Origin of the sequence: Stenotrophomonas sp. PS02289, assembly GCF_029960115.1 — a bacterium.
GTDB lineage: Bacteria > Pseudomonadota > Gammaproteobacteria > Xanthomonadales > Xanthomonadaceae > Stenotrophomonas.
Genome location: NZ_JASCOZ010000009.1, coordinates 1 through 56741 on the forward strand (window position 1 = coordinate 1; position 56741 = coordinate 56741).

The following is a 56741-nucleotide window of genomic DNA, read 5'->3' on the forward strand; positions in this document are numbered from 1 at the left end:
CCGTTGGCCGGCCCTGGCGAACGTATCCGACGCCCATGAAGGCCGGCCAACGGCCGGCGCTACCGGGTGACTGAATACGTCGCTGTGGCAGATGAAAACAGCAATGATTACCATGCGCAGCTTATGCCCCGCGCTGCGTCTTTCATGAGTCCGCCCCCCATGAGCCTGTCCCGATGAGCGCCGATACCCTGGCCACGCTGTACTGCGTGCTGGCGGGCGGTGCGTCCGTTTTTTCCGCGCTGGCCTTCTATGCGGCCTCGCCGCACTGCCGCTGGCCGCGCCTGCGCCGCGCAGGCCGCCTGGGCCGACAGATCGGCCTGGTCGCCTTTGCCACGGCACTGTGGTTGTGGATGGGCCAGCTGGGCCTGGCCACCGGGCTGTGCGTGACGCTGGGCGGCTGGATGCTGACCGCGCTGGTACTGCCCTATGTGGCGGCCTGGACGCGCCCTGAAGCGGAGGCGCGGCGCTGATGTGGGCACGTGCACTGGCCGGCCTGCTGGCCGGCTTCTTCGTCGCCGCCGCTGCCGCCGGCCTGGTCGCGTGGCTGCCGCCGGGGCCGTGGCAGAGCGCCATCGTGGCCAGCATGATCGCCTTCATCCCGTTCTGGATGCTGGCGGCGCTGTGGGCGTTCGCTTTCCGCAACGGGTTGCGCGCGTGGGCGGGGCTCAGCGCCGCCGCCGCGCTGGGCTTTGGACTCCTGTGGCTGCTGCGCGGCCTCCAATGGGTGCAGTGAGGCCCGACCGATGAAATTCAGCTCGCTCACCCTGCGTACGTTCACCACCCTGCACACCTGGGTCGGCCTCGTGGCCGGCTTCGCCCTGTTCGTGGCGTTCTATGCCGGGGCCATCACCGTGTTCCACCACGATCTGCCGTTATGGCAGTCGCCGCAGGGCATGTCGCAACCGGCACAAACGCTGGACGACGCGCAGCGCCTGCTCGATGGCGTGCTGGAAAAGCACCCGGATGCACGCAAGCACATCGGCATGACCTTCCCCGGGGCCGAAACGCCGCAGTCGGTTGCGTACTGGCAGAACGCGCAGGGCACCTGGCTGTTCGCCTGGGCCGACCACGTGGATGGCAGCCCCACCCCACCACAGGCGGGGCTGGCCGAGCTGGTGAACGAACTGCACTACACGCTCGGACTGCCCGTCGCCGGCATCTACCTGATGGGCGTGGTCAGCCTGCTGTACGGCCTGGCGCTGTTCTCGGGGCTGGTGATCCACCTGCCCAAGCTGCTGGGCGACCTGTTCGCGCTGCGACCCGGCCGCAACTTCAAGCAGATGTGGCAGGACGCCCACAATGTGATCGGCGTGCTCAGCCTGCCCTTCCATCTGCTGTTCGCGGTCACCGGTGCCCTGCTCTGCCTGGTGTTCCTGCAGTTGGCCGCGCTGAATCCGCTGATCTACGACGGCAAACTGATGGAAGCGCTGCCGGCGGCGATGGACACCGCGCCGATCCGTGCACCGGCCAACGAGGCCGTCCGGCCCGGCAGCCTGGCGATGCTGCATGCACGCTCCATTGCGGTGGCCAACGATCTCGGCCAGGCCGACTTCGAGCCGGCCTACCTGAAGCTGGCCAACGCCGGCGATGCCAACGCCACCATCGAGATCACCGGTGATGGCGGCAAGGCGCTGGGCCCGCTGGGTGCCGTGGCGATGGACGCCAACACCGGCGAAGTGCTGCACACCCAGTTGCCCGGCCAGCGCGATGCCAACCACGCCACCCTCGCGGCCGCCTACGCGCTGCACTTCGGCGAGTTCGGCAATGGCCTGGTGCCGTGGCTGTACTTCGCGCTGGGGCTCGGTGGAGCCTTCCTGTTCTATTCGGGCAACCTGCTGTGGATCGAATCGCGGCGCAAGCGTCGCCAGCAGGCGCAGGGCCGCGCCCAGATCAACATGGCACGGGCGACGGTGGGCGTGTGCATCGGCCTGTGCGTGGCGGTGTCGGCGGCGTTCGTCAGCGTGCAGGTGCTGGAGCACCTGGCCCCCGCCCAGGCCGAGGCCGGCATGCGCTGGACCTGCTTCCTGGTCTGGGGCGGCTGCGCCCTGTGGGCGGCCCTGCGGGCACCGGCCAAGGCGGCGGTCGAGCTGCTGTGGGCGGCGGCCATCGTCACGCTGCTGGTGCCGGTGTCGCATGGCCTGATGACCGGGCTGTGGCTGTGGACCAGCGCGCAGCACGGGTACTGGCCCCTGTTCTGGGTGGACGGCGTGGCCTTGGCGATGGCGCTCGGGTTTGCCGCAATGGCGCGGGCGACGCGGTGGCGGGCGCTGCATGGCGACCCGAACAGCGTGTGGGCCAACGCCTGACGTAGCGCCACGCCCTGCGTGGCTACCCCGCTTGGTCGCGGACCGCGAAGCCACGCAGGGCGTGGCTCTACGGCCGTTCCGAGCACCGTTTCAGAATTCTTCAGACGGTTTTCCAGCACTTCAGACGCGGTGCTGGCCTAGTGGACTCCTTACCCCAAGGAGCTCCACCCATGCGCCGATCGACCCTGCTCTGCCCCGCCCTGTTGCTGATGCTCGCCGCCGGTTTGCCTCTGGCAACCCAGGCCGCACCGCCCGCGCTGGACCCCACCCGCCTGGCCGCCCTGGAAGCGGCCATCGCCCGCGATGACATCAAGCAGGTGACCAGCGTGTTGCTGCTGGTGGACGGATCGGTTGCCTATGAGCGCTACTTCAACGGAGCCACGCCCGACACGCTGAACGACGTCCGCTCGGCCAGCAAGAGCGTCACCGCGATGCTGGTGGGCGCGGCCATCGGCGACGGCAGCCTGCCCGGCGTACACGCCCGCGTGTACGACTACTTCCCCGCGTTCACCCGCCAGCACCGGGTGGACCCGCGCCTGCGAAACACCACCGTGGAAGACCTGCTGACCATGAGCAGCCTGTGGGAGTGCGACGACGAAAATGCGTTCTCGGCCGGCAACGAGGAGCGCATGTATGTCACCGAGAAGTGGCTCGACTTCACCCTGGCGCTACCAGTCAAAGGCTTCGCACCGTGGATGACACGACCGGAAGACAGCCCGCACGGGCGTGCGCATGCCTACTGCACGGCCAATTCCTTCGTCCTGGGTGCGGTGCTGGAACGCGCCACCGGGCAGCGGCTGGCCGAATATGCGGCAAAAGCGCTGGAACGCCCCCTGGGCATTACCGAGCGCCACTGGAACCTTTCGCCGGAAGGCATTGGCATGGGCGGCGGCGGCACACGCTACCGCAGCCGCGATCTGGCCCGACTGGGCGAACTGGTGCTGGCAGGTGGTAACTGGCAGGGCCGGCAGCTGATTCCGGCCGACTACGTCGCTGCCATGGTCAGCCCCCAGGCAACCACCAGCAACGGGAGCGACTACGGCTACCAGTGGTGGGGACTGAAACTGCCGGTCGGCGGACGCGAGCAGACGGTGTGGGCGATGTCGGGCAACGGCGGCAATTATGTGTTCGTGATGCCGGACCGGCACCTGGTGGCGGTGGTCACCAGCCGCGCCTACAACCGCAGCTACGCCCACCCGCAGTCGCGGCGGATTCTCACCGACTTCCTGTTGCCGGCGTTGCGCTGAGCCCCTTCAGGTCGTCCGGACGCCAGGGTGCCGCCAGCACCCGTGCGCGCTGTGCGGCCACGTCGGCGTCGATGGCGGCCAGCAGACGCGCATAGCCCGGCGAGGCGCGCAGGCGTGTGAACAGCGGCGTGGCGCGCAGCCACGCCGCGTCGCGGAACCCCGCCGTTACCGCGTCCTGCAGATCCGCCAGCGCCGCGTCCACATCGCCCTGCGCCTGGTGCAGCAGCGCCCGCTCGAGTGCGGCGTCGGCCCAGCCATCGTCCGGCTGCGCGGACAGCGTCTGCAGGCGGGCAGCCACCCACTCCGGCGACGCCGGTGCGCTGCCGTGCAACCCCGCCAGGGTCTGCCCGAGGGATTGCTGCGGTCGCAGCTGCCGGCTGCGCTCAAACGTTTCGGCGGCCGCCGCGCGATCGCCTTGCATCATGTGAAGCTCACCCTGCAGCCGCAGCAGTCCCGGATGCGGAGTGCCGCGGGCCAGCGCCTGCGCCAGCGCCGCTTCGGCCCGCGCCGGATCGCCGGAGACCAGCAGGCTGCGCGGCCAGGCGATATTGGCGAACACGTTGTCCGGGTAGAGCTGGAAGTTGCGCTGGTGACGGCGCGCGGCCGCATCGGTGAAGCCCAGCAGTTCCAGCTCCCGTGCGATCTGCACGTCGAGGAAGCGCACGCGCTCCGGCGTGCGCACCGCGAGGTTGTCCTGCAGCGCCTGCGCCAGATGGCCCTGCTCCTGGTACAGGTAGGCCAGCGATGCACGGGTGGCGTCGTCGCCGGGATCGCGTTGCAGTGCCTGACGGTAGTCGGCCACGGCCTGCGCCATGGCACCCAGGCAATCGTGGGCGTATCCGCGTGCGGCGAAGGCCGCCGCGTCGTCCGGCGCACGCCGCAGCACGTCGTTGGCCAGTGCCAGCGCTTCTTCCGCGGACTCGCGTGGACCATTGAACAGGCAGCCCTCCGCCGCGAGCGTGCGCGCCAATCCGCGTCGGGCTGCAATGGATTCGGGATCAACCTGCAGCGCCTGCCGGTAAAGCACGATGGCGCGCTGGTTGTTGCTGGCCTGACCGATGCCTGCGTAATGATCGGCACGCCGCAGCAGCGGCGATGCCGGCGATGGGGTTACGCCCGCCGGCCATATCACGACAGCGAGGGTGGCAGCGACGAGGACGCCAACTCCCGCGGCCGCCCAACCCCACCGCCGCGGGCGATGAACCACAGCAGTGTCCGCTTCTTCTTCAGGCACGACCGGTTGTGGCAGTGCGCACAACTGGTAGCCGCGGCCGCGCACCGAACGCACGTATCGCGGGCGGCGGCCATCGTCACCCAGGGCCTGGCGCAGCAGCTTCACGCGCTGGCTGATCGCATCCTCGCCGACGACGGCCGGTGCCCAGACATCACGTGCCAGCGTGTCGAAGCTCACCACTGCCGTGCCATGCGCCAGCAGGCAGTCAAACAGCCGCCAGCTCAGCCCGGACACCGGCAGAAGCACATCCTCGCGCCGCACCTGCTGGGTGCTGCGGTCGATGTGCAGATCCATCAGTTGGACGGTATCCATGGCGGCGGGTGGACAGGGTTTTGGACGGCTTCGATGCGGAGCGTACAGCAAACCTCCCGGCCCCCGGCATGTGCCGCCACGGGCGGTGCTATCGTGCACCGGATCTCCCAAGGACCGCCCGCATGACCGAGAACCTGGACCTCACTGATCGCCGGACGGATTCCGACCCGCTTGAGGCACTCTACGACCGCGCTTACGCCGCCTTCAATGACGGCGAGCTGCAGTTGGCGAGCACCCTGTTTGCCGAGCTGATCGAGGCCTCGCCGCCGGGCAGCCACCTGCATTACATGCGCGGGCTGACCCACAAATACCTGCGTGACTGGCCGACCTCGCTTCAGCACAACCTGCAGGCACAGCAGCTGGAAGACGAATTCAACGAGGCCTCGGCGTGGAACGCCGGCATCGCCGCGACCGCGTTGGGCGACTGGTCCGAGGCGCGGCGGCAATGGGCACGGTGCGGAATCAACATTCCGGAAGGCGAAGGCCCCATCGAACGAGACTTCGGCCTGGTCAGCGTGCGCCTGAATCCCTGGGGCAAAGGCGAAACTGTGTTTGCACGGCGCATCGACGTGGTCCGTGCACGTCTGTTGAATGTGCCGCTGCCGGAAAGCGGACACCGCCTGTTCGACATCGTGCTGCATGACGGAGCCCCCACCGGTGAGCGCCGCACGCGCGACGGTACGGTGCCCGTGTTCAATGTCCTGCAGACGCTGCAGGCGTCAGACCATCGCACCTACACGGCCTTCGTGCGCAGCCCGTCGGCAGAGGCCATGGCCGAGTTGCTGGACACGGAGCTGCCGGGCATCGGTTACGTGGAAGACTGGACGGCGTCCATGGTGACCCTGTGCCTGCGCTGCAGTTACGGTATTCCGCATGCAGACGCGACCGCCAAGGCAGCACATGAACCGGGCGCGGCCAGCAATGACGACTGGAAGATCGAGCGCAACCTGGGCATAGGTGCGCAGGGCAAGGCGGCGGTCGAACGCCTGCTGGCCAACTGGGTTGCCGCCGGTCCGGACCGGCACGTGGACGGCATCGAAAGCCGCGAGCAGCCGGGGTCCGTGCCGGAGGACGGCTACGTGTGGTGGGACGATCCCACGGAGTCCTGAACCCATTGAATGGACGCTCCCCTCCGCTTCAGCGGTAGGGAGCTGCCATCGCCTTCAGCAGGCTGCCTTCGTCGTCGTCGCCGGTCAGTTCCCAGGTAAACACGCCACGCAGGTTCCGCTGCTTCGCGTAATCGGCGCGGATGCGAATTGACGTCTCGTCTTCATAGCTGATGAAGACCTTCTCGACCGGGTTGTACAGCCATGGAGCCTGCGCCACCGGATGCCAGTGCCGCTGCCAGCCCGGCTTGCCGAGCAGATCGGCGCGGATGCGCCGCCAGTCGCCGGCGTCGGCCGGGGCGCTGTAGGACTGGTACAGGCCGTTGTTGGCATCGGCGTTGAGCTTGAAACCGCGTCCGTAGAACGGCACGCCCAGCACCAGCTTGTCGTCCGGCACGCCGTGCTCGCGGTAGTAACGCACCGCGCCTTCCACGCTGTTCCAGCGGCGCTGCGCCGGGTCCAGCGGATCTTCCGGAACGTCGCGCAGCGGCGCGTTGAAGGTGGATACCTTCGAAAAACCCGTGCCCATGTCGTAGGTCATCAGGTTGATGAAATCCAGCGCCTGTCCGAGTTGCTTCAGCTCGTAACTCAAGGCCGGATCGTACGGGCCATCGGTCTGCACGCGGCCGGCCGGCAGCGCGGCGGTCAGCAGTCGGTGCGGGCCACCGAGTGCGTCCAGCTGGCGGCGGAATTCCTGCACCAGCAGGGTCATGTTGTGACGGTCTTCGGGGCGATCGGTGATCTCGAGCGGGCCGCCGTACACCGGGAATTCCCAGTCGATGTCGACACCGTCGAAACTGCTGGCGTGCTGCTTGAAGAACAGGTCAACGCAGGAGGCGACGAAGCGCTGGCGCGATTCCGCGGTGAGCGCGGCATCGGAGAAACCACCGGCGTTCCAGCCGCCGATGGAAATCATGCTGTTGAGCTGCGGATGCGCGCGCTTGAGTGCGGCCAGCGCCTTGAAGTGCTCAGGTGCGTTGGCCTCCACCACGCACTTTCCGTCCTCGATGCGGGCGAAGGCGTAGAACAGATGGGTGAGCGTGTCCGCCGGGATCGTGGCGATGGGATAACGCTCGGCGGAGCCGCCGGGATAGTAGGCACCGATCACTTTGGCTGGCGGCACATCGGCCGCCTGCAGCGGGGCCGATGACAGCGAGAGGGTGAGGACGACCAGAGCGGACAACGTCGATGCACGGAACATGGCGGGCTCCACGAAATGCGGGATGACGAAATGCGAGGTAGGGTCGATCGATAGACGACCGCCGTGAAGTGTTCAACGCTCGGCAACGCATGACCACGGAACAGCGTCGCTCCGTTCCGTGGTCATGCGTTAAAGAACGGATCACCGTTATTGGCGGTCGTCTATCGACCGACCCTACCAGTTCCCAGCCATCCGTCCAACGTCCCACGCAACGGTCATCCAAGCAGCCCGCCAACCGCGCATCCAGGACACCCCCATCCCGCCGCCATCCAATCGCGGCCATGCCGTGCTCCCAAAAAGAAAAAACGGGCCGAAGCCCGTTTTTTCATTGCCGCGATGACGCCAGCCGATTATTCGGCCGAAGCGCCTTCGCCTTCTTCCACGGCCTTCATGGACAGGCGGATACGGCCCTGCTTGTCCACTTCCAGCACCTTGACCTTGACCACATCGCCTTCCTTCAGCTTGTCGCCGACCTTCTCGACGCGCTCGCTGGAGATCTGCGACACGTGGACCAGACCGTCCTTGCCCGGCAGGATGGTGACGAACGCACCGAAGTCCATGATCTTGGCGACCTTGCCTTCGTAGATGCGGCCCGGCTCGACGTCCGAGGTGATCTGCTCGATGCGCGACTTGGCAGCCTGCGCAGCGATCGCATTGACCGAAGCGATGACGATGGTGCCGTCGTCCTGGATGTCGATCTGGGTGCCGGTTTCCTTGGTGATGGCCTGGATGGTGGAACCACCCTTGCCGATCACTTCGCGGATCTTGTCCGGGTGGATCTTGATGGTCAGCAGACGCGGCGCGTAGTCCGACAGCTCGGCACGCGGGGCGGTCAGGCCGTGGGCCATTTCACCCAGGATGTGCAGACGGCCAGCCTTGGCCTGCTGCAGTGCCTGCTTCATGATTTCTTCGGTGATGCCTTCGATCTTGATGTCCATCTGCAGGGCGGAGATGCCCTCAGCGGTACCGGCAACCTTGAAGTCCATGTCGCCCAGGTGATCTTCGTCACCCAGGATGTCGGACAGGACGACGAAGCGGTCGCCTTCCTTGACCAGACCCATGGCGATACCGGCCACCGGCGACTTCACCGGCACGCCGGCGTCCATCAGGGCCAGCGAGGAACCGCAGACCGAGGCCATCGACGAGGAGCCGTTGGATTCGGTGATTTCCGAGACCACGCGGATGGTGTACGGGAAGGCTTCCAGCGACGGCATCACAGCCAGCACGCCGCGCTTGGCCAGACGGCCGTGGCCGATTTCACGACGCTTCGGCGCGCCGAAGCGGCCGCACTCGCCCACCGAGAACGGAGGGAAGTTGTAGTGGAACAGGAAGTTTTCCTTGTACTCACCAGCAACGGCGTCGATGACCTGGCCGTCACGGGCGGTGCCCAGGGTGATGGCCACGATGGCCTGGGTTTCGCCGCGGGTGAACAGCGAGGAACCGTGGGTACGCGGCAGCACGCCGGTCTTCACGGTGATCGGGCGGACGGTGTCCAGGGCACGGCCGTCGATGCGGACCTTGGTGTCCAGCACCGAGTCACGCATGGTGCGGTATTCCAGCTCGCCGAATTCCTTGGCCAGTTCGGCACCGTTCCAGCCTTCAGCGGCGACGCGGCCGGCCAGCGACTCGGTGACGTCCTTCTTGATCGCGGCGATGGCGTCGCGGCGCTGCAGCTTGTCGCGGACCTGGAAGGCTTCGCCCAGACGCGGGCCGATGGCTTCCTTCAGCGCGCTGATCAGCACGTCGTTCTTCACCGGGGCAACCCAGGTCGACGGCTTGGTGCCGGCTTCCACGGTCAGCTCGTTGATGGCGTTGATGACCTTCTGCATTTCGCGGTGACCGAAGGTCACGGCGCCCAGCATCACTTCTTCGGACAGCAGCGCGGCTTCGGATTCAACCATCAGCACGGCGTTGGAGGTACCGGCCACGACCAGTTCCAGCTCCGAGTCCTTCAGTTCGGTCACGGTCGGGTTGAGGATGTACTCACCGTTCTTGTAACCGACCTTGGCAGCGCCGATCGGGCCCATGAACGGGGTGCCGGCCAGCGACAGGGCGGCCGAGGCACCGATCAGGGCGGCGATGTCACCGTCCACGTCCGGGTTCAGCGACATCACCGTGGCGATGATCTGCACTTCGTTGCGGTAGTCTTCCGGGAACAGCGGACGGATCGGACGGTCGATCAGACGCGAGATCAGGGTTTCCTTCTCGGTCGCGCGGCCTTCGCGCTTGAAGAAGCCACCCGGGATGCGGCCACCGGCGTAGAACTTTTCCTGATAATCAACGGTCAGCGGGAAGAAGTCCTGGCCTTCGCGCGCGCTCTTGGCGGCGACGGCAGTGACCAGCAGCACGGTGTCGTCCATCTTGACGATGACGGCACCACTGGCCTGACGGGCGATTTCGCCGGTTTCAAGCGTGACGGTGTGCTTGCCGTACTGGAAGGTTTTGGTGATTTTTGCCACGGGGGATTTCCTTGGATGATGCTGTCTGCGAATGGACCGCCGGCGACCCTTGCCGCCTGCGGGTGACCGGCTGTTCCGGTCCAGGCAATGTGATGCGGTACTACCAAAACAAAACCGCGGCGCATTCCTGCGCCGCGGTCGGGGTTCTTGCTTAGCGACGCAGGCCGAGCTTTTCGATCAGGGCCTTGTAACGCTCGACGTCCTTCTTCTTCAGGTAGTCAAGCAGGCTGCGGCGGCGGTTGACCATCTGCAGCAGGCCGCGACGGCTGTGGTGATCCTTCTTGTGGGTCTTGAAGTGGCCGGTCAGCAGTTCAATGCGGGCGGTCAGCAGGGCGACCTGGACTTCCGGGGAACCGGTGTCGGCGGCGCTGCGCTTGTTGTCTTCAATAACCTTCTGGGTGTCGATCGACATGTCTTTTTCTCTTTAGATGCGTGGCCTGCAGAAACGCCCCTGTGGCGTACCGCGAGACTCGCCGTGAACGGAAAGATGAACCCGCAGATGCGGGCCTGCCTTGAAAAGGCCGCGAAATTGTAACGGTCAGGGGCTTCGGGGACAAGCGCCGACTGCGTCAGGTCACAGGTTGAAGCGGCGCTGGGGGGCCAGCAGACCGCCCTCATCGACCTGCCCCAGACCCTGGATCTGGCCCTCCGGCCCGTATACGGCCACCCCGCCCTGCGCCCAGTCCGCATTGCGCAGGCGCTGGCCCATGCAGAAGCGTCGCGCCTGTTCAGCATCCAGTTCGACGCGGGGGTAATGCGCCAGACCTTCCGACAGCGGCAGCAACAGCGCGTCCATGGCGGCCTCGTCGCCTTGCTCCACCATGGCCCGCAGCGTATCCAGGGTCACCATGGGCGCGTCGCGGAACGGGTCCACCCACAGCCGCCGCAGGCCGGCGATATGCGCGCCGCAACCCAGGGTTTCGCCCAGGTCACGGGCAATGCTGCGGATGTAAGTACCTGAACCGCAGGTCACGCGCAGTCGCAGGCGGTTGGGCTGCTGGTCCAGCACCTCGATGGCGTGCACCTCGACCTCGCGCTCGGGAGCCTCGATGGCCTCCCCGCGGCGGGCCTTCACATACAGCGGCTCGCCGCCCTGCTTGAGCGCAGAATAGATCGGTGCGCGCTGTCGTATACGACCCCTCAAGGGAGCCAGCGCCGCCTCCAGCTGCTCCGGCGAGATCACCGGGACCGGACGCTCACGCAGCACGGTGCCGTCGGAATCGTCGGTGTCAGTGGTCTGGCCAAGCACCACCTCGGCGTCATAGGCCTTGGCCGAGCCCAGCAGCAGGCCGGCGATCTTGGTCGCCTCGCCAAAGCACAACGGCAGCAAGCCGGTGGCCAGCGGATCGAGGCTGCCGGTATGGCCGCCCTTCTCGGCGCGGAACAGGCGGCGGGCCACCTGCAGTGCGGCGTTGGAACTCATGCCGGTCGACTTGTCGAGCAGCAGAATGCCGTCCAGACGGCGGAACGTGATTCGATTCATAGAATAAGTGCAATACAAAAACGCCGGGCGGTGCCCGGCGTGGTATCAGTTTTCTTCGTCTTCGGCCTTGCGGCTCTTTTCCGCCGCAACGGTGTCGGGCAGGTCGCGCAGCAGGTTGTCGATATGCTCGCCGCGATCCACCGAGTCATCGTAGTGGAAGTGCAGCTCCGGCACATGGCGCAGCTTCATCGCACGCGCCAGCTCCATGCGCAGGCCCCAGGCGATTTCCTTCAGGCCCTTGACCGCTTCAGCGGAACGCTCCGGCATCAGCGCGGTGACGAAGACTTTGGCATGTGCCATGTCACGGGTGATTTCCACGTCCGAAACACTTACCGACGGCAGGCCGTGTTCGCGCACCGCGTTGTGCACGAGGGTTCCCAGTTCACGACGGAGCTGGGCGGAAACACGGTCAGTTCGATGGAAGGTTTTGGGCACGGGGATCTCTGGATTCGATAGCAGGTAAAAGGGGCCCGACCGTGGTCGGGCCCCGGGGCATTACAGGGTACGCGGAACTTCGATACGCTCGAAGCATTCGATCTGGTCGCCGGCCTTGACGTCGTTGTAAGCCTTCACGCCGATACCGCATTCGGTACCGTTGCGGACTTCCTCGACGTTCTCCTTGAAGCGGCGCAGCGATTCCAGTTCGCCTTCGAACACCACCACGCTGTCGCGCAGGACGCGGATCGGCTTGCTGCGCTTGACCACGCCCTCGATGACCATACAACCGGCCACCGCGCCGAACTTCGAGCTGCGGAACACGTCGCGGACCTGGGCGATACCGATGATCTCTTCGCGGATTTCCACGCCGAGCAGACCGGAGGCCACCTGCTTCACCTGGTCGATCACGTCATAGATGATCGAGAAGTAACGCAGGTCCACGCCATTGGCTTCGATGATGCGACGCGCGGAGGCGTCGGCACGCACGTTGAAACCGATCACGGTGGCCTTGGAAGCCACAGCGGAGTTGGCGTCCGACTCGGTGATGCCGCCCACGCCGGAGTGGATCACGTTGATGCGGATGTCTTCGTTGGACAGCGCGACCAGTGCCTGGCTCAGAGCCTGCACCGAACCCTGCACGTCGGCCTTGATCACCAGGTTCAGCACCTGCTGGCCATTGCCCTTGCCCAGGGTCGCCATGATGTCTTCCATGCGGCTGCCGGCGGACTGGACCATGCGCGATTCACGACGCTTGGTATCACGCTGCTGCGCGACATCCTTGGCCAGGCGCTCGTCGTCGACGACCACGAAGTCATCGCCGGCATCCGGCACGCCGGACAGACCCAGCACCTGCACCGGAATCGACGGGCCGGCGCTGTCAGGCTGCTTGCCGGTTTCGTCGAACAGCGCACGCACGCGGCCGTACTGGATGCCGCACACCAGGTAGTCGCCCTTCTTGAGCTGACCCTGCTGCACGAGCACGGTGGCAATCGGGCCGCGGCCCTTGTCCAGCGAGGACTCGATGACCACGCCACTGGCGCGACCTTCGGACACGGCCTTCAGTTCCAGCAGTTCGGCCTGGATCGAAATCGCGTCAAGCAGATTGTCGATACCGGTACCGGCCTTGGCGGAGATTTCCACCATCTGGATGTCACCACCGAAGTCTTCGGCCACGACCTGCTCGCCGAGCAGTTCGTTCTTGACCCGCATCGGGTCGGCACCGGACTTGTCGATCTTGTTGATCGCCACGATCAGCGGCACACCGGCCGAACGCGCGTGCTGGATGGCTTCCTTGGTCTGCGGCATGACGCCGTCGTCGGCTGCCACCACCAGCACCACGATGTCAGTCAGCTTGGCACCGCGGGCACGCATCGAGGTGAACGCGGCGTGGCCCGGGGTATCCAGGAAGCTGATCACGCCCTTCGGCGTTTCAACGTGGTACGCACCGATGTGCTGGGTGATGCCACCGGCTTCGCCACCGGCGACCTTGGTGCGGCGGATGTAATCCAGCAGCGAGGTCTTGCCGTGGTCGACGTGACCCATGATGGTCACCACCGGCGGACGCTGCACGGCTTCGCCCTGCGCGCTGTCGGTGGCAGCCAGCAGCGCGTCTTCGGCGTCGTTGCTGTCGGCACGCACGGCCTTGTGGCCGAGTTCTTCGGTCACCAGGGCGGCGGTGTCGTGGTCGATGGTCTGGGTGATGGTGGCCATCACGCCCATCTTGAACAGCGCCTTCACCACTTCGCCGCCCTTCAGGGCCAGCTTCTGGGCCAGATCGGCCACGGTGATGGTCTCGCCGATGGCGACTTCACGCACGACCGGTGCGGTCGGACGCTCGAAGCCATGGCTGCCCGAGCCGCCACGCGACTGCTCGTTGCCACGACGGCCCTGCTGACCACGCGCGGCCGGACGGCCACGCGAGTTGCTGTTGTTGCCACGGCGGGCACGGTCGGCAGCGGACAGATGCAGCTGGCCGGCGAAGCGGTTGCCACCGTCGTCGTCGCGCTTGTTGCCGCCACGGTCGTTGGCACCGCGATCATTGCCACGGCTCGGGCGATCATCCGCGCGCGGAGCCGGGCGCGCAGGCGCGGCCGGAGCCGGACGTGCGGCACGGGCCGGCGCTTCTGCAGCCGGAGCCGGCTCCGCCTTGGCCACCGGCGCGTTGCGGGCGGCTTCAGCAGCGGCTTCAGCGGCCTTGCGCTCGGCTTCGATGCGGTCCTTTTCAGCCTGCTCTTCCTGGCGCTTGCGTGCGATTTCCTCGTCACGCAGGCGGTCCTTCTCGGCCAGGGCACGCTGTTCGTCCAGATTGCGCTGGCGGGATTCCTCCAGCTTGCGCAGGATGTCGGCACGCTCCTCATCCGGCGTCATCGCCTTGCCACTGGCGTCCTTGGTGTAGGTGCGCTTCTGGCGGACTTCGACGTTGACGGTGGTCTTGCTGCGACCGGCACTCACCGTCACTTCCTGCAGCTTGCGACGGTTCAGGGTGATCTTCTTGGCGGCTTCGTCTGCGGTTTCGGCCGGCGTTTCCGCCTTGCCGTGCGAACGACGAAGGAAGCCCAGGAGCTTCACCTTCTCGGTGCTGGTCACGACCTGGTCGGGACCGCTGAACTTCATGCCGGCTTCGGCAAGCTGTTCAAGCAGTTTCTCGACCGGCGTGTTGACCAGTTCGGCGAGCTTGCGGATGGTGGTTTGCTGCGACATTCGGATCCTATGATCTGGTTGGCGCGCCTCCGAAACGGACGAAGGCAGCGCGGAGTCTAAGCCCTGAGCGGGTCAGGGCACTGTTCATCGCTGGCTCATTCGCCGCGCTCCAGGCGGGCGATCTCCTCGGCTCGGGCGGCCATCACCAGGGCGGCGGCGCGCTCCTGGTCCATGCCTTCGATGCCGAACTCGAGGATCTCGTCGGTCGCCAGGTCCGACAGGTCCTCACTGGTGCGCACACCGTGGCTGGCCAGGGCGTAGGCGGTGGCCTCGTCCATGCCGTCCAGGGCGAGCAGGTCGGCGGCCGGCAGGCCGTCTTCCAGTCCCTCTTCCACCGCCAGCGCTTCATTGAGCAGCGCATCGCGGGCACGGGCGCGCAGTTCTTCCACGATGTCTTCGTCGAAGCCTTCCACGGCCAGCAGTTCGCCCACCGGAACGTAGGCAATTTCTTCCACCGTGTTGAAGCCTTCGGTGACCAGGATGGCGGCGATTTCCTCGTCCACTTCCAGCTTGTCCATGAACAGCTGGCGGGCCACGCCCTGCTCGGCTTCGGACTTGGCGGTGACCTGGTCCTGGGTCATCACGTTGAGCTGCCAGCCGGTCAGGCGGCTGGCCAGACGCACGTTCTGGCCGCCCTTGCCGATGGCCTGGGCCAGACGCTCTTCAGCGACGGCCAGATCCATGGAGTGCTTTTCTTCATCGACGATGATCGACTGCACTTCGGCCGGAGCCATGGCGTTGATGACGAAGTTGGCCGGGTTGTCATTCCACAGCACGATGTCCACGCGCTCGCCATTGAGCTCGTTGGACACGGCCTGCACGCGCGAACCGCGCATGCCGATGCAGGCACCGATGGGATCGGTACGGGCGTCGTGGGCGAGCACGGCGATCTTGGCGCGGTCGCCCGGATCACGGGCACAGGCCTTGATTTCCACCAGACCCTGGCCGACTTCCGGCACTTCCAGCTTGAACAGCTCGATCATGAATTCCGGCGCGGCGCGGCTGATGAACAGCTGCGGGCCACGCGGTTCCGAACGCACTTCGGCCAGGTAACCGCGGACGCGGTCGCCAGCGCGCAGCACATCGCGCGGAATGCCCTTGTCCTTCGGAATGAAGGCTTCGGCGTTGCCGCCCAGGTCGACGTAGATGTTGCCGCGCTCGGCGCGCTTGACCACACCGGTGACCAGTTCGCCCACGCGGTCCTTCCACGCATCCACGACCTGCTGGCGCTCGGCTTCGCGCACGCGCTGGACGATGACCTGCTTGGCGGCCTGCGCCGCGATGCGGCCGAAGTCCGGGTTTTCGATCTGTTCTTCGATGTAGTCGCCCACTTCGACGCCGTCGGCTTCGTCGATCGCGTCCATCAGACGGATCTGGCGGTCCGGCGATTCCATCACGACGTCATCGGCCACCACTTCCCAGCGGCGGAAGGTTTCGTAGGTACCGTCCTTGTGGTCGATCGACACACGGGCCAGCACTTCCTGGTCCGGGTAACGCTTCTTCGCGGCCGAAGCCAGAGCGGCTTCGATGGCCTCGAAGATCACTTCACGCGGCACGCCCTTTTCATTGGCGACCGCATCCACTACCAGCAAAAGTTCCTTGCTCATCGGCTGCTTACTCCGCGCGCGGCTTCTTGGCCGCCGGCTTGTTGGTTGGTTTCTTGCTCGCCTTGTCACCCTGCTTGGGTGCCGGGCCAGTCGGCTTGCTCGGAGCCAGGCCAAGGGCGGCCCAGTCCGGCATGATGCGTGCCTTGTCGATGTTCTCGACATCGGCGGTGAACTGGAAGTTGTCGACCTGGAAGGTGACCGTGCCCTGTTCGGCGTCCACGGCGAGGATCTCGCCCTGCAGACGACGGCGGCCGTCCTGCGGCAGCTTCAGGGTGACCTTGGCCGATTCGCCGATGGCGCGCTCGAACTGCTCCAGGGTGAACAGCGGACGGTCCACGCCCGGCGAGGAGACTTCCAGCGTGTAATTGGCGCTGATCGGGTCTTCCACATCGAGCTGCGCGGAGACTTCACGGCTCACGCGTTCGCAGTCGTCGATGTTGACGATGCGATCGGGCTGTTCGGCCACCGGCACGTCGATATACAGGCGCAGGGTGGCACCACCGGGCGCGGTGAGATACTCAACGCCCAGCAGCTCCAGACCCAGCGACTCAACGGTCGGGCCGAGCAGGTTCGCGATTTCAGTTGCCTTGTCGCTCACGTTCTGCCTTGATTCTTAAGAAAAATTGGGTCCAACGACCCGCTTCCGGAAACAACAAAGGGCCCGCAGGGCCCCTTGTCCGAAACAACGCCGGTCCTGCTGGAATCCGGCAGCAGCATCGCCTGTTGCGATGCTGCGAACCCAGCAGACCGGGGGGTCACGACTACCTGGGGGTAAGTCGCACGGCCCGGGAGCCGGTCGCGGCCCGGGCCACATTCCGGGGAATAGGTCCAGTCAGGTAGTCCGCTAAGCTACTGATGATAGCCGTTGTACCGTCCTGGCGCAACGGGTCGGGTGCCGCACTTCCGCACGAGCCAAGCCCACCCGACACACAGGCAACAAAAAAGACGATCCGCTTCCGGATCGCCTTCTTGTCTTGGTAGCGGGGGCAGGATTTGAACCTGCGACCTTCGGGTTATGAGCCCGACGAGCTGCCAGACTGCTCCACCCCGCATCAGGAGCGGAATTGTAAAACGGTTCTCCTGGGAGTGCAAGGCCGTCGTTCGGCGCACCTGTCTCTGGGTGGCCGCGAGGAAGGTGGAGGCACCCTCCACAGCGTCCACGGCGAGGATGCCGCCCTCCCCAACGCACATCGGCAGACGGACCATACGACTCAAGCCCGTGCAACTCTGTACCACCAGCTTGGTTCGTCGTACCGGATGCAGATGGAATGTGTGCTCCCGTAAATATCGAACACCGTGCAATTCACTCTGGTCCTGTTACTCCAGTCAAAATCGGCGTCGCAAAATACAGTGAGAAAAGACTGCACCCCTGGCTCAAGATTTATCCGGTTGCAGTGTCCATCCCTATACGCTTGGACAAACCCTCGAAGATCAGCATCTTGGAAATTCGGAAGCACGTCACCTTATCAGCTTCAGGTATTGATTCAGGTACTCGGGAGGTACTGCCACCACCTCCCCACTCTGGTTGCGCGCCTCAATATCGATATGGAACTTGGCCTACTGCTGCCCGTTGCGAAACATATACGCAATTGCGGTGTTATTGTTGTTATCGTCCGGATCTTGAACTTTGTTGGCGACACGCAGTTTGGATCGATCGTTGGTACCGGTGCATACCGCCCCGGATCAACCGATGGATCACATTAAGGAGTCACCACGATCAGGGCGCTCCTCAGCCGCAGGTACGCTTGCGTTGTTGCCATCCATGAGAAGCCCTCCAAAGGACAATCAGCACTTCTCCGCGGATCGGTCATTGCTCCAGGTCCTATCGCCCAGCGCCGCTCGATCAGCGTTCCTTCCCCCGATGTAAGTTGCCACGCCCGCCCTCACAGTGGCCGTCCGCGCAGCTCCATTGAAGGCGCAACCTAAATGTAGTCAGAAGCCGTCCGCATACGCCGGCACGCGTTGCACGCCCGGCGATGCAGAAGGCAGCGGTAGAGGTAGAGGTAGACGCGCCACACTACTCAGGCCCGTTCGACTATGTACCACCACGATGACTCGTAGTACTTGATCCTTATCGCATGTACGGTACCGTAGATATCGGTCAGCTTGCCATTCAAGCTAGTCCTGTTACTCCAACCAACGTTCGCGTCGCAAAAAGTGGTAATAAATGATTGCGCCCCCTGCTCCGGATTTATTCTGTCACAGAGCCCGTCTTTATACGCCTTGACACGCGCCTGAATGTCAGGATCCGAGAAACTACCAAACCATGCACTCCCGGGAGCATCGCACTGCATGAGCGTATGCGACTTTCCGCCATGCGAACCCCACATCTGGTATGGCGGTCCCGACGACGCATCGCTCCTGACGATCCTGATCGGAACATTGTGCCCATGCAGCTGAATTGTGAGCTTGTAATGATAAAAACGCCACCGCCCCCAAACGGTACCCAAAAACGTTTCAGTGTAGTTGTACTTGATAGCATCAGGATACAGCGGCAGTGAAACAAAGCGGACGTAACTTCTAAACTTTCCCGGAGTACCTCCCACCTGGTCATTTGTTGTGAAAAGCGTTATCCCATTAGGCGCCAGCAGAGAAACCGCCACCCATTCGCGAATTTCCGACGTCGTGCCGGCCGTGATCACATATTCCTGCAAAGGCCAATAGCTCCCGTCATCAACTGGCAGCCATCGAAAGTAGGGTTTGTCTTCCCCGCCCGCATCGGGCGCTTCCGCGCTTGCGCTTGAGCATTTTTCCATCTCCTCGTCAGGCGCATGTACAGACCAGGCTGCCCCCAGTTCTTCACTTTGTTCCACATAAGATTCGAGACTGGGCCACCAACTAGGAACAGGAGAATAGTCGGCAGGCACCCCGGGATCGAAGTTGAATGGTGCCCCACCGTCCCGCCTGATCAACTTCAGGTGCTTCTCCAAGTACGCGGGTGGAACCGCCACCACTTCTCCATTCTGATTGCGCGCCTCAATATCGATATGGAACTTGGCCTGCTGGCGGCCGTTACGAAATACATACTCAATCGCAGTGTTATTGTTGTTATCGTCCTTTGCCGTCCGGATCTTGAACCTGGTCAACGACACCCAGTTTGGATCGATAGTTGGTACCGCTGCATACTTCCCAGGATCGACTGATGGATCGAATGCGGAATCACCGCGATCAGGGCGTGTATCAGCGGCAGTTGCGTTTTCGTTGTTACCATTCATGAGAAGTCCTCCAAAGGACAATCAGCACTTCTTCGCGGATCAGGCGTTGCCCCGGTGCCTATCACCCAGCGCCGCTTGATCAGCGTTCCTTCCCGCGATTTGAACTGCCACGCCTCACAGTGGCTTTCCGTCCAGCGTCATTGAAAGCGCAACCCGGATGTAGTCATCAGCCGGATCCCGACTCCGCATCAGCAATGCCACATCGGCTGGATCGGCCGCTGGAATTCGACTCGTCTCCCGGATGAATTCGTCCGGATACACAATCCTGTCGACCTCATGCACCTCCACTTCAGCGGCAAAGCGCACCCTACGCGGTGGGTTGGAGGCCGGGGGCGTGGTGGGGCGGCTGAACCTGGGCTGCGGTGAAGCCCCCCATGCCGGGCGGCCCAGGTGCGCCGGTCCCGGGGTGGCACCAAACCTTACGTTTGGGTTCACAGCCGAGACATGGCCGCCGCGTGGTCCGAAGCGATTTGGTATGAAACCGTCCATTGACGACGGCATGCGACGAACGGTCTGCGGCGAATAAGGCGGCGGCATCATGCCTTGGCCGGAGCGCGCGGCAGGACGTGCCCCACGCACCACGTTGGCGGACGCCCGCTGCGTGCGAACACTGCCGAGACGCTGACTGAATCTGGAAAACTTTGCCGCGCCTCTGGTGGCTGCCTTTGCGATGGCCGGGACCGCCGCCACTATTCCCAAGGCCAGACCCACAACGCCGAGAATTGTCGCTGTCTTCGTGTCACCCGACAGTTGGGCCGCTATCGCACCCACTTCCGCGCCGACCGCTGCCATACCCAACGTAGTCGACGCGATAGCACCGGCAGCTGACTTCGTAAGCGCTGAAATGCCTACCGTCGCTACCGCGGCCACCGCCTTGCTGGCCGCACCGAACGTGACCGCCACGGCCGCCACACCCACCGCGAGACCCACGGCGGCCACGATCCACTTCCAGAAGTGACCAGTGGGGTCGCTGCGATTGACCGGGTCGCCGGCACAGTAGGCGTACGGATTAAGCCCACCCGCGCCGAACGGACTGAGTCCATCCGCGGCCAGGAAGATCCCCAGCCGCGGGCTGTAGGGCCGATGGTGGCCTGCACCCAGCAGGTAACATCCGCTGGCCGCGTCCAGCAGCTCGCCGTTGAACGCAGGTTCGGCCTCAGCGGCCCCCACTGCCTGTTCGCCATCTGGACGACTGCCATGCGGCGCATAGGTGACTGCCCGCACGGCAGTGTCCGCTTCGAGCAGCACTGAGCCGCTGATCGCGGTCGCCAGCAAGGTCGTGCGGGTAACCGCTCCAGTGACCTGCTGGATGATCGGCTGACCCGCTGCACGCAGCCAGGTCAGCTGCGTACTGCCGCTGGCCGACGTGCGCAGTTCGTTGGCCGCGCAGGTGCCGCGCCAGAAGCGCTCACCTGTCTGACCCGGGACGGCGATGCGCGCCAGCAGACCGGTGGCGTCGTAGGCGTACTCACATGCCAGCAGCGCCACTCGGGAAAGTGGTGCGACATGATCGTGTCCCGCGGACGTTGCCATGGTGCGCTCCTCCTTCTCTTGAAGATTCAGGGAAAGCCATGCGAGTCGTAACTAGGCGGAAGCGTCGACTCATAACTCGGCAACGTCGCCTGGTCATAGCTCGGCGGCTTGACTGCCGCGGCGCGCCTCACCGCTCGCGAGCGTCGCGCAGCTTCTGGCACAGTCTGAATCATGTAATCAATGTGGGAATTGACATTGATGTTTGAAGGTGAGCCAGCACTTTCAACTGCAACACCCCAGTGTCTGGTCGTCCAAGGAGGTGAAAGAGGTGCCTTCGTCGGATCTCGAGGTGGAGGCTGAAAGTCCGGAACCTCTGGGCTGGCGCGCCGCTGACGTACAAGGCTCAAGCCCTCGGACTCTCGAAGTCGGGTCAGGAAACCATCGCTCAGCACGCTTGACCGCGGCGCAGCGTCTGGTACAGACGTAGCACCGTTGGCCAGCGGGTTACGGAAGCGGCCCGCGGTCATGCGCTGGACTGCCGCCCGTCTTGCTGAAGCGGGAGAAAGCTCCTGAGCCCTGTTGGCAGCAGCGCGCCCCGCTCCTCTGCCCGACAGTCCCTGACTGCGTATCGTGGCGATACGCTTGGTGAATCTGGAGAACTTTGCCGCGCCTTTGGTCGCTGCCTTCGCGATGGCCGGGGCCGCCGCCACTATTCCCAAGGCCAGACCGACAAAGCCGAGAATTGTCGCTGTCTTCGTGTCACCGGATACTTCGGCCGCTATCGCACCCACTTCCGCGCCGACCGCTACGATACCCAACGTAGTCGACGCGATAGCACCGGCGGTTGACTTCGTAAGCGCTGAAAATCCTACCGTCGCCACTGCTGCCACCGCCTTGCTGGCCGCACCGAACGTGACCGCCACGGCGGCCACACCCACCGCGATACCCACGGCGGCCACGATCCACTTCCAGAAATGACCGGTGGGGTCGCTGCGATTGACCGGGTCGCCAGCACAGTAGGCGTACGGATTAAGCCCACCGGCCCCGAACGGACTGAGTCCATCCGCGGCCAGGAAGATTCCCAGCCTCGGGCTGTAAGGCCGATGGTGGCCTGCACCCAGGAGGTAACAGCCGCTGGCCGCATCCAACAGCTCGCCATTGAACGCAGGTTCGGCCTCTGCGGCCCCCACGGCCTGTTCACCGTCTGAACGACTGCCATGCGGCGCGTAGGCAACCTGCCGCACGGCAGTGTCCGCTTCGAGCAGTACTGAACCGCTGATCGCGGTCGCCAGCAAGGTCATGCGGGCGACCGTCCCACTGACCTGCTCGACGATCGGCTGGCCCACTGCACGCAGCCAGGTCAGCTGTGCGCTGCCGCTGGCTGACGTGCGCAGTTCGTTGACCGAGTAGTTGCCGCGCCAGAAACGCTCACCGGTCTGGCCCGGAACGACGATGCGCGCCAGCAGACCGGTCGCGTCGTAGGCGTACTCGCATGCCAGCAGCGCCACTCGGGAAAGTGGTGCGACATGATCGTGTCCCGTGGGCGTTTTCATGGCACGCTCCGCCTTCTCAGGAAGCGGGAATGAGCGTAGTAACTGGGCGGAAACTCGTAAGAAGGCGGAACCGGCCGAGGCGGCACGCTCTCAAGCCTCATATATGGCGACTCGTCATAGCTCGGCAGCCTCACCGCCCACTTATCATGCGGGGGCTGGAATGATTCTGCTTCTGGCAGAGGGGAAGATCGCTCTCTCAGCACGTACTCCTGCACTTCAGGAGATGAATCACCGTCGGACACATAGCGGGTGCGGCGCTGCGAATTTACAAAGCCCCCATCTTGGGCCCTCTGAAGTCGGGCCATGTCATCAGCGCTTAGAGCGCTTGACCGCGTCGCATTCCCTCCAAAAGGCGTATCACCGTTTGCCAACGGGTTACGGAAGGTGCCCCTCATGCGTTGGACTGCCGCCCGCCTTGCTGAAGCGGGAGAAAGCTGCTGAGCCATGTCGGCACCCGCGCGCGCCGCTCCTCTGCCCGACAGGCCCTGGCTGCGTATCGTGGAGATACGCTTGGTGAACTTGGAAAACTTTGCCGCGCCTTTGGTCGCTGCCTTTGCGATGGCCGGGGCCGCCGCCACTATTCCCAACGCCAGACCGACAAAGCCGAGAATTGTCGCTGTCTTCGTGTCACCCGACACTTGGGCCGCTATCGCACCCACCTCCGCGCCGACCGCTGCCATACCCAACGTAGTCGACGCGATAGCACCGGCAGCTGACTTCGTAAGCGCTGAAATGCCTACCGTCGCCACCGCTGCCACCGCCTTGCTGGCCGCACCGAACGTAACCGCGACGGCCGCCACACCCACCGCGATACCCACGGCGGCCACGATCCACTTCCAGAAGTGACCGGTGGGGTCGCTGCGATTGACCGGGTCGCCGGCACAGTAGGCGTAAGGATTCAGCCCTCCTGCGCCGAACGGACTGAGTCCATCCGCGGCCAGGAAGATCCCCAGCCTCGGGCTGTAAGGCCGATGGTGGCCTGCACCCAGGAGGTAACAGCCGCTGGCCGCGTCCAACAGCTCGCCATTGAACGCAGGTTCGGCCTCTGCGGCCCCCACGGCCTGTTCACCGTCTGAACGACTGCCATGCGGCGCGTAGGCAACCTGCCGCACGGCAGTGTCCGCTTCGAGCAGCACCGAGCCGCTGATCGCGGTCGCCAGCAAGGTCATGCGGGCGACCGTCCCACTGACCTGCTCGACGATCGGCTGGCCCACTGCACGCAGCCAGGTCAATTGCGCGCTGCCGCTGGCTGACGTGCGCAGTTCGTTGACTGCGTGCTTGCCGCGCCAGAAACGCTCACCGGTCTGGCCCGGAAGCGCGATGCGCACCAGCAGGCCGGTCGCGTCGTAGGCATACTCACATGCAGAGGGCCGCCGGACGGTGCTCGTGGTACTGCTACGCGGTTGGGCAGAGACTGTCATGTCGTTCTCCTGTCGTGTCGACACATAGATGCTCAGACGACCGCAGCGGGTGCAGATATCTCGATCAGCTGGTTCTGCGCATTCCACACCAGCGTGCGTCCGCGCTCATCCCTGACCACGCGCCCGGCACCATCCCACTGCAGGTCCTGCAGGTCCTTTGGATAGTCGGCATGGCTGTGCACGATACGACTCAACTGCGCAGGGTCGGTCTCCTCATAGATGTACCGGGCCTCATTGACGCCGCCAGGAAAATGCGTGGTGATGCTTTTGATGCGGTCGAAGGCGTCGAAGTCGAACTGCTGCCGGTTGATCGGCTTGCCCCAGGGATCACGCGGCACTTGGGTGCCGGAGCACGTATAGAGGGTCAGCCGCCCACGCGCGTCGTACTCGAAGCCCTCATCGCGAACCATCACGGCACCCTGCTCCAGCGTTCGCCGATCCAGCTGGTCGCCCTGGTTGTAGTACATGGTCAACACCTGCGAGACCGTCTCGCCGCCGATGGCACTCGCGGTGAATTGCCGACTTGTCTCGCGCCCGAAATCATCGAAGGCGATGGTGGTCAGCATGGAATGCAGTCCCTGCCAGGCTTTGATGGATGTCACACGACTCAAGCCGTCGTATTCAAGCTTGGTCGATACCCCTTGGCACTTCAGCTGCTCCGGACGGTCCAGCGCATCATAGGTAACGACCTGCTCCACCCCGAACACATCGGTGTAGGACTGCGAACGGCCGGCCAACGAATGCGTGTATCTCGCCATGCGCTCAACGCCGCTCTCATTTTTCCAGCGCTCAATACTGATCAGACCAGATTTGTAGTACTCCATCGTTTTTTCCAGTCCGTCGCGTCCCGCATAGGTGAGCTGCGCGCGCTTGGGGTCGTACTTGAACGTGGATGCGCTGGTATCGGTCCGGCCCACCAGCTGCATGCCCAGCTGCGGCTCATACGTGTACTTGATGACCTCATTCAACGGTGTGGTCAGTGTCTCGGGCAGCAACCCGCCACCTTCGTAATCGAAGCGGGTGGTACGCCCGCCCACGGTGCTGGTCACCCGACGCGAGAGACCGTCGTAGCCCTGCTGCCCGACACTCAGACCTTGGCCCAGGCTGGCATGTGCGATGCTGATCTCGACCGGCAGTTCGCCACCACTGTGTTCCGCGAAACGGGTCGTCACCTTGGCACCGTCGGCAAGTGTGGTCTCCACCGCGCGATCAAAGGCATCGTAGAGGTAGGTGGTCTCACGGCCGAGGCGATCCGTCTCCGACACGCAGCGACCAATGCCGTCATACAAGAACAATGCATGGCCGTGCGCCACGCCGGACGCGTCGAAGTACTCGATCCGGTCGGGCTTGCCGAACACGTTGCTGTGCGTCACCGCGCTGGAAGTCTTGATGCCCGACGCATCCTCCATCCAGGTCTTCTCGACGAGACTCACCGGGTCGGCCTCGGTGATCGTCCGGCTGCCATCCGGATGGATCACCACCGATGGCTGTCCCCAGTGATCATAGGCGTAGCGCGTCACCAGGCGCGGCCGTGCAACGCCGGCTACCCAGTCCGTTGTGGTCTGCTCGACCAGTTCGCCCAGCGCATTGTAGGAACGGGTCCAGATCTGCCGGAACGTGCCTGGGGCGTGGTCCACGTCCTCGTCTTCCGCCCTGATCTCGCGACCCAGCCCGTCCAGGTGCACCCGGCTCCGCACCTCGGCCACGTCGCGGGTCTCGACATACACATCGTCACCCGGCAATACAGCCAGCGTGTATGTGGTGTTACGCACCGCCGCGAGCGGGGAGCCTGGCGACGCAGTCTCCGCCGTTACCCGACCGAGCCGATCATAGGCATACGCCACGGCGACGCCCTCCTCGGCTTCTTCATGGACGGTCATGCCATTCAACAGGGACTGCTTCTCGATTCCGTGCCGTTGGGTGCCGTCGTATCCCGTCACTGTGGTGTCCACCGTCAGCACCATATCCTCGACGGTGTAACTGTAGGCAGTCGAGGTGGTTTTCCCGTTGAGCGATTCCTGCGTCTCTTGGATGCGGCCAAAGTGCGGGTCTGCCGTGGATTCCACGTAAACCGTGTTCTCCTTCCCAAGGTCAATGACGGTACCGTCCTGCAGGGCCACCTTCTCTTCCTGGGTCATGACCAGATAGGGCGGGTCACCCGCCACGCGCGATGGCAGCGTCTTGTAGCGGCAGCGCGTCTCGACCACGGCAGCGCCTGCCTCCCGGCCGGTCATGGGCACGGCGCGGAGGGTCTTCAGGGAACGTACAAACCCATGCGGATCTGCAGGACACCCGTCGCCCCCTGCCGCGGGGTAGTACTCCCGTTCCTCGACCAGCCCGGTTTCGTCCACCTGTCGGATCAGGTTGCCATGATCGTCGTAATCGGTCAGCACCACCTCGTCGCGGCGAATGCCCGGCGTTGCCCCCAGGTACCACGACGTGGTGGCATTCTTGGGCAGCTGGAAATAAGGCTTCTGCTGGGCGAAGCCGACAGCCGGGTCATCGTGGAAGACGGTCACCTTCTCCAGCACATGGCCGTTCTGCGTGGTCCGTTCCAACGTCTGCAGATGGAGACGGTTGTACTCGGATCGCACCGTTCGGACCACCGCTTGGCCGTCGACGGTGGTCTGCGTCGTCGCAGTCGAACCGTAGATGTACTGCTGACCCGCAGGCATCACCACACGGTACAGGTTGTCTTCGCCGGGCTGCCACTGCAACCCCGTGCCGTAGCCGAGGTAGTTGCGTGTGTCGTAGGAGTATGTGGTGGACATGACGGGCTGCATCTGCCCGGGGGTGCGCGTGTGCGTGGTTACGAAGGGAAGATAGGCCTTGGGTGCCCCCGTCAGGCATCGGTGACCCTGCTGCTGATAGGTCACCGTTTCGAACCCGCCCATCGGCAGGTCAACGCGGGTCACGTAGTTGATGCCATCGATCATCCGGTACTGGATACGCCATGACGCGTTGTTCTCGGGCAGCATCACACTGGACAGCAGGCCGTTCTGCAACATCAGACGAAACTCAACCGGTGTGGCCGTGTCAGGATGCAGGGTGATGTCCACATTCACCGCGCCATTGCGGGTGACCGTCAGAAGGGGGCGGTTCTCATCGCGGATGGACCGTAGCTTGGGCGCGGCTTCTGCCGAGTACTCCAGGTAGATGCGTCGACCTTCCGGCGAGCGGATCTCGACCGGCACCGCGATCTGGGCCACGCCATTCAGCGTCGACAGCTTCTCGATGACGCCGCTCTTGTGGGTCACCCAATAGACGCCGGTGACTGTCGTGTCACGCCGCATGTGAAACGTCACCAGCTTGCGGTCCTTGTAAGTGAACTCGCCAGCGGTGTAATCGGCCACGAACCGTTCACCGGTTGCCAGTGAGATGACTTTGGTGGCCGGGTGGAAGCTGCTCAGACCACTCAGGGCCCAGCCGATACCGTAGCCCAGGTTATCCAGTAACTGGCCACTGAAGCCCAACCCCAGCTGCACGGTAGGGCCACAGAGCGCATTGGCTTCCAGCGCAGGCATCCCGAAGGAGCAGGTGAAGTCGCCGGTGCGCGGATCCACACCCGTCTGCATGTGGCTGACGAAGTTCTGCGCATTCGAATAGTTGGGGGCACCAGAGAGTACGTCTTCCCCTTCTGGTGCTGCGTCCTGGCCGTGCGTTGAAGCGTCGGAACTGGTCATGGGAATACTCCCTTGCGTGGCGATGCCTAGGTGGGCGCGGGTGGCCGACGGTGCGGCAGTACCCGCGCGGTGACGACGGTGCCTAGCGTTTCTCAAGCACCAGGTCGAAGCGCCCCTCCGGGCTGCCGGGCTGCTTGAACCGCACGCGCAGGGCGTGTTCATTGCCATATGCGTCGGTGACGGTGATATCGCAGGGACCGGCCTGCTTGTTGGCGCTGTCACTGTGGTAAAGGATGTTGTTGTCTGCCACCAGCAGAATCGTCGCGAAGCTCTGCTTCGGGCTGATCACCACCTTGCTGGGGGAATGCGCACCGTAGTTGATGGCATTGTTGAACAGGGCGACGGTCGAACCAGGGTCGCCATACCCCGTGTAGGAAGCAAAGGTCTCCCCCTGTATCTTCTCTGCCCACTGGATCATGCCGGCAGGCACGGAGGTGATCTTCAGCAGCGGTACCGCGACGTTGCCATTGTCGGCCAGGCCAACGTAGTAATTGTCGATGAACACATCCGATCCCTCCCCCCCCTTCACCCGTGTCTTCTCAAACGAGAAATTGCCGACCGGGAAGTTGGGTATCGGCTGAGGCACCAGCGTGACTTCGAAAGGATTCGAAGGCGTACCTTCTCCATTGCTGATGAACACCTTTCCATCATCACGGGTAATGGCAAGGGCCATCTTGAACCGCTGCCCCGCCGCTGCCGTGGTCGAGACGAACATGTCCACGTAGTGGTTCTTCAACGCGTCGGGTCCGTCATCCCTTTTGCGTGACTGCTCGCCTTCCAGAACCCCCGGGAAGGGCGAATACTCATTCCTTACCCGGCTGATCTTCCATTCCGACGATAGCTCATCGCCCCGGAATGCCACCAACCGGACACTGGCGAGTTCCTTGGCGGACAACGGCACCTCGCCGGGCATTCCATTCTCATCAGGTATCTCGAAGCTGGTGATACGAACGATGGCTTCCACCGCCGCCTGCTGCCGACCGTTCCGGTAGATGTTTTCCGACGTTGAAACAAGCGAGACATCGAACTTGGTGAACTCAAATTGCGTGAGATCGGACCATTTGATATCAGACGACTTGGCCATGACTGAGCACTCTCTCTCGTTGAGCGTTCATGTAACCCCCGATTTTGCGCAACGACCTCATCCCACCAAGAAGCTGGGTACGGCCATACACGGATGAGGAGCTTGCGGTGACGCTAGGACGTTGCCGAGCGCACGGGCATACGGCCGACCCGCCTGCCAGGCGAGCCAGGTGACCGGGCAAGCACAGGGCAACGCGCTGCGCCGTGGCGAACGTCATGCAGAGAAACTGGATTGCGATTCATGTGTAAACCCCACCTACCATCCACACGGGACGAGGCGATGCCTCGCTGAACCGACGGCTCCGCCTGCCCAAGGTGCTTACGCGCCATGGGGTGCAGGTATCGCGTCGAGTTTCCGGTCGAGGACTCGGGAGCGTGAATCAGGCGCCCCCCCCGTTGAGTCGTCGACCGTTTTTCAATCTGAGCGTCAGTATGTACGCCCTGTCCCGTTAATTCGTCGTCAACATTTTCGTGCACGCATGACGAAGTCGGCGCAGGCTGCCGTTACATCCACACATCGCTAACGCCAGTGCTGATGAGATTGCGCCAGGCCGCGATCCGGTTCTGTATCCGACGCGACTGCATCACGGGGGTGATGTCGCCGATGACGCGGGATACGCGTGCCGGCGATCAACAGGCCGCACAGGAATATGCCGATGGTCGCGCAATCACACTTGCAGGCTGCGCCTGCGTTTCTTGCCTGCAGCTACCACTACGATGCCGAAGGTCTGCTGACACGACATGGCACTGCAGTCCATGTGATCGATCGCTTCTGGCGTGGAGACGAGGTCGCCAACGAACTGTACGCGTCGGCCAGCGGAAGCGCGCAGCTGACCTGGCTGCGTGCATTGGGCCAGCCGATTGTCGAGCAGGTCAGCGGGGCGGTCGCCCGCATGACCTTGCTGGCGACCGCGATCAGCGGTTCGGTAATGCTCGAAGCGGACACTGCCGTGCGGCAGGTTGCCTACGCGCCGTATGGCAGTCGTCCAGACGGTGAACAGGCCGTGGGGGCCGCAGAGGCCGAACCTGCGTTCAATGGCGAGCTACTGGACGTGGCCAGCGGCTGTTATCTGCTGGGTGCGGGCCACCATCGGCCTTACAGCCCGAGGCTGGGGATCTTCCTGGCTGCGGATGGACTCAGTCCGTTCGGGGCGGGTGGGCTGAATCCGTACGCCTACTGTGCCGGCGACCCGGTCAATCGCAGCGACCCCACCGGTCACTTCTGGAAGTGGATCGTGGCCGCCGTGGGACTCGCATTGGGTGCGGCTGCCGTGGTGGCCACGTTCGGTGCGGCCAGCGCGGCGGTGGGTGCGGTGGCCGCCGGCGGCATTACAGCGCTGACCAAATCGGGTGCTGCTGCCATCGCGATAACGACATTGGGTGTGGCAGGGGTCGGCGCGGAAGTGGGTGCGGTTGCAGCCGAAGTGGCAGGTGACACGAAGACAGCCGGGATTCTCGGCTGGGTGGGACTGGGGTTGGGACTGGGGCTGGGGATCGTGAGGTCGTCCCCCGCCATCGCAAAGGCAGCGACCAAAGGCGTGGCGAAATTTTCCAGATTCACCAAGCGTATCGCCACGATAAGAAACCAAGGTCTGTCAGGACGAGGGGCGATATCTGCCAGCAAGAAGATGGCAGCCGCTCCCGTGGCGAGGACACTGGAGGTCGGCGATAGCGTTGCCATCGGCAGTTCGCGACTGGATGTCGACGACTTCGTGCATGTTTTCCAGGGACATGGTGCCCCCTTTGCGACTGCCGCCGACGGCATCGTGGATGGCCGCGGGCTGGGCAGACAGATCCGGAATGCTGCGGGCACAAGCCCGCGGATAAGTCGCGTAGAGCTGCAATCCTGCTTTTCGGCAACAGGCGGGAAGTACGCATCGCAGGCGCAAAGCGTCGCCAACGAGTTGCAGGTGCCCACCAGCGGCTTCAAGGGAAAGATGCACGCGGGTAACCCTCTGCAGCGCAACCGTATCGCAGGCGAGCGCTACCTTTACCAGCCGCAACAGGGCCTTGCACGAATGCGTACGACAGCACTGAATGCCTCCCTGCACTACGTGGCGTCCGCGGCAGTACGTGTCCGCCGCCTCGCGCGCAAGGCAGTAGGCGTGCTCTGATCCCGGCAACGAAAAAGGCGACCCCGTTTCCGGGATCGCCTCTTCGCACATTTCCCGGTTCGCACCGGGTCAATATGGTAGCGGGGGCAGGATTTGAACCTGCGACCTTCGGGTTATGAGCCCGACGAGCTGCCAGACTGCTCCACCCCGCAACGGAAGTGATGAGCTGGAATCCAAGGATTCCCAAAGCAACGATCTTCTGGCAAAACCGCTGCAGCAACAACTCAGGAAACGAATATTACACGATTTGTGCAGTTTTGTATCGTTTTTTATGCGAGATGTGCAAAAGCCTGCTGGCACCAGACCATGATCGGGTTCCAGGCAAAGCCCAGGGCCAGCAGCGCCAGGGCGTTCACGCCCAGCACCACGCCCAGCACGCGGTCGTTGTGGGCCGGCAGCGGCTCGCCCACCGGCTCATCGAAGTACATGACCTTGATGACACGCAGGTAGTAGAAGCAACCGACCACGGCGCACAGCACACCCAGAATCGCCAGTTCCAGCATGCCGCCGTCAACCGCCGCGCCGAGCACGGCCAGCTTGGTCCAGAAGCCGAGGAACGGCGGGATGCCGGCCATCGAGGCCATGATGCACAGGACCAGACCGGCCATCCACGGGTTGCGGGCGTTGAGGCCCTTGAAGTCTTCGATCTTCTCGGCCTCAAAGCCGTTGCGCGACAACGCGATGATCGCGCCGAAGCCGGCGGTCGACATGATCGCGTAGCTCAGGGCATAGAACAGCGCGGCAGAGTAACCACGCTCGCCGCCACCAGCAATGCCCAGCAGCAGGAAGCCGATGTGGGACACGGTGGAATACGCCAGCATGCGCTTCAGATTGCTCTGCGCGATGGCCATCAGGTTGCCGATCACCAGCGACAGCGCCGCCAGGCCACCAACCAGGTACTTCCACTCGGGCGACAGCGGACCCACGCCGACTTCCAGCAGGCGGTACGCCATGGCGAACGCAGCCAACTTCGGTGCCGAGCTGATGAACAGTGCGACCGGTGCCGGGGCACCCTGGTACACGTCCGGCAGCCACATGTGGAACGGTGCGGCACCCAGCTTGAAGGCGACACCGGCGATCATGAACACCACGCCGGTGAGCAGCAGCACGCGCTCTTCAGTGTGGGCGATCGAGTCGTGAATCACGTCCAGGTGCAGCGAGCCGGTGGCACCGTAGATCAGCGACATGCCGTACAGCAGCAGGCCCGACGCCAGCGAACCCAGCACGATGTACTTCATCGCCGCTTCGGTCGCCAGCTTGTTGTCTCGGTTGCTGGCAACCAGCGCGTACGAGCACAGCGCCAGCAGTTCCAGACCCAGGTAGACCATCAGCAGGCTGCCGGCCGAGACCAGGATCATCATGCCGGCGGTGGCGAACAGGATCAGCACCGGGATCTCGCCCTGGTACAGATCACGCTCGCGCAGGTAGCTCCAGCCGTAGATCAGGGTCAGGCCGCTGCACAGCACGACCACGGTCTTCATGACGTCGGCGGCGGTGTCGCGAATGAACATGCCATGGAACACCTCGCCCTGCCCGCCCACGCCGGTAGCCAGCATGAACAGCACCACGGCCAGTGCCGCGACCGAGAACAGGTGGGTCCAGATCTTCTTTTCCTTGCTGATGAACAGGTCAAGGATCATCAGCGCGAAGGCGCTGCCGATCAGCACCAGCTCGGGAGCGAGCGGCGGCAGGTCAGCGGCGGTCAATGGCAACAGCGAAGAGGTGGTCATCATCAAATCCTGGAATTACAGCAGCTTGCTGGATGCGATCTGCATCGCCAGCTTCGCGATCGAGGGCTCCATCAGGTCGGTCAGCGGCTTGGGATACAGACCCAGCGCCAGCGTACCCACGGCAAACACGCCCAGCACCAGCCATTCGCGGCCGTTGATGTCCTTCATCTCGGCCACGTGCGGGTTGGCCACTTCGCCGAAGAACACGCGCTTGTACAGCGACAGCGTGTAGGCAGCGGTGATCACCAGGGTGGTCGCCGCGCCCAGTGCCAGCCACGGATTACGCTGGAAGCTGGCCATGATGATCATGAACTCACCGACGAAACCGCTGGTACCCGGCAGGCCAGCATTGGCCATGAAGAACAGCATGGCGAAGGTGGCGAACCACGGCATCACGTTGACCACGCCGCCGTAATCGGCGATGCGACGGGTGTGCATGCGGTCGTACAGCACGCCCACGCAGGAGAACATTGCGCCGGAGACGAAGCCGTGCGAGACCATCTGCACCATCGCACCCTGCAGGCCCAGACGGGCGGCGTCGGCATTGCCGGCGTCACGCACCAGCCACAGGGCAATGAAGGTGCCCAGGGTGACGAAACCCATGTGCGCGATCGAGGAATACGCGATCAGCTTCTTCATGTCGTCCTGGACCAGGGCGACCAGACCGACGTAGATCACCGCGATCAGCGACAGCGTGATGACCAGCCAGGCCCATTCCTGCGACGCGTCCGGGACGATCGGCAGGTTGAAGCGCAGGAAGCCGTAACCGCCGATCTTCAGTGCGATCGCGGCCAGGATCACCGAACCGGCGGTCGGCGCTTCCACGTGGGCGTCCGGCAGCCAGGTGTGCACCGGGAACATCGGCACCTTGACCGCGAAGGCGATCAGGAAGGCGAAGAAGATCCAGGTCTGTTCCTTGGCGCTCAGCTGCACCTGGTACAGGTCGGCCAACTGGAAGCTGCCGCTCTTCAGGTACAGGTAGATCAACGCCACCAGCATCAGCACCGAGCCGAGGAAGGTGTACAGGAAGAACTTCAGTGCGGCATAGATGCGACGCGGACCACCCCAGACACCGATGATCAGGAACATCGGGATCAGCATGGCTTCGAAGAACACGTAGAACAGCATCGCGTCGGTGGCAGCGAAGATACCGACGGTGACGCCTTCCAGGATCAGGAAGGCCGCCACGTACTGGTTGACACGCTTGTCGATGGCGCTCCAGGCACCGATCAGGGCCAGCACCGAGACCAGGGTGGTCAACAGGATCAGCGCGATGGCGATACCGTCCACACCCAGGTTGTAGCCGATGTCATACGCCGGGATCCAGGCGCGGGTCTCGACGAACTGCAGTCCGTCGTTGCTGACGTCGTATCCGGTGTACAGGAACAGGCTGGCCGCGAAGGTCAGCACGGCGACGCCCAGCGAGGCCCAACGCGCAGTCTGGGCATCACGGATGGCAAGGATCAAGGCACCGCCGATGATCGGCAGCCAGATGAGAACACTGAGTAGAGGCCAGTTCGACACGTCTTCTTATTCCGTACAGGTCATCAACGCAGGTAATGCATCAGCGCGCCCAGCAGGGCAATCAGGCCGATGATCATCGCGAAGGCGTAGTGATAGAGGAAACCGGATTGGGTGCGACGCAGCAGGTTGGCCGCCAGATCGATCAGGCGTGCCGAACCGTTGACCACCACACCATCGACCAGATTCGTGTCGATCGCGCGGGAAACCTTGCCCAGCTTGACGCCGCCACCGGCGAAACCGCCGATCCACAGCTTGTCGAAGCCGTACTTGTTTTCCAGCACCGAGACCAGCGGGGCGAAGGTCTTGCGGGCCTTCGTCGCCAGTTCCGGCTTCCACAGGTAGAACAGCACCGCCAGCAGGAAGCCCGCCACGGTCAGGAAGAAGGCCGGAGCCATCATGCCGTGCAGGGCGAACGCGACCGGACCATGGAACTCTTCGGCCAACGCGCCAATGGTGTTGCGGGCCGGATCGTAGAAATCAACGATGCCGGTGAAGAACGCATGGACCTGGCCCGGAACCGCGTGCTCGGCGTGGTGGCCGGCCCAGTCGGTGCCGTACAGCATCGGACCGATGCTGAAGAAACCGATCAGGATCGACGGGATCGCCAGCAGGATCAGCGGCAGGGTCACCACCCACGGGGTTTCGTGCGGCTCATGCGGACCGTGGCCATGGCCGTGGTCATCATGCGCATCACCGTGGTGAGCGTCGCCATGATGGGCATCGGCGTGATGCGCATCGGCAGCGTGGTGATCGTCATGGCCGTGACCATGGTCGTCATGTGCGTCGCGGAAGCGTTCCTTGCCATGGAAGGTCAGGAACAGCAGGCGGAAGCTGTAGAAGCTGGTGACGATGACGCCACCCAGCACGGCCCAGTAGCCATAGGTCGCCACCCAGCTCGAGGACATGTGAGCGTGATGCTCGGCCGCCTCGATGATGGTGTCCTTGGAGTAGAAGCCGGAGAAGAACGGCGTACCGACCAGGGCCAGGGTACCGATCCACATGGTGATGAAGGTGATCGGCATGTACTTGCGCAGGCCGCCCATCTTGCGCATGTCCTGCTCGTGGTGCATGGCGATGATCACCGAACCCGCGCCGAGGAACAGCAGTGCCTTGAAGAAGGCGTGGGTCATCAGGTGGAACACGGCGGCCGAGTAAGCCGACACGCCCAGCGCCACGGTCATGTAGCCCAGCTGCGACAGCGTGGAGTACGCAACGACGCGCTTGATGTCGTTCTGCACGATGCCGATCAGGCCGGTGAAGAACGCGGTGGTGGCACCGATGAACAGCACGAAGTTCAGCGCGGTCTGCGACAGCTCGAACAGCGGCGACATGCGGGTGACCATGAAGATACCCGCGGTGACCATGGTCGCAGCGTGGATCAGGGCCGAGATCGGGGTCGGGCCTTCCATCGAGTCCGGCAGCCACACGTGCAGCGGGACCTGGGCCGACTTGCCCATGGCACCAATGAACAGGCAGATGCAGATGATGGTGGCGATCGACCAGATCACCGGCTCCGAAAGCACTTCGATCGAGGTCAGGCCGAACAGGTTGATCGTGCCCGACCACACCTGCAGCTGGGCTTCCGGGTGGTTCAGGATCGGCGCATTGGCGAACACGGTGGCGTAATCGAGGGTGCCGAACACCCACAGCACGCCGGCGATGCCGAGGATGAAGCCGAAGTCACCGACACGGTTGACCAGGAAGGCCTTCATGTTGGCGAAGATCGCGGTCGGACGCTTGAACCAGAAGCCGATCAGCAGGTACGACACCAGGCCCACCGCTTCCCAGCCGAAGAACAGCTGCAGGAAGTTGTTGCTCATCACCAGGGTGAGCATCGAGAAGGTGAACAGCGAGATGTAGCTGAAGAAGCGCTGGTAGCCCGGGTCTTCTTCCATGTAGCCGATGGTGTAGATGTGGACCAGCAGCGACACGAAGGTCACCACCACCATCATCATCGCGGTCAGCTTGTCGATCATGAAACCGACATGCGCCGAGTACTGGCCGACTTCAAAGAAGGTGTAGACGTTCTGGTTGAACGGCTGCGCGCCGCCCCAGAGCAGCTGGTAGAACACGTAGCTGGACAGCGCACAGCTGACCGCGACACCGAGGATGGTGACGGCCTGTGCGCCGAAGCGGCCTACCTGACGACCGAACAGGCCGGCGATGATGCTGCCGAACAGCGGTGCAAGCACCACTGCGATCAACAGACTCTTGGAGAGAGTAATTTCCATCTACGGATCAGCCCTTCAGCGAATCGACTTCGCCGACATTGATGGTGCGGCGGGTACGGAACAGGGTTACCAGGATCGCCAGACCGATCGCCGCTTCTGCTGCGGCAACGGTGAGGATGAAGAAGACGAACAGCTGGCCAGCCGTGTCGCCCAGTTCACGCGAGAACCCGACAAAATTGATGTTGACCGACAGCAGCATCAACTCGATCGACATCAACAGCACGATGATGTTCTTTCGATTGAGGAAGATGCCGGCAAGGCTGATGCAGAACAGCAGCGCGCCCAGCGCCAGAAGATGACCCAGAGTGATCACGGAGCAGTCTCCTCGTTGCTGGAGGGCTTGGTCAGGGTGTGGACCACCGGCTTTTCGGCGTCCATCTTGACCACGCGCAGGCGGTCAGCGCCCTTGACCATGGTCTGGTCGGTCGGGTTCTGGGTCTTCAGACCCTCACGGCGACGCAGGGTCAGCATGACGGCGGCAACCACGGCCACGGTCAGGATGACGGCGGCGAACTCGAACGGCAGCAGGTATTCGGTGAACAGGCTGCGGGCCAGCCAGGTGATGTTGGAGCTGTCAGCGGCCAGCGCGGCAGCGTTGTCGGCCGGGAACGGGTTGACCGCCCTGCCCTTCACGCCGATCAGCACCAGCATCTGCACCAGCATGGTGATGGCGACCACCAGCCCGATCGGCAGGTAACGCACCCAGCCCTCGCGCAGGTTGTTGTCGTCGATGTCGAGCATCATCACCACGAACAGGAACAGCACCATCACGGCACCGACGTAGACCAGCACCAGGGCGACGCCCAGGAACTCGGCCCCGACCAGCAGCCACACGCAGGCGACCGAGAAGAAGGTCAGGATCAGGCACAGCACGGCGTAGACCGGATTGCGCACGCTGATCACCGCCGCAGCGGAGATGCCCGCCACGATGGAGAAGACCCAGAAACTGATATTTACCCAATCCATCATGCGACCTCAGCGGAAAGCGGCATCGGCGGCGCGACGCTCGGCGATTTCGGCTTCAAGCCGATCACCGATGGCCAGCAGCTGCGGCTTGGTAACGATGTTTTCGCCACGGTTCTCGAAGTGGTACTCAAGAATGTGGGTCTCGACGATGGAGTCCACCGGGCAGCTTTCCTCGCAGAAGCCGCAGAAGATGCACTTGAACAGATCGATGTCGTAGCGGGTGGTACGGCGGGTGCCGTCTTCACGCTTGGCCGAGTCGATGGTGATCGCCAGCGCCGGGCACACCGCTTCGCACAGCTTGCAGGCGATGCAGCGCTCTTCGCCGTTGGGATAACGGCGCAGCGCGTGCAGACCACGGAAGCGCGGCGACTGCGGGAACTTCTCCATCGGGTACATCAGCGTGTACTTCGGCTTGAAGGTGTACTTCAGCGTCAGCCACAGACCGCCGAGCAGTTCGAGCAGGAGCAGGCTTTTGAAGTAATGGGTAATTCTGTTCATCACTTAGACGCCCTTCTGGATCACGCCGTAGAACACCATCAACGCCGTTACTGCAATCCACGCGATGGTGAGCGGGATGAAGACCTTCCAGCCCAGACGCATGATCTGGTCATAACGGAAGCGCGGGAAGCTGGCACGGAACCAGATGTAGGCACTGGCGAAGAAGAACACCTTGACGAACAGCCACGGTGCACCGCCCTTCCAGATCCAGTCGATCCACGGCGAGATGTCCGCGGTGACCCAGCCCTGGATCGGGCTCAGCCAGCCACCCAGGAAGAAGATCGAGATCAGGAAGCTGATCAGGATCATGTTGGCGTATTCGGCCAGGAAGAACAGCGCGAACGCACCGCCCGAATATTCCACCATGTGACCGGCGACGATTTCCGATTCACCTTCCACCACGTCGAACGGCGCGCGGTTGGTTTCGGCCACGCCGGACACCCAGTACACGACGAACAGCGGGAACAGCGGAATCAGGAACCAGTCGAAGAAGCCCGAGCTGCCGGCCTGGGCCAGCACGATGTTGCTCAGATTCAGGCTGCCGGAGGCGATCATCACGCCCACCAGGGCGAAGCCCATGGCGATTTCGTAGCTGATCATCTGCGCCGAGGCGCGCATGGCACCGAGGAAGGCGTACTTCGAGTTGGATGCCCAACCGGCCAGGATGATGCCGTAGATGCCCAGCGAGGTCATCGCCAGCAGGTACAGCAGACCCGCGTTGGCGTTGGACAGCACGATCTGCGCGTCGAAGGGCACCACCGACCAGGCCGCGAAGGCCGGAGCCAGGGTGATCAGCGGAGCCAGCACAAAGATCGCCTTGTGCGAACTCGCCGGCTGGATGATTTCCTTGAACAGCAGTTTGAAGACGTCGGCGAAGGCCTGGAAGATGCCCATGCCCACGTACATCGGGCCGTGGCGGACGTGCATCCAGCCGATCAGCTTGCGCTCCCAGACCACGTAGAAGGCCACCGAGATGATCACCGGCATGGCGATCAGCAGGATCTTCAGGATGATCCAGATCAGCGCGCCGATTTCACCGAGGCCAAGCAGCCACTGGTGCAGCGGGTCGACCGCGTTCAACAGCAATTCGTTCATGCAGCCACCACCGTTACGCGTGCGGCACCCAGCGGTGCGGTCGCACCGTGGCCCGATTCAATCCAGACCGAACCCGCGGCGACACGGGCGTCGACCACCACCGGCAGCGTGGCCTTGCCGGCATCGGTGCCGACCTTGGCCATCTGCCCTTCGACCAGCTGCAGGCGGGCGGCGTCGTCGGCGTTGAGCACGATGCGCGGCGCGTTGTTCAGCGGGTGCGACTGCAGCGCCTGCGCGCGGCGAACCACGGCGTCGGTGCGGTAGATCGCGGCGGTGGAAGCCACTTCCAGACCTTCGCCGGTGACCGGCGTTGCCGCGGAAGCGGACACATTGACAGTCACCGGGGCCAGGCTGGCACGCAGGCCGGCCAGGTCGGTGAAGTCGAAACCGGCCAGGGCCAGTTCGCCACCGAGCGCACGCAGCACGCGCCAGCCTTCACGGGCCTCGCCCGGCAGCTTGCCGCCGGCACGGGCCGACTGCTCGCGACCATCGAGGTTGGTCAGGGTGGCGTCGATTTCCGGCAGCGCGCCGATCGGCAGGATCACGTCGGCGACGTCGCGGGTCGAGGCACAGGCGAACTGGCTGAAGGCCACCACCTGGGCACCGGCCAGCGCCTTGCGGGCAGCCGGTGCATCGGCGAAGTCCAGACCCGGCTCGATGCCGTAGATCGCGTACGCCTTGCGCGGCTGGGCCAGCATCGCGGCCACGTCTTTGCCGGCCGGCAGCACGCCGGCGCGGGACAGACCCACGGCGTTGGCACCCTGCGGAATGCGGCACAGCTTGGCACCGGTAGCGACGGCGAAATCACGCGCGGCGGCGCGGATCGCGGCGGCCTGCGGGTGGTTCTCGGCGATGCCACCGACGATCAGCACGGCATTGCCGGTGACCGCCTGGCGCAGCTCGGCATTGCCCAGCGCTTCGACGAACTTCGACGGGGCGACAATCTGCTTGCCGGCCAGCTTGAAGGCGAAGTCGAAATCAACCGGGTTGATCGCGTGGATCTTCGCGTTGCGCGTGGTCTGTGCCTTGCGCAGGCGGGCGTGCAGCAGCGGCAGCTCGTGGCGGATGTTGCTGCCGAGCACGACGATGTTGTCAGCGGCTTCGATCTCGGCCAGCGACAGGCCGAAGGTCTCGGCGATGGCGGCGTCGGAGAAGTCGCGGTTGTTGATGCGGTGGTCGATGTTGCCGGTGCCCAGGCCCGATGCCAGGCGGGCCAGCAGTGCGCCCTCCTCGTTCGAAGCCGACGGGTGCACCAGCACGCCGAGGTCGTCGCCGGTGTTGGCCGACAGAATTTCCTTGGCGGCGGCCAGGCCTTCGGCCCAGCTCACTTCCTGCCATTCGCCGTTGACCTTGCGCAGCGGCTTCACCGCGCGGTCGGCGCTGTACAGGCCCTGGTGCGAGTAGCGATCACGGTCGGACAGCCAGCATTCGTTGACCAGCTCGTTGTCGCGCGGCACCGCGCGCAGCACTTCGCCGCGACGCACGTGCAGGAACAGGTTCGAGCCCATCGCGTCGTGGTAACCCAGCGACTCGCGTGCGGTCAGTTCCCACGGACGGGCGCGGAACTGGAACACCTTGTTGGTCAGCGCGCCGACCGGGCAGACGTCGACGACGTTGCCGGACAGCTCGGTGGTCAGCGGCTTGCCGTCGTAGGTACCGATCTGCAGGTTTTCACCGCGGTACATGCCACCCAGTTCATAGGTACCGGCAACGTCGGCGGTGAAGCGGACGCAGCGGGTGCACTGGATGCAGCGGGTCATTTCGGTGGCGACCAGCGGACCGATGTCCTCGTCCGGCACCACGCGCTTGCGCTCGTTGAAGCGGCTGACCGAACGGCCATAGCCCAGCGAGACGTCCTGCAGCTCGCACTCGCCGCCCTGATCGCAGATCGGGCAGTCCAGCGGGTGGTTGATGAGCAGGAACTCCATCACCGAGCGCTGGAACTTGAGTGCCTTTTCGCTGCGGGTGGCGACCTTCATGCCGTCCATCACCGGCGTGGCGCAGGCCGGAGCCGGCTTGGGCGACTTTTCAACGTCGACCAGGCACATGCGGCAGTTGGCGGCGATCGGCAGCTTCTCGTGGTAGCAGAAGCGCGGGATCGGAATGCCGGCCTTGTCGGCGGCCTGGATGATCATCGAGCCCTTGGGCACGACAAGGGACTGGCCGTCGATCTCGACGGTTACATGTCCTTCCGGCACAACCGCCGGGGTACCGGCGGGATTGTTGGGTTGCGCGCTCATGCAGCGGCTGCCTCCACCTTCTTGCCGTCAACCATCGAATGACCGTTGACGATGTAGTACTCGAATTCGTCCCAGAACTGGCGCAGGAAGCCCTGGATGGGCCATGCCGCCGCTTCACCGAACGCACAGATGGTGTGGCCTTCGATCTGGCCGGCCACGGCCTTCAGCTGGTGCAGGTCTTCCATGGTGGCCTTGCCGGCGACGATGCGCTCGAGCACGCGGTGCATCCAGCCGGTGCCTTCACGGCACGGGGTGCACTGGCCACAGGATTCCTTGTGGAAGAACTGGCTGATGCGGCAGGCGAACTTGACGCAGCAGACGCTGTCGTCCAGCACCACGATGGCCCCCGAACCCAGACCGGTGCCCAGGGCACGCAGGGTGTCGTAGTCCATCTGCAGGCCCTTGAGCTCTTCGGCCTTCAGCACCGGCATCGACACACCGCCCGGAATCGCGCCCTTCAGGGTGCGGCCCGGCTTCAGACCACCGGCCATTTCCAGCAGGTCGTCGAAGGTGGTGCCCAGCGGCACTTCAAAGTTGCCGCCCTTCTGCACGCAGCCGGAGACCGAGAAGATCTTCGGACCGCCGTTCTTGGTCAGGCTCAGGCTCTGGAACCATTCCGGGCCATTGCGGATGATCGCCGGCACGGAAGCGTAGGTTTCGGTGTTGTTGATCGTCGACGGCTTTCCGTACAGACCGAAGTTCGCCGGGAACGGCGGCTTGTAGCGCGGCTGGCCCTTCTTGCCTTCCAGCGATTCCATCAGTGCGGTTTCTTCGCCGCAGATGTACGCGCCAGCACCCAGCGCACCGTAGATGTCGATATCCACGCCGCTGCCGAGAATGTTCTTGCCCAGCCAGCCGTTCGCGTAGGCGTCGGCCAGGGCCTGTTCGAAGTTCTCGAACGGCTCGTGGTGGAACTCACCACGCAGGTAGTTGTAGCCCACGGTGCTGCCGGTGGCGTAGCAGGCAATGGCCATGCCTTCCACCACGGAGTGCGGGTTGTAACGCAGGATGTCGCGGTCCTTGCAGGTACCCGGCTCGGACTCGTCCGAGTTGCACAGGATGTACTTCTGCATGGTGCCCTTGGGCATGAAGGACCACTTCAGGCCGGTCGGGAAGCCTGCGCCGCCACGGCCGCGCAGGTTCGACTGCTTGACCATCTCGATCACCTGCTCCGGCGGGATCTTCTCTTCGAGGATCTTGCGCAGGGCAGCGTAGCCACCGGTCTTGAGGTAGCTCTCGTACGACCACGGGGTGTCGTAGTGCAGCGTGGTGTAGACCACCTGGTGCGGCAGCGGTGCGGGACCGACCGGGCCGGTGGGTGCGTGATGATGTGCCATGGCTTACTCCAACCCGTCCAGCAGCGCGTCGACCTGCTCGACGGTCAGGCGCTCGTGATAGTGACCATTGATGACCATCATCGGCGCACCGGCGCAACCGGCCAGGCATTCTTCTTCACGCTTGAGGTAGATGCGACCGTCCGCGGTGGACTGGCCGGTCTTGCAGCCGAGCTTCTTTTCGGCGTGCGCGACCAGGTCTTCCGCACCGTTCAGCCAGCAGCTGATGTTGGTGCAGAAGGCAACGTTGTGGCGGCCGACCTTTTCCAGCTCGAACATCGAGTAGAAGCTGGCCACTTCGTACGCCCACACCGGCGGCAGGTCCAGGTACTTGGCCACGCCGGCGATCAGTTCGTCGGTCAGCCAGCCCTGGTTCTGCTCCTGCGCGGCATGCAGGCCCTGCAGCGTGGCAGAGCGCTTGCGGTCCGGCGGGAACTTGGACAGCCAGTGATCGATGTGAGCACGGGTCTTGTCGCTCAGCACCACCATCGGGTCGACGTCGCGCGCCGCCTCGAAATTACCTGTCGCCTTCATCGGCCGACCTCAACGAATACCAAATCGTGGAAAACCAGAACCTGCAGCGCCGGCAGCAGCCGGCGGGTGTCAGGCATCGTGCTTGCGGCCGGACTCACCGGTCGACCTCGCCGAACACCAGGTCGTAGGTGCCGATCATGGCCACCACGTCGGCGAGCATGTGCCCGCGCACGACCGAGTCGATCGAGGACAGATGGGCGAAGCCCGGCGCGCGCAGGTGCACGCGGAACGGCTTGTTGGCGCCATCGGACATCAGGTAGCAGCCGAACTCGCCTTTCGGGGCTTCCACCGCCGAATAGGTTTCGCCGGCCGGCACGCAGTAGCCTTCACTGAAGAGCTTGAAGTGATGGATCAGCGCTTCCATGTCGTCCTTCATGTCCTCGCGCTTGGGCGGAGCGACCTTGAAGTTCTTCACCATCACCGGGCCCGGATTGGCCTTCAGCCACGCCACGCACTGCTTGATGATGCGGTTGGATTCGCGCATTTCCGCGACGCGGACCAGGTAACGGTCGTAGCAGTCGCCTTCCTTGCCCAGCGGGATATCGAAGTCGACGGCGTCGTACTTGGCGTACGGCTGCTTCTTGCGCAGGTCCCAGGCAATGCCCGAGCCGCGCAGCATCACGCCGGTCATGCCCCAGGCATGGGCCAGTTCCGGGGTGACCACGCCGATGCCGACGGTACGCTGCTTCCAGATACGGTTGTCGGTGAGCAGGGTCTCGTATTCGTCAACGCGGCTGGGGAACTCATTGGTGAAGTTCTCCAGGAAGTCCAGCAGCGAACCTTCGCGCGCGGCGTTGAGGTTCTTCAGGGCTTGGCCCTTGTGCCAACGCGATTCCTTGTACTTCGGCATCTGGTCCGGCAGGTCGCGGTAGACGCCGCCCGGACGGTAGTACGCCGCGTGCATGCGCGCGCCGGAGACTGCTTCGTAGCAGTCCATCAGCTCTTCGCGTTCGCGGAAGGCGTACAGCATGACCGCCATCGCACCCAGGTCGAGTGCGTTGGAACCCAGCCACATCAGGTGGTTCAGGATGCGGGTGATTTCGTCGAACATGGTGCGGATGTACTGCGCACGCTCCGGCGCTTCGATCCCCATCAGGGTTTCGATCGCGCGCACGTAGGCGTGTTCGTTGCACATCATCGACACGTAGTCGAGGCGGTCCATGTAACCGATGGACTGGTTGAACGGCTTGGACTCGGCCAGCTTCTCGGTGCCCCGGTGCAGCAGGCCCACGTGCGGGTCGGCACGGACGATGGTTTCACCGTCCATTTCCAGGATCAGGCGCAGCACACCGTGCGCGGCCGGATGCTGCGGACCGAAGTTCATGGTGTAGTTGCGGATTTCCTGGCGCGATTCGGCCGGGTTGCTCGCAAACGCCTGGTGGGACTGATGGATCTGGCTCACTTCACTGCCTCCGACTGCGCGGTTTCACCGGCAGCGGTCTGGAAACGGGCGTCGTCACGGATCACGCGCGGCACGCCGACGCGCGGTTCGACCGAGGTCACCGGTTCATAGATCACGCGCTTCTTTTCTTCGTCGTAGCGCACTTCGACGTTGCCGATCAGCGGGAAGTCCTTGCGGAACGGATGTCCCACAAAGCCGTAGTCGGTCAGGATGCGGCGCAGGTCCGGGTGACCTTCGAAGATCACGCCGAACAGGTCGAACGCTTCACGCTCGAACCAGTTCAGGCCCGGCCACACGGGGGTCAGCGAGGCCACCACCGGCAGTTCTTCGTTCGGCGCGAAGCAGCGGATGCGCATGGTCAGGTTGTGCTGGTAGGAGCGCAGCTGCGCGACTACGGCAAAACGCTGCTGCGGCACCGGCTGCGGCTGGGCACCGTCGGCGGTTTCGCGGCTGGGGAATTCACCCCAGGCGAAACGACCAGCACCCTTGCCTTCCACGCCGCGGCTGAAGCCGTGCGAGGAGACATCAGCGGTGTCCCATTCGTCGTCGCCGTAACCGAGGTAGTCCAGACCACACAGGTCAACGGACTGCTCGAAACCGAATTCGTCGCGCAGCGCCACCGCCGTCGCCAGCCAGTCAGCAGCGGGCACTTCCAGCGTCACTTCGCCGCGGGGTTCGACCACGAAGACCTGCGCACCTGCGAAACGTGCGGAGAGTCGGTCGATGAAGGATGCTTGCTCTGCCATGGGGGCTTGGCGTGCTCTTGTCAGGAGGAATGTCAGCGGGCGATGGTCTGCGTACGCCAGATCTTCTTCTGCAGCTGCAGGATCCCGTACACCAGCGCTTCGGCGGTTGGCGGGCAGCCCGGGACGTAGACGTCCACCGGCACCACGCGGTCGCAACCACGCACCACTGCATACGAGTAGTGGTAGTAGCCGCCACCGTTGGCGCAGCTGCCCATGGAGATGACCCACTTCGGGTCCGGCATCTGGTCATAGACCTTGCGCAGCGCCGGGGCCATCTTGTTGACCAGGGTACCGGCCACGATCATCACGTCGGACTGACGCGGCGACGGGCGGAACACCACGCCGTACCGGTCAAGGTCCAGACGCGCCGCACCGGCGTGCATCATTTCGACCGCGCAGCAGGCCAGACCAAAGGTCATGGGCCACATCGAGCCGGTACGTGCCCAGTTCAACAGCGCGTCGACGCTGGTGGTCACGTAGCCCTTCTCGAGCAGCGGGTTGTCACCTTCGGGGCGCAGGATGTCGTCGACCCGCCCTTCCGGGACCGGGTTGTTCATCAGGCCATCGAGAGTCTGAATTACTCCCATTCCAGCGCTCCCTTCTTCCAGACGTAAATGAAACCGAGGAAAAGCATGCCCACGAACAGGCCCATCGTGACCAGGGAACGCGCCCCCAGCTCCATGAACACCTGGGTCCACGGCACGATGAAGATGATTTCCAAGTCAAATACGATGAACTGGATCGCGATCAGGTAGTAGCGCACATCGAACTTCATGCGCGCGTCCTCGAAGGCCTCGAAGCCGCATTCGTACGGCGAGAGCTTCTTCAGATCTGGACGCCGGGGACCGAGGAACCGACCGACCGCCATCAGCGCAACGCCGATACCGGTGGCAACAATCAGAAACAGCAGAGACGGCAAATATTCGGCCAGCACAGCGATTCTCTCTTGCCTCTGCCGCCACGCCTGCAGGCGTTTTGGCATGGGGGAGTGGACGGAACGCAGATCTGGCGCATAGCGCGCCAGACCGCAAACCGCTTACAAACAAATGGTGCCCAAGAGGGGACTCGAACCCCTACGACCTAAGTCGCTACCACCTCAAGGTAGTGCGTCTACCAATTCCGCCACCTGGGCTTACGATCGCGCCGGGGGTTGCCCGATGCGCCGCATATTGTAACCGTCTTCAGGGATTCTGGGAGCCTTCTGCAGGCTTTTCTTCACCAGAATTCGACGTTTCCGCCTGAGCCGGCACAGTGGCCGGGGCAGCAGCGGCCGGAACCGGCTGCGGCGCAGCGGCTTCGGGAGCCTTCGGCACGGCCGGCAGCTCACCGGCCGGCACTGCCGGAGCACTCTGGACCGGGGCGGACATCACGCCAAGGCCTGCATCGACGGTCGGACGGGCACCATGGCTGGCGTACCAGGCCATGAAGAGGCTGATGCCGAAGAACACCACGGCCAGCCACTTGGTGGTCTTGGACATGAAGTTGGACGCGCCGCGCGCACCGAACACCGTGCCCGAGGCACCCGCGCCGAAGCCCGAGCCTGCGGCCGCACCGGAACCACGCTGCATCAGGATGAGCGCGATCATGGCCACCGATACCAGCACGTAGACCACATTGAGGATCAACATCAGCATTTCGAATCCGTCCTCGGATTATTCATTTAACGCCCGGTCGCCGCCTCGACGATGGCCAGGAAATCTGCGGCGACCAACGAGGCGCCACCCACCAGCCCACCATCGACATCGGGCTGCGCGAACAGTTCCCCAGCGTTGTCGGGCTTGACGCTGCCGCCGTACAGGATCGGCAACGAATCGGCGATTCTAGCATCCCGCTTGGCCACTTCGCCACGGATGAAGGCATGGACTTCCTGCGCCTGCTCCTTGGAGGCGGTTTTACCGGTCCCGATGGCCCAGACCGGCTCATAGGCGACCACGGCGTGCTGGAAGCCGGCGGGACCGACCAGGTCCAGGACCGGGGCCAGCTGGCTGGCAATGACCTGTTCGGTCTGCCCGGCCTCACGCTGCTCCAGCGTTTCGCCGACGCACAGCACCGGAATCAGGCCGGCATGGATGGCAGCGGCAAACTTGCGGGCAACCAGCTCACTGCTTTCATGGTGGTACTGGCGACGCTCGGAGTGACCGACCAGCCCGTAGCGGGCACCGACCTCGGCCAACATGGCGGCAGACACCTCACCGGTGTAGGCCCCCTTTTCATTGGAGCTGACGTCCTGCGAGCCAAAGGCCACCGCCCTGCCCTCGAAATCATTGACCAGCTCGCCCAGGTACGGCAGCGGCGGCAGGATGACCACCTCGACACCGTCCTTGGGCAGGCTGGCGACCACGTCACTGACCAGGTCGGTCGCGAATTGACGGCTGCCGTGCAGCTTCCAGTTACCGGCGACGATCTTGCGGCGCATGGCGGTCTCCTTTGGGTATCAGCCCGCAATGATACCGGATGTAACGAATCCCTGTTCCACCGAAAACGCTTACATTTCAATTGGATAATTCACAGGAGCGGGCCTGTACCTGGATTGCATGCTATCCGTAGAGCCGGGCTCGCCCGGCTGCTGTTGGATTCGGGCGAACAGCCCTCGGTTCACGGGTTCCCTGGCTTGGCGGGTCGGGGTGGGCTGGAGGGGGCGTGAGCCGCATGGATGCGGCGACCGAGCTTACATGGACGTACTTGCAGCGTCCCCCGGAACGCCCATTCCGACCCGCCAAACCAGATATGCCGTGAACCACCGGCTGTTCGCCTAAATGCGAAAAGGCCACCTTGCGGTGGCCTTTTCGGGTTACTTGAGCTTGATCTCGCGAAGGCGCTCTTCCAGGAAGCCGTGGGCGGTGATGGCTTCGGGGTAGCGGCTGGGGTTGTCCAGGGTGATGCAGGTCGGCAGCACGTCGATCAGGAAGTCCGGGTTCGGGTGCAGGAAGAACGGCACCGAGTAACGCGGCTGGCGCGCCTGTTCGCCCGGGGGGTTGACCACGCGGTGGATGGTCGACGGGTACACGTGGTTGGTCAGACGCTGCAGCATGTCGCCGATGTTCACCACGATGGTGTCGGCGTCAGAGGTGAACGGCACCCACTTGCCATCGTGCGCCTGCACTTCCAGACCCGCCGCGCTCGCGCCCACCAGCAGCGTGATGAAGTTGATGTCGCCATGCGCGCCCGCACGCACGTTCGGGATGTCGTCGGCGGTGATCGGCGGGTAGTGGATCGGGCGCAGGATCGAATTGCCGTTGTTGGTCTTGTCAGCGAAGAAGTCGATCGGCAGACCGATGTGCAGCGCCAGCGCCGACAGCACCCGCGAACCCAGATTGTCCAACGCCTGGTACAGGCCGTAACCGCGCTCACGGAAGCCCGGGACCTCGGTCGGCCACAGATTCGGGGCCATCACGTCACGGTACTTGGAGTCGTCCGGAATCTCACGGCCAATGTGCCAGAACTCTTTCAGGTCGAAGTGCTTGGAGCCCTTCGCCGTCTCCACCCCGAACGGCGTGTAGCCGCGCGCACCGCCCGCGCCCGGCACGTGGTACTTCAGCTTGGTCTCTTCCGGCAGCGCGAAGAACGCCTTGAACACATCGTAGGCCGCGTCGATGTCCGCCTGCGGGATGCCATGATTGCGAATGCCCGCAAACCCCCATTCACGGTAAGCCGCGCCCAGTTCCGCGACGAAAGCGTCACGGTCACTGTCGAAACGGGTGATGTCGAGGGTGGGGATCTGGCTCACAGCGGTTCCTGGGGTTTCGGGTTGGGGACAGGGCCGCAGCTGTGGCCCGGCTGAATATTGTGCCAGATCGGACGGTAATCGCCGCCGATACATTGATACAAACCGATACAATGCGCGCCGCCCCGCCGTATCCCAGGCCGGGCGGCCACGGACGCCGCCGCCGCCACGTCTTCAACTCCCTCTTTCGCGCGCTACCAGTTACATGGACGATTCGCTTTCCGCCCTGCCCCCGCCTTCCGCCGTGCGCTGGCAGCGCCTGGGCTGGCTGACCCTGTTCACCGCCATCAACGCCTGCGTGGCCATCGCCATCGTGCTGGGCAACACCCCGCTGCAGGACAATCCCGGCGGCACTCTCGGACTGGGCTACCTGGCCCTTGCCCTGCCCGGCCACTTCCTGTTTTTCGGTGCGCTGGTGTCGCTGCTGCCACTGGCCATCGGGCTGTGGTCGCGGTCGCCTCGCCCGCTGCAGGTCAGCGCGGAGGTGCTGCAAGGCCTGTGGCTGTGCCTGCTGCTGGTCGATGCCAAGGTGTTTGAATTGTATCGCTTCCACCTCAACGCCATGGTCCTGAACATGGTGTTTGGCGGAGCCCTGCAGGACCAGGTCGCGCTGTCCTGGCAGACCTGGCTGCAGGTCGGCGGCGTGCTGCTCGCGGTCGCTGCGGCCGAGGTCCTGCTGGCCTGGGCCTGCTGGCGACTGCTGCCGGCCGGTCATCGACGCCGACCGGTCCTGCTGGCGTGGACCGCCGGCATCGTGCTGATGCTCACCGGACAGGTGGCCACGGCCTATTACGACGCACGCGGCGAACGCGCTGTCACCAGCCAGTGGGCCTATCTGCCCTGGGCCCAGCCGATCACGGCCAAGCGCCACATGCACAAGCTTGGGGTGCGCAGTGCACCACAGGCCAACCTGCCCGACCCGCGCATGAGCCAGCTGGAATACCCGCTGCAGCCGCTGCGCTGCCAGAGTCACACCCGCCCGAACGTGCTGGTGGTGGTCCTGGAGTCACTGCGCCACGACGCGCTCGATGCCACCACCATGCCCAACACCTGGGCGATGGCACAGCGCTCGGAAACCTTCGACCGTCACTACAGCAGCGGCAACGCCACCCGCTACGGCCTGTTCGGCCTGCTGTACGGCCTGCCGGGCGGCTACTGGCAGAGCATGCTCACTGAGCAGCGTGGATCGCTCCTGTTCCAGGTGCTGGGCCAGCAGGGCTACTCCCTGCACCTGTATGGCAGCGCGCCGCTGTACAGCCCGGAGTTCGACCGCACCGTGTTCGCCCAGGTCCGCGACCAGCTGCACATGGCCCCGTCCGATCTGCCGGTGGCCGAACGCGACCGTCACATCGTCGAGGCGATGCAGGGCGATATGCTGAAGCCCACGAACTCCCCCTGGTTCGGCTTCGTGTTCCTGGACAGCACCCACGCGCCTTATCACCTGCCTGCGGACTATCCGCCGCTGGCCACGCCCATGGCGAAAGAGATCAACTTCCTGGCGCTGGACAAAGACCACGACCCCACGCCCGAGCTGAACCGGTATCGCACGGCCACACATTACGCCGACAGTCTGGTTGGACAATTGCTGCAGACCCTGCACGACAGCGGGCAGGCCGACAACACCATCGTGCTCATCACCGGCGACCACGCCGAGGAGTTCAACGACCTGGGACTGAACTACTGGGGCCATAACGGCAACTTCTCCGACTACCAGATGCAGGTGCCTTTCGTGCTGCACTGGCCGGGCCGTGACGCCCAGGCGCACGCCACCACCAGCAGCCACGAAGACTGGGTGCCCACGCTGATGCGTCATGGATTGGGCTGCGAGAATCCGCTGGCCGATTTCAGCACCGGTCACGACCTGTTCGACGAGGAACGCGCCAACCGGCCGGTGCTGGTGGAAAGCTGGTCGCAGCGCGGCATCCGCGACGGCGACAACACCTACGTGTTCGACAAGTTCGGCAACGCCACGGCGCTGGACCGCCACTACCTGCCGTTACCCGAACAACAACCTGATCCTGCTGCGGTGAAAGCCGCGTGGGACGCACTGACGCATTTCCGCAAGCATTGACGCCTGGAACGTTCATCGATGAACACGCCCCTTGACCGCAGACCCTTGAAAATTCTGCACACCGAAGCCGCCAAGGGATTTGGCGGCCAGGAAATCTATATCTACCGCCACATGCTGGCCATGCGTGAGCGCGGCCACGATGTGTCGCTGCTGTGCCAGCCGGGTTCGCGCCTGGGCGACATTGCACGCGATGCGGGGTTCACCGTGCACTCGCTGAAGATGGGCGGGCTGCTGCGCCTGGTGCGCGGCGTCTGGTCGGTCTCGCGACTGGTGCGACGCCAGCGTTACGACGTCGTCAACACCACCAGCCGGCGCGACGCGCTGATCGCCGCCGCGGGTGCGCGGCTGGCACATGCACCGCTGGTGGTCCGTTCGCGCCATCTGATGAGTCCGGTCAACTCGCTGCTGACCTACACGGGCCTGCCGCACCGGGTGCTCACGGTCAGCAGTTTCGTGAAGCAGATGCTGGTCAAGCGTGGCGTGGCTGACGCGCATGTGGGCATCGTGCCGCCGATCGCGGTTCCGATGCAGTGGACCGAGAACAACGACGGCGACGCCTGGCAGTGCCGGCAGCAGACCCGCGCGGAGGTCCGCCGCGAGCTGGGCTTCACCGACGATCAGATCGTGGTGGGCTGCGTGGCGGTGCTACGCGAACCCAAAGGCCACGTCGATCTGCTTCGTGCCATCGCACCGCTGTGCCGGCAGCACCCGCAGTTGCAGCTGGTGGTGGTGGGTGATGGCGAGCCCATGATGGAGCGGCTGAAGCACTGCGCGCCGAGCTTGGGATCGAATCGCAGGTGCATCTGCTGGGGTACCGGACGGGCGCGTGCCGGTTGATGACGGGCTTTGACATCTTCGCGCTGGCCACGCACAAGGAAGCGGCGGGCACGGTGTTCCTGGAAGCGGCGTACGTGGGCGTGCCGATCGTGGCCACACGCGTGGGTGGGGTGCCGGAGATGGTGGTGGAAGGCAGCAATGCGCTGCTGGCCCCGCTGGGCGACAGTGCTGCACTGACCACGGCATTGCAGACGCTGGTGGAAGACCCGACGCGCCGTGCGCAGATGGGCCGGGCCGGCTGGGACTGGATGCGCAGCGCGCATCGTTTCACCCCGACTGGACACACCGAAGCCACCGAGCACTACTATCACCAGTGGCTGAAGGAGCTGGGACATGGCAAACGCTAGAACGGTACCGGTGCTGATGCACCACCATGTGTCGCCGTCGCCGGGAATGATCACGGTGTCGCCGGAAAACTTCGAGAGCCAGATTGCGTGGCTGGCGAACAACGGCTGGACGTCGTTGACGCTGGACCAGTACGCGGATTTCCTGGCGGGCAAGCCGGTGCCGCGCAAGTCGATCGTGATCACGTTCGACGATGGGTATCTGGACAACTGGGTGTACGCGCATCCGATCCTGAAAAAGTACAACATGCATGCGGTGGTGTTCGTGGTGACGGGCTGGATGGGCGAAGGCCCGGTCCGCCCGCACGCGGGCGAACCGGGTGCGGTACTGCCGGCGACGCCGGACCATCGCGGCTGCGAGGCGGCGATCCTGCGCGAGAACCGCCACGACGAGGTGATGATGCGCTGGAGCGAGGCCCGGGCGATGATCGCCGAGGGCACGTTCGAGGTGCATTGCCACACGCACACGCACACGCGCTGGATGAAGCAGGACATCAGCCGCGACGAAAAGCGCGCGGGCATCCGCGGCGATCTGTCACGCGCGCGCGAGGTGCTGCAGGAAAAGCTGGGCGAGGTCTCGGACACGCTGTGCTGGCCGTACGGCGACTTCGACGAGGACTACCTGCCGATCGCCCGCGAGCAGGGCTTCCGCTACCTGCACACCACGCACCCCTTCGGTCGCAACGTGGTGGGCGGCGACCCGGAGCACATCTACCGTTTCGCGATCCGCAACCGCCCGGCCAGCTGGCTGCGCAAGCGCATCGCCTGGAGCTACCACCCGCTGATCGCCCCGGTCTTCAACCGGTTCAAGGCGCGGCAGAAGAAGATGGCTCCCGGTCCCTGATTGCGATTGCACGATTTGTGCGACGCCGCGTTATCGCTGCGATTGCACGATTTACGTATCGCCGGGCTCTGCCCGGCTGCTGTTGGATTTGGGCGAACAACCCTCGGTTCACGGCTCCATTGGGTTGGCGGTTCGGGATGGGCGTTCCGGGGGACGCCGCAAGTACGTCCATGTAGGCTCAGTCGCCGCATCCATGCGGCTCATGCCTCCTCCAGCCCACCCCGACCCGCCACGACAGTGTGTCGGTGGCCATCGAAAATCAAACGCACGTAAACCCGGTAGCGTCGGTCGACAGACGACGGCCGTGAACGCACCAACGTTCTTTAACGCATGAACCAAAATCTCAATCGCATCTCGTGATGCCACATTCCACGCGGCTCAATCACGACACCCCTGCACCACCCAAAACTGCAACAGACGTCACGCATCCACACAGCGGCGATACCGTGCCACAAACGCCATAACCGTGCCTGACCCGTCAATGCCTCCGGTGTCATGTGTCGATTGCGACGCGCAAATTGCGCATATGCGCTGATATCGCAAAAATTGCTGCACGACATCAATCACTCGCTGATGTCCGTTCGATGCAGACTCATCCCAACGGAGCGTAGCAACTCCAGAGAGATCTCCAATTGATGTCCTTCGTCGGGCCCTGGTCCTGCGTCGGGAGTGTGGCTAATACAACACCTCTTCGGAGGAAATCCGCCACGCCGTTCTCTTTGGAGATCTTTCACGGTTGCTAACCTCCCGACCTCCTCGCCATCCCGGCGAGGAGGTAAACCGTGGAGAGGTTTGCCATGCAAAAGCACTGGGCGGACATGCCCGACGTTACGACACGCCAAATCCCCTGCCCCGCCGTGGGCACGCATTCGCCTTGTTTGCGTGCGATGCGAGAGGAGGCCTGCCGATGAAAAGGCCAGCATGGGTGCGAGTGAAGGTGGAACATGATCTGCGCCGTCGGTTCAAGAAGGTGGCGCGACATAGAGGCCAGTATCCAGCCGAGATGATCCGGGGGTACATGCAGCGGTGCGTGGATGAAACGGCCGAGGCATCGAAGGGTGGCGTGGATGGTCCCCGGCGCGATGGCTGAAATTCGTCCTTACGTGAGCGGTATTGGCAGGTCAGGAGCGGATTCGTTCCGGGGTCATGCGTTACCGGGTGTGGGTGATTTCAGGGCGATCGTCTGTCGACCGATCCCACCAAAGCAAGTCCACGCACGGAGAAGCGAGCCGTTGGTTTTGATCTTCCGTGGCCACCGGCGCACTGTCGTGGCGGGTCGGGGTGGGCTGGAGGGGGCGTGAGCCGCATGGATGCGGCGACCGAGCTTACAGGGACGTACTTGCAGCGTCCCCCGGAACGCCCATCCCGTCACGCCAACCCAGTGGAGCCGTGAACCGAGGGTTGTTCGCACGAATCCAACAGCAGCCGGGCAGAGCCCGGCTCTACGTAGGTCATGCAATCACAGGGATCCATGCGAGAGGTCATGCAATCGCAGGGGTCCGTGCGAGAGGCCGTGCAATCGCATGGATCCGCGCACGCGAGATGTCGGGTAAGAAAAAACCCGGCCGGAGCCGGGTTTTCAGGTCAGGCTGCAGCGGCTGCTTTTACCGCGCCGGACAGGCTGTCCAGCGTGGACTGCATCAGCTCGGCGCTGTCGGCCTCGACTGTGACGCGGACCACCGGCTCGGTGCCGGAGGGGCGCAGGAACGCGCGGCCGCGGCCCTTGACCGCCTGCTGCGCGTCGGCGAGCGCCGACTGCACGCCTTCGGACTGCACGATCGCCTTGGCCGACACACCAGCCAGACGCACGTTGACCGTCTTCTGCGGCACCTTGGTGATGTCAGACAGCGCCGCGCGCAGGGTCTTGCCCTCGCGACGCAGCACTTCCAGTACCTGCAGCGCGCTGACGATCGCATCGCCCGTGGTCGCACGGTCCAGACACAGCAGATGGCCCGAGGCTTCACCGCCCAGCACACCGCCGCCTTCCACCAGCGCCTGGTGCACGTAACGGTCACCCACGTTGCTGCGCACGAACGGCAGACCCAGACGCTCCAGCGCCTGTTCCAGACCGAAGTTGGTCATCAGCGTGCCCACCACCGGGCCACGCAGACGGCCGTTGCGCTGCCAGGAGGCCGCCAGCACGTACAGCAGGTCGTCACCGTCCACCGGGTTGCCCTGGTCGTCCGCCATCAGCACGCGGTCGCCGTCGCCGTCAAATGCAATGCCCAGGTCCGCACCCACTTCGCGCACCTTCGCCGCCAGGTTGTCGATGTGCATCGACCCCACGCCGTCGTTGATGTTCACGCCGTTCGGCTCGGCACCAATCGCCGTCACCTCTGCTCCCAGCTCGCGGAAGAGCAGCGGTGCGATGTGGTACGTCGCGCCGTGCGCGCAGTCGAGCACGATCTTCAGCCCGCGCAGATCGAACGCGCGCGGCACGCTGGCCTTGCAGAATTCGATATAGCGACCCACCGCGTCACGCGCGCGTGCCGCTTTGCCCAGGCGGTCCGATTCGGCCGTGGTGAATTCGCTGTCCAGCGCCGCTTCCAGCGCCAGTTCGGTCGCGTCATCCAGCTTCTCGCCATCGGCCGAGAAGAACTTGATGCCGTTGTCGTAGTGCGGGTTGTGCGACGCGCTGATCACGATGCCCGCGTCCGCACCCAGGGTGCGGGTCAGGAACGCCACTGCCGGCGTCGGCATCGGGCCCAGCAGCTGCACGTCGGCACCGGCTGCCACCAGCCCGGCTTCCAGCGCCGCTTCAAACATGTAGCCGGAAATGCGCGTGTCCTTGCCGATCACCACCACCGGGCGGTGGCCCGGGCGGTGACCATTGCGCTCGGTCAGCACGCGACCCAGGGCATTGCCCAGGCGCAGCACGAAATCCGCCGAGATGACGCCCTGGCCGACCCGACCGCGGATACCGTCGGTGCCAAAGTACTTGCGCGCCCCCATCAGGCAGCGTCCGCCGGCGACTGGCGACCCAGCATCGCGAGCAGGTCGGCCAGGCGGTCGCGCATTTCGCGGCGGTCGCAGATCTGGTCGATCGCACCGTGCTCCAGCAGGAACTCCGAACGCTGGAAGCCTTCCGGCAGCTTTTCGCGCACGGTCTGCTCGATCACGCGCGGGCCGGCAAAGCCAATCAGCGCCTGCGGTTCGGCGATGTTGATGTCGCCCAGCATCGCGAACGAGGCCGACACGCCACCGGTGGTCGGATGGGTCAGCACCGAGATGTACGGCAGGCCGGCGTCGCGCAGGCGACCCAGCGCAGCCGAGGTCTTGGCCATCTGCATCAGCGAGAACAGGCCTTCCTGCATGCGCGCGCCGCCGCTGGCGGAGAAGCACACGTAAGGTGCGCCGATTTCCAGCGCCTTTTCAGCGGCCAGCGAGAAGCGCTCGCCCACCACCGAACCCATCGAGCCGCCCATGAAGGCGAAGTCGAAGGCCGAAGCCACCAGCGGACGGCCCTTGAGCAGACCCTGCATGGCGATCAGCGCGTCGTACTCGCCGGTGTTCTTCTGCGAGGCCTTGATGCGCTCGCCGTATTTCTTCTGGTCCTTGAACTTCAGAAGGTCGGTCGGCCCCAGGCGGGCGGCGATTTCCGTGGTGCTGTCGGCGTCGAACAGCGAGGCCAGGCGCGCGCGTGCGCGGATCGCCATGTGGTGGCCGCACTTCGGGCAGACCTCCAGGTTTTCTTCCAGCTCCGGGCCGTACAGCGCGCTGTTGCAGTTGCTGCACTTTTCCCACAGGCCCTCGGGGACGCTGCGCTTCTTGCTCGGAACATTGTCGGTGCGGATGCCCGACGGCATCAGTTTGGTCAGCCAACTCATGCGGGTTGATACGTCCATTCAGGGCGGCCCGAAGACCGCAAAGGCGGACAGTCTAGCTCACCCGGTCCAGAGCCGGGATCCCTACGGGGGCGTGTGGAGGGCGCGTGAAAACCGCTCGCGGCACGCATCGCGTGGGCCGGCCAACGGCCGGCGCTACCG

Annotated in this window: 42 protein-coding genes, 3 tRNA genes and 1 pseudogene; 9 read left to right on the plus strand and 37 right to left on the minus strand. The window is 64.1% G+C overall.

All coding sequences use genetic code 11. The annotated features are described in order from the left end of the window. Positions 1-173 precede the first annotated feature (173 nt). The 4 genes from QMX83_RS02410 to QMX83_RS02425 all read left to right on the plus strand — a co-directional run bounded on the left by QMX83_RS02410 (position 174) and on the right by QMX83_RS02425 (position 3553). Positions 174-470, plus strand: coding sequence for a hypothetical protein (locus QMX83_RS02410; protein ID WP_282295067.1), 297 nt, complete (start codon positions 174-176; stop codon positions 468-470). Beyond that, complete coding sequence (locus QMX83_RS02415) at positions 470-733, plus strand: hypothetical protein (protein WP_282295068.1); 264 nt, start codon at positions 470-472, stop codon at positions 731-733. Before QMX83_RS02410 ends, QMX83_RS02415 begins: the two co-directional genes overlap by 1 nt. 10 nt (positions 734-743) lie before the next feature. Beyond that, a complete protein-coding gene (locus QMX83_RS02420) occupies positions 744-2306 on the plus strand; it encodes a PepSY-associated TM helix domain-containing protein (protein ID WP_282295069.1) in 1563 nt (520 codons plus the stop codon). Positions 2307-2476: 170 nt separating this feature from the next. After that, positions 2477-3553, plus strand: a complete 1077-nt coding sequence (locus QMX83_RS02425; protein WP_336618942.1) for a serine hydrolase — start codon at positions 2477-2479, stop codon at positions 3551-3553. Here the strand turns inward: QMX83_RS02425 and QMX83_RS02430 are convergent. Further along, positions 3522-5081: a winged helix-turn-helix transcriptional regulator gene (locus QMX83_RS02430; protein ID WP_282295070.1), complete on the minus strand. Its 1560-nt coding sequence runs from the start codon at positions 5079-5081 to the stop codon at positions 3522-3524. The genes QMX83_RS02425 and QMX83_RS02430 overlap by 32 nt on opposite strands. 140 nt (positions 5082-5221) lie before the next feature. Here QMX83_RS02430 and QMX83_RS02435 point away from each other — a divergent pair, with 140 nt between their 5' ends. Next, on the plus strand, positions 5222-6208 hold the full coding sequence (locus QMX83_RS02435; protein WP_282295071.1) for a hypothetical protein: 987 nt from the start codon (positions 5222-5224) through the stop codon (positions 6206-6208). Between the two features lie 28 nt (positions 6209-6236). Here the strand turns inward: QMX83_RS02435 and QMX83_RS02440 are convergent, their stop codons facing one another. From QMX83_RS02440 to QMX83_RS02510, 15 genes are all read right to left on the minus strand, one after another. Then, a complete protein-coding gene (locus tag QMX83_RS02440; RefSeq protein ID WP_282295072.1) occupies positions 6237-7406 on the minus strand; it encodes a glycoside hydrolase family 18 protein in 1170 nt (389 codons plus the stop codon). Between the two features lie 350 nt (positions 7407-7756). Continuing rightward, positions 7757-9865 carry a polyribonucleotide nucleotidyltransferase gene (pnp, locus tag QMX83_RS02445; RefSeq protein ID WP_282295073.1) on the minus strand — a complete coding sequence of 703 codons (2109 nt, stop codon included), beginning with the start codon at positions 9863-9865 and terminating at the stop codon, positions 7757-7759. Positions 9866-10016: 151 nt separating this feature from the next. Continuing rightward, a complete protein-coding gene (gene rpsO / locus QMX83_RS02450) occupies positions 10017-10277 on the minus strand; it encodes a 30S ribosomal protein S15 (RefSeq protein ID WP_005417886.1) in 261 nt (86 codons plus the stop codon). A gap of 162 nt (positions 10278-10439) precedes the next feature. Beyond that, positions 10440-11348, minus strand: coding sequence for a tRNA pseudouridine(55) synthase TruB (gene truB / locus QMX83_RS02455; RefSeq protein ID WP_282295074.1), 909 nt, complete (start codon positions 11346-11348; stop codon positions 10440-10442). Positions 11349-11393: 45 nt separating this feature from the next. After that, entirely contained in the window at positions 11394-11783 is a 390-nt protein-coding gene (rbfA, locus tag QMX83_RS02460) for a 30S ribosome-binding factor RbfA (RefSeq protein WP_282295075.1), read from the minus strand. 60 nt (positions 11784-11843) lie between these two features. Then, positions 11844-14486, minus strand: coding sequence for a translation initiation factor IF-2 (gene infB / locus QMX83_RS02465; RefSeq protein WP_282295076.1), 2643 nt, complete (start codon positions 14484-14486; stop codon positions 11844-11846). A gap of 95 nt (positions 14487-14581) precedes the next feature. After that, a complete protein-coding gene (nusA, locus tag QMX83_RS02470; RefSeq protein WP_282295077.1) occupies positions 14582-16093 on the minus strand; it encodes a transcription termination factor NusA in 1512 nt (503 codons plus the stop codon). A 7-nt stretch (positions 16094-16100) separates the two neighbouring features. Beyond that, complete coding sequence (gene rimP, locus QMX83_RS02475; protein ID WP_125362313.1) at positions 16101-16691, minus strand: ribosome maturation factor RimP; 591 nt, start codon at positions 16689-16691, stop codon at positions 16101-16103. A gap of 377 nt (positions 16692-17068) precedes the next feature. After that, a tRNA-Met gene (locus QMX83_RS02480) sits at positions 17069-17145 on the minus strand. 969 nt (positions 17146-18114) lie between these two features. Continuing rightward, positions 18115-19308 carry a hypothetical protein gene (locus QMX83_RS02485; protein ID WP_282295078.1) on the minus strand — a complete coding sequence of 398 codons (1194 nt, stop codon included), beginning with the start codon at positions 19306-19308 and terminating at the stop codon, positions 18115-18117. A gap of 114 nt (positions 19309-19422) precedes the next feature. Continuing rightward, entirely contained in the window at positions 19423-20841 is a 1419-nt protein-coding gene (locus QMX83_RS02490) for an RHS repeat-associated core domain-containing protein (protein ID WP_282295079.1), read from the minus strand. A gap of 26 nt (positions 20842-20867) precedes the next feature. Continuing rightward, complete coding sequence (locus tag QMX83_RS02495) at positions 20868-22334, minus strand: RHS repeat-associated core domain-containing protein (RefSeq protein WP_282295080.1); 1467 nt, start codon at positions 22332-22334, stop codon at positions 20868-20870. Then, positions 22331-23755: an RHS repeat-associated core domain-containing protein gene (locus QMX83_RS02500; protein ID WP_282295081.1), complete on the minus strand. Its 1425-nt coding sequence runs from the start codon at positions 23753-23755 to the stop codon at positions 22331-22333. Before QMX83_RS02500 ends, QMX83_RS02495 begins: the two co-directional genes overlap by 4 nt. 32 nt (positions 23756-23787) lie before the next feature. Continuing rightward, entirely contained in the window at positions 23788-27600 is a 3813-nt protein-coding gene (locus QMX83_RS02505; RefSeq protein WP_282295082.1) for an RHS repeat domain-containing protein, read from the minus strand. Continuing rightward, positions 27521-28522, minus strand: coding sequence for a hypothetical protein (locus tag QMX83_RS02510; protein WP_282295083.1), 1002 nt, complete (start codon positions 28520-28522; stop codon positions 27521-27523). Before QMX83_RS02510 ends, QMX83_RS02505 begins: the two co-directional genes overlap by 80 nt. A 655-nt stretch (positions 28523-29177) precedes the next feature. On the opposite strand from QMX83_RS02510, the gene QMX83_RS02515 reads away from it, so the two are divergent. Beyond that, positions 29178-30635: an RHS repeat-associated core domain-containing protein gene (locus QMX83_RS02515; RefSeq protein WP_282295084.1), complete on the plus strand. Its 1458-nt coding sequence runs from the start codon at positions 29178-29180 to the stop codon at positions 30633-30635. Positions 30636-30710: 75 nt separating this feature from the next. On the opposite strand, the gene QMX83_RS02520 is transcribed toward QMX83_RS02515, so the two are convergent. The 19 genes from QMX83_RS02520 to QMX83_RS02610 form a co-directional block, all read right to left on the minus strand. After that, positions 30711-30787: transfer RNA gene (locus QMX83_RS02520), tRNA-Met, on the minus strand. A gap of 117 nt (positions 30788-30904) precedes the next feature. Further along, positions 30905-32365 (minus strand): NADH-quinone oxidoreductase subunit NuoN, encoded by a 1461-nt coding sequence (nuoN, locus tag QMX83_RS02525; protein WP_282295085.1) that lies wholly within the window; start codon positions 32363-32365, stop codon positions 30905-30907. Between the two features lie 15 nt (positions 32366-32380). After that, on the minus strand, positions 32381-33889 hold the full coding sequence (locus tag QMX83_RS02530; protein ID WP_282295086.1) for an NADH-quinone oxidoreductase subunit M: 1509 nt from the start codon (positions 33887-33889) through the stop codon (positions 32381-32383). 23 nt (positions 33890-33912) lie between these two features. Continuing rightward, positions 33913-36120 (minus strand): NADH-quinone oxidoreductase subunit L, encoded by a 2208-nt coding sequence (gene nuoL, locus QMX83_RS02535; RefSeq protein ID WP_282295087.1) that lies wholly within the window; start codon positions 36118-36120, stop codon positions 33913-33915. A 7-nt stretch (positions 36121-36127) separates the two neighbouring features. After that, positions 36128-36433, minus strand: a complete 306-nt coding sequence (gene nuoK, locus QMX83_RS02540) for an NADH-quinone oxidoreductase subunit NuoK (protein ID WP_125360403.1) — start codon at positions 36431-36433, stop codon at positions 36128-36130. After that, positions 36430-37086: an NADH-quinone oxidoreductase subunit J gene (locus QMX83_RS02545; protein WP_282295101.1), complete on the minus strand. Its 657-nt coding sequence runs from the start codon at positions 37084-37086 to the stop codon at positions 36430-36432. Before QMX83_RS02545 ends, nuoK begins: the two co-directional genes overlap by 4 nt. Before the next feature lie 9 nt (positions 37087-37095). Beyond that, the gene (nuoI, locus tag QMX83_RS02550; RefSeq protein ID WP_068853404.1) at positions 37096-37584 is read right to left on the minus strand and encodes an NADH-quinone oxidoreductase subunit NuoI; all 489 of its coding nucleotides are present in this window, start codon (positions 37582-37584) and stop codon (positions 37096-37098) included. 3 nt (positions 37585-37587) lie between these two features. Then, positions 37588-38679, minus strand: coding sequence for an NADH-quinone oxidoreductase subunit NuoH (nuoH, locus tag QMX83_RS02555; RefSeq protein ID WP_282295088.1), 1092 nt, complete (start codon positions 38677-38679; stop codon positions 37588-37590). Then, positions 38676-40919 carry an NADH-quinone oxidoreductase subunit NuoG gene (nuoG, locus tag QMX83_RS02560; protein ID WP_282295089.1) on the minus strand — a complete coding sequence of 748 codons (2244 nt, stop codon included), beginning with the start codon at positions 40917-40919 and terminating at the stop codon, positions 38676-38678. Before nuoG ends, nuoH begins: the two co-directional genes overlap by 4 nt. Next, entirely contained in the window at positions 40916-42256 is a 1341-nt protein-coding gene (nuoF, locus tag QMX83_RS02565) for an NADH-quinone oxidoreductase subunit NuoF (protein ID WP_282295090.1), read from the minus strand. Before nuoF ends, nuoG begins: the two co-directional genes overlap by 4 nt. A 3-nt stretch (positions 42257-42259) precedes the next feature. Further along, complete coding sequence (gene nuoE, locus QMX83_RS02570) at positions 42260-42787, minus strand: NADH-quinone oxidoreductase subunit NuoE (protein WP_125360409.1); 528 nt, start codon at positions 42785-42787, stop codon at positions 42260-42262. A gap of 94 nt (positions 42788-42881) precedes the next feature. Next, positions 42882-44189 carry an NADH-quinone oxidoreductase subunit D gene (locus QMX83_RS02575; RefSeq protein WP_282295091.1) on the minus strand — a complete coding sequence of 436 codons (1308 nt, stop codon included), beginning with the start codon at positions 44187-44189 and terminating at the stop codon, positions 42882-42884. Next, positions 44186-44935, minus strand: a complete 750-nt coding sequence (locus QMX83_RS02580; protein ID WP_282295092.1) for an NADH-quinone oxidoreductase subunit C — start codon at positions 44933-44935, stop codon at positions 44186-44188. Before QMX83_RS02580 ends, QMX83_RS02575 begins: the two co-directional genes overlap by 4 nt. A gap of 32 nt (positions 44936-44967) precedes the next feature. Beyond that, the gene (locus QMX83_RS02585; protein ID WP_017354657.1) at positions 44968-45522 is read right to left on the minus strand and encodes an NADH-quinone oxidoreductase subunit B; all 555 of its coding nucleotides are present in this window, start codon (positions 45520-45522) and stop codon (positions 44968-44970) included. Continuing rightward, entirely contained in the window at positions 45513-45869 is a 357-nt protein-coding gene (locus QMX83_RS02590) for an NADH-quinone oxidoreductase subunit A (RefSeq protein WP_282295102.1), read from the minus strand. The genes QMX83_RS02585 and QMX83_RS02590 overlap by 10 nt, the downstream gene beginning before the upstream one ends. A gap of 113 nt (positions 45870-45982) precedes the next feature. Beyond that, positions 45983-46067 (minus strand) — tRNA-Leu (locus tag QMX83_RS02595). Positions 46068-46116: 49 nt separating this feature from the next. After that, positions 46117-46569, minus strand: coding sequence for a preprotein translocase subunit SecG (gene secG, locus QMX83_RS02600; RefSeq protein WP_282295093.1), 453 nt, complete (start codon positions 46567-46569; stop codon positions 46117-46119). 26 nt (positions 46570-46595) lie between these two features. After that, entirely contained in the window at positions 46596-47351 is a 756-nt protein-coding gene (gene tpiA, locus QMX83_RS02605) for a triose-phosphate isomerase (protein ID WP_282295094.1), read from the minus strand. A gap of 375 nt (positions 47352-47726) precedes the next feature. Further along, the gene (locus QMX83_RS02610) at positions 47727-48662 is read right to left on the minus strand and encodes a 2-oxoglutarate and iron-dependent oxygenase domain-containing protein (protein ID WP_282295095.1); all 936 of its coding nucleotides are present in this window, start codon (positions 48660-48662) and stop codon (positions 47727-47729) included. A 202-nt stretch (positions 48663-48864) separates the two neighbouring features. Between QMX83_RS02610 and QMX83_RS02615 the strand changes: the two genes are divergently transcribed. The 3 genes and pseudogenes from QMX83_RS02615 (at position 48865) to QMX83_RS02625 (ending at position 52755) form a co-directional block, all read left to right on the plus strand. Further along, entirely contained in the window at positions 48865-50730 is a 1866-nt protein-coding gene (locus tag QMX83_RS02615) for a sulfatase-like hydrolase/transferase (RefSeq protein WP_282295096.1), read from the plus strand. An 18-nt stretch (positions 50731-50748) separates the two neighbouring features. Further along, a pseudogene (locus QMX83_RS02620) lies at positions 50749-51914 on the plus strand (glycosyltransferase family 4 protein). Beyond that, the gene (locus QMX83_RS02625; protein ID WP_282295097.1) at positions 51901-52755 is read left to right on the plus strand and encodes a polysaccharide deacetylase family protein; all 855 of its coding nucleotides are present in this window, start codon (positions 51901-51903) and stop codon (positions 52753-52755) included. The pseudogene QMX83_RS02620 and the gene QMX83_RS02625 overlap by 14 nt, the downstream one beginning before the upstream one ends. Positions 52756-54339: 1584 nt before the next feature. On the opposite strand, the gene glmM is transcribed toward QMX83_RS02625, so the two are convergent. Further along, positions 54340-55707 (minus strand): phosphoglucosamine mutase, encoded by a 1368-nt coding sequence (gene glmM, locus QMX83_RS02630; protein WP_282295098.1) that lies wholly within the window; start codon positions 55705-55707, stop codon positions 54340-54342. Further along, positions 55707-56582 carry an acetyl-CoA carboxylase, carboxyltransferase subunit beta gene (gene accD, locus QMX83_RS02635; protein ID WP_282295099.1) on the minus strand — a complete coding sequence of 292 codons (876 nt, stop codon included), beginning with the start codon at positions 56580-56582 and terminating at the stop codon, positions 55707-55709. The genes glmM and accD overlap by 1 nt, the downstream gene beginning before the upstream one ends. Positions 56583-56741: the final 159 nt, after the last annotated feature.

What these genes read in the sequence shown, in the direction of transcription:
- QMX83_RS02410 (WP_282295067.1), top strand. Translation starts at nt 174, where the DNA reads ATGAGCGCCGATACCCTGGCCACGCTGTACTGCGTGCTGGCGGGCGGT.
- QMX83_RS02415 (WP_282295068.1), top strand. Translation starts at nt 470, where the DNA reads ATGTGGGCACGTGCACTGGCCGGCCTGCTGGCCGGCTTCTTCGTCGCC.
- QMX83_RS02420 (WP_282295069.1), top strand. Translation starts at nt 744, where the DNA reads ATGAAATTCAGCTCGCTCACCCTGCGTACGTTCACCACCCTGCACACC.
- QMX83_RS02425 (WP_336618942.1), top strand. Translation starts at nt 2,477, where the DNA reads ATGCGCCGATCGACCCTGCTCTGCCCCGCCCTGTTGCTGATGCTCGCC.
- QMX83_RS02430 (WP_282295070.1), bottom strand. Translation starts at nt 5,081, where the DNA reads ATGGATCTGCACATCGACCGCAGCACCCAGCAGGTGCGGCGCGAGGAT.
- QMX83_RS02435 (WP_282295071.1), top strand. Translation starts at nt 5,222, where the DNA reads ATGACCGAGAACCTGGACCTCACTGATCGCCGGACGGATTCCGACCCG.
- QMX83_RS02440 (WP_282295072.1), bottom strand. Translation starts at nt 7,406, where the DNA reads ATGTTCCGTGCATCGACGTTGTCCGCTCTGGTCGTCCTCACCCTCTCG.
- rpsO (WP_005417886.1), bottom strand. Translation starts at nt 10,277, where the DNA reads ATGTCGATCGACACCCAGAAGGTTATTGAAGACAACAAGCGCAGCGCC.
- truB (WP_282295074.1), bottom strand. Translation starts at nt 11,348, where the DNA reads ATGAATCGAATCACGTTCCGCCGTCTGGACGGCATTCTGCTGCTCGAC.
- infB (WP_282295076.1), bottom strand. Translation starts at nt 14,486, where the DNA reads ATGTCGCAGCAAACCACCATCCGCAAGCTCGCCGAACTGGTCAACACG.
- nusA (WP_282295077.1), bottom strand. Translation starts at nt 16,093, where the DNA reads ATGAGCAAGGAACTTTTGCTGGTAGTGGATGCGGTCGCCAATGAAAAG.
- QMX83_RS02485 (WP_282295078.1), bottom strand. Translation starts at nt 19,308, where the DNA reads ATGAATGGTAACAACGAAAACGCAACTGCCGCTGATACACGCCCTGAT.
- QMX83_RS02490 (WP_282295079.1), bottom strand. Translation starts at nt 20,841, where the DNA reads ATGGCAACGTCCGCGGGACACGATCATGTCGCACCACTTTCCCGAGTG.
- QMX83_RS02495 (WP_282295080.1), bottom strand. Translation starts at nt 22,334, where the DNA reads ATGAAAACGCCCACGGGACACGATCATGTCGCACCACTTTCCCGAGTG.
- QMX83_RS02500 (WP_282295081.1), bottom strand. Translation starts at nt 23,755, where the DNA reads ATGACAGTCTCTGCCCAACCGCGTAGCAGTACCACGAGCACCGTCCGG.
- QMX83_RS02505 (WP_282295082.1), bottom strand. Translation starts at nt 27,600, where the DNA reads ATGAACACGCCCTGCGCGTGCGGTTCAAGCAGCCCGGCAGCCCGGAGG.
- QMX83_RS02510 (WP_282295083.1), bottom strand. Translation starts at nt 28,522, where the DNA reads ATGGCCAAGTCGTCTGATATCAAATGGTCCGATCTCACGCAATTTGAG.
- QMX83_RS02515 (WP_282295084.1), top strand. Translation starts at nt 29,178, where the DNA reads ATGGTCGCGCAATCACACTTGCAGGCTGCGCCTGCGTTTCTTGCCTGC.
- nuoN (WP_282295085.1), bottom strand. Translation starts at nt 32,365, where the DNA reads ATGACCACCTCTTCGCTGTTGCCATTGACCGCCGCTGACCTGCCGCCG.
- nuoL (WP_282295087.1), bottom strand. Translation starts at nt 36,120, where the DNA reads ATGGAAATTACTCTCTCCAAGAGTCTGTTGATCGCAGTGGTGCTTGCA.
- QMX83_RS02545 (WP_282295101.1), bottom strand. Translation starts at nt 37,086, where the DNA reads ATGGATTGGGTAAATATCAGTTTCTGGGTCTTCTCCATCGTGGCGGGC.
- nuoI (WP_068853404.1), bottom strand. Translation starts at nt 37,584, where the DNA reads ATGAACAGAATTACCCATTACTTCAAAAGCCTGCTCCTGCTCGAACTG.
- nuoH (WP_282295088.1), bottom strand. Translation starts at nt 38,679, where the DNA reads ATGAACGAATTGCTGTTGAACGCGGTCGACCCGCTGCACCAGTGGCTG.
- nuoG (WP_282295089.1), bottom strand. Translation starts at nt 40,919, where the DNA reads ATGAGCGCGCAACCCAACAATCCCGCCGGTACCCCGGCGGTTGTGCCG.
- nuoF (WP_282295090.1), bottom strand. Translation starts at nt 42,256, where the DNA reads ATGGCACATCATCACGCACCCACCGGCCCGGTCGGTCCCGCACCGCTG.
- nuoE (WP_125360409.1), bottom strand. Translation starts at nt 42,787, where the DNA reads ATGAAGGCGACAGGTAATTTCGAGGCGGCGCGCGACGTCGACCCGATG.
- QMX83_RS02580 (WP_282295092.1), bottom strand. Translation starts at nt 44,935, where the DNA reads ATGGCAGAGCAAGCATCCTTCATCGACCGACTCTCCGCACGTTTCGCA.
- QMX83_RS02585 (WP_017354657.1), bottom strand. Translation starts at nt 45,522, where the DNA reads ATGGGAGTAATTCAGACTCTCGATGGCCTGATGAACAACCCGGTCCCG.
- secG (WP_282295093.1), bottom strand. Translation starts at nt 46,569, where the DNA reads ATGCTGATGTTGATCCTCAATGTGGTCTACGTGCTGGTATCGGTGGCC.
- tpiA (WP_282295094.1), bottom strand. Translation starts at nt 47,351, where the DNA reads ATGCGCCGCAAGATCGTCGCCGGTAACTGGAAGCTGCACGGCAGCCGT.
- QMX83_RS02615 (WP_282295096.1), top strand. Translation starts at nt 48,865, where the DNA reads ATGGACGATTCGCTTTCCGCCCTGCCCCCGCCTTCCGCCGTGCGCTGG.
- QMX83_RS02625 (WP_282295097.1), top strand. Translation starts at nt 51,901, where the DNA reads ATGGCAAACGCTAGAACGGTACCGGTGCTGATGCACCACCATGTGTCG.
- glmM (WP_282295098.1), bottom strand. Translation starts at nt 55,707, where the DNA reads ATGGGGGCGCGCAAGTACTTTGGCACCGACGGTATCCGCGGTCGGGTC.
- accD (WP_282295099.1), bottom strand. Translation starts at nt 56,582, where the DNA reads ATGAGTTGGCTGACCAAACTGATGCCGTCGGGCATCCGCACCGACAAT.